This is a genomic window from Alcanivorax sp. REN37 (assembly GCF_041102775.1).
In the GTDB taxonomy this organism is placed as follows: Bacteria; Pseudomonadota; Gammaproteobacteria; order Pseudomonadales; family Alcanivoracaceae; genus Isoalcanivorax; species Isoalcanivorax beigongshangi.
The window spans coordinates 113,173-154,827 of the sequence record NZ_JBGCUO010000002.1; the positions used below are offsets into that span (position 1 = coordinate 113,173).

Consider the following 41,655-nt stretch of genomic DNA (forward strand, 5'->3'; position numbering starts at 1 on the left):
TGCCTTGTCGCGGATCTGCTCCTCGGCTTTTTCTTTCTCTTCATCGAGGCGTTCTTGGACGCGGGCTTTCTCCTCGTCCAGACGCTCCTGCACCTGCTCGCGATCCAACGGGATGTCGACGCCGAGTTTGTCCTGGGCGAGCCGGGCCACCAGTTCTTTACCGGCATCCTGGAAAGCGTCGGCACGCGGCAGGCACCAGCGCGCCGGGCTGCCGGCAAGGTTGCCGGAGCAGTGCAGCGGCCAAGCGCGCTCGGCAATGCGCGGGTCGCTGCTCAGGCCCGGTGCTTTCATCGACAGGTTCAGGTCGAAGTCGCTGCTGAGCAGGTTGAGCGAGCCTTTGCCGTCGATGGAGGCGCCACGGTCGAGCTTGGCGGCGAAGCTGTCGAGGTGGGCGACGGTGTTTTCCAGCCGTGCCACGGTGCGCAGATCAAGGATCTTAGTGTCTTCGCTCAGTTCGCGCGGCAGTCGGCCGCTTTCCAGGTTCGGCACCAGCGCGGCCAGCGGTTGGAACTTGCCGAGCATGTCGTTGAGGCCGCCGATCAGCTCGTTATGCAAGTTGAGGCCGCGCACGATGCCGTCCAGCAGGCCGAAGTCGATCTTGCCTTTGGCGTTCTCGAACAGCGCTTTTTCACTGTTGCCGCGCGAGTTCATGGACAACGACAGGTTGGTAACGCCGGTGAACAGATCGCGGTTGAGCGCCGCTTTCACTAGCGGTTGCAGCTGCACGTTGCGCACGTTGGCATCCAGTTGCAGGGTCGGATTGGCGCTGCGGGCGTCGAGCTGAGCCTTGGCATCAAAGCCGCCATCGAGCGTCTTGCCGTCGGCACGGGTCAGGCGCAGCAGACCGTCGCGCGCGGACAGACCGAGGTGGATGTCATTGAACGCCAAGCCCTCGAGGGTGGCTTGGCCGATGGTAAAGGTGCCGTCCACGTTCAGTTCGCGCAGGTCGTCCAGCGGCAGCAGCGGCTCTTCGGACAGCACCAGCGGTGCGGCAGTGCTGTCGCTGTCGGCGGCGGCAGTGTCGGTGTTGGTGTCCTCGGCCGGCGGCAGGTAATGGTCCAGCGCGATGCGGTCCAGCGCCAGATTGAACACCAGCGCCAGGCTGTCGAGATCGGCCACGCCGGCCTTGCCGGAAACGGTGCTGTCATCGAAGGTCAGCGTCATCGGGTCCAGCATCAAGCTATTGGCCGGGCCGTTAAGGGTGCCGCTGAAGGCGACTTTCGACAGCGCATCTTTGCGCGCCATGTCCAGCGTGGCTTCACCCAGTGCTTGCAGCACCTTGTTGGCGTCAAACGGCGCGGTGTCGAGCTGGCCGGCAAAGCGCATCTTGTCGGACAGGCCGGTGAGGGTGATGCCGCCTTGGGTGCGGGTGCCGAGCGCTTCCAGCACCAAGTCGGTGACGGTCACTTGATCGTTGCCGAGGTCGGCGTCGACGGCGCCGCTTACGCTGACATCCAGCGGCTTGGCGGTGACACCCGCTACGCGGGTGCGCAGTTTCAGGTTGCTGGCGCGATAGCGCTCGGCTTCCAGATCCAGCTGCACGGTGGTGGCCAGGTCCAGATCAATGCGCATGTCAGCTTGGTCTTGGTAGCGCAGCGAGGCGGTGACCGGGAAGGCGCCATCCAGACTCACGTCTTCGGCAGCCACATTCAGATGCTCGACGGTGATGTCAGTGCCGTCGACGGTGTTGCGGTAGCGCAGCCGGCTGTCGCTCAGCGTGACCGACGGAATCGTGAGCGGAATATCGAGCGCGCTGCCGCTGTCATCGGCCGCAGGCTCTGCTTCGGTAGCCGGAGTCGCATCGCCGCTGGCGCCGATGCGTTCCCAGTTGCCGCCGTTGGCGCCCTCCACCAAGTCGATGGTCACGCCGGACAGGGTGATGGCGTCCATTTCCACGCGGCCGCGCAGCAGCGGCAGGATCGCTACCCCCAGTTTGGCGTCGTCCAGCGCGGCAAACAGCTCGCTGTCGTCGGCGATGCGTGCCTCAGTGCGGCCGATGGAGACGCCCAGCGAGGGCCACAGAGTCCAGCCCAAATCGCCTTGGATATCCAGGTTTAGGTCCGCGTGCTCACGGGCCAGTGCGGTGATCTGGGGCTTGAAGTCATTGGGGTCGATCACCCGGGTGATGACGAACAGGGCGATGCCGACCACCACCACCAGGGCGATGAGGATGTACAGCAGAATGCGGGCAAAACGGGCCATGAGGGCACTCCTTGCGCGGGGGAATGAGACGCAGCGCAGTATAACAGCGCTGACGCACCGTCGAGGTGATCGACTGTTGACTGTGGCTCAGCCGGGAAGGTTCAGACCAGTCCGGCCCGCGCGGCGACACCGGTCAGGCTGTCCGGCCACGCCAGATCCGGCAGCAAACCGGCGGCGCCGGCCAGCAGCGTGCTGCCGACACTGCGACCACGGTTAGCCGGATGCACCGCCAGCGCTGTCACCTGCCAGCCGTCGCCGGCCGCTTCGGCCACCAAAATGGCGATCGGGCGGGCGTTGAAATGCCCTTCGATGATGCGGCGTCCGGGCTGGTCCTGGCGCAGGCTTTGCAGCAGTTCGGGCTGGTCGGCAAGCACCCGCGCGAAGTAGTCAGCGCTGTCCGGGGTGAAGGAATGTTCGCGGGCAATCAGAGGCATAGGCTGGGTCGCTGGTTCGTCGGGCGGGGGGGCCGTATAATAGCCCGCCGATCAATGGAGGTCATTCATGACTCAGCGCACTGCCAGCGTCACCCGTAATACGCTGGAAACCCGTATTCAGGTTTCCCTGAATCTCGATGGCACCGGCAAGGGCGTGTTCAACACCGGAGTTCCCTTCCTTGACCACATGCTCGATCAGATTTCCCGTCACGGGCTGATCGATCTGGACGTGCGCGCCGAAGGCGACCTGCACATCGACGCTCACCACACCGTGGAAGACGTCGGCATCACCGTGGGCCAGGCACTGGCCCAGGCGATTGGCGACAAGAAAGGCATCTACCGTTACGGCCACAGCTATGTGCCGTTGGACGAAGCCCTCAGCCGCGTGGTGGTGGACCTGTCCGGCCGCCCGGGCCTGCACATGAACGTGGAATTCACCCGCGCCCGCATTGGTGATTTCGACGTGGACCTGTTCCAGGAGTTCTTCCAGGGGCTGGTGAACCACGCGATGATCACCCTGCACATCGACAACCTGCGCGGCTTCAACGCCCACCACCAGGCGGAAACAGTGTTCAAGGCGTTTGGCCGGGCACTGCGCATGGCGGTGGCCCGCGATGAGCGCATGGCGGACATGACACCGTCCACCAAGGGTACGCTCACCGAAAACACCCCTCAGGGTTGATTGCCAATGGCCGAATCTGTCGTTCTGATTGATTACGGCATGGGCAACCTGCACTCCGCCGCCAAGGCGTTGGAGCAGGCCTCCCCGTCCCACCGCGTGCGTGTCAGCAGTGATGCGCAAGTGGTGGCGGCGGCGGACCGGGTGGTGTTCCCCGGCGTCGGCGCCATGCGCGACTGCATGGGAGCGCTGCGCGAGCGCGGTCTTGATCAAGCGATCCTGTCCGTGGTGGCCGCCGGCCGGCCGTTGCTGGGTATCTGCATCGGCATGCAGGCGCTGACCCGCCACAGTGCTGAAAACGGCGGTGTGGACTGCTTGGCGGTGTTGGACGGCAGCGTCACTCGCTTCCCCGACCACGCCGGCAAACAGCGTTTGAAGGTGCCGCACATGGGCTGGAGCCCGGTGCTGCAACAACCGCATCCGCTGTGGCAGGGCATCGCCGACCAATCGCGGTTCTATTTTGTGCATTCCTACTGCGCCGCCGACCTGTCGGCGACGCAGACCGTGGGCAGTTGCGATTACGGCGTACCTTTTGCCGCCGCCGCTGCCCGCGACAACGTGTTCGCGGTGCAATTCCACCCGGAAAAAAGCGCCGCTGACGGCCTCACACTGCTGGCCAACTTCCTGCGCTGGCAGCCCTGACGAGTTGGCGCTGCGGCGCCGCTTTGCGAAGAGACATGACTATGGAACTGATCCCCGCCATCGATCTGAAAGACGGCAAGTGTGTGCGCCTGCGCCAAGGCCGCATGGACGATGACACCGTGTTCTCCGATGACCCGGTGGCGGTGGCCAGCGACTGGGTGGCCAAAGGCGCCCGCCGCCTGCACTTGGTGGACCTGAACGGCGCCTTTGCCGGCGAGCCGGTGAACGGTGAAATCGTCAAGGCGATTGCTGCCCGCCACCCGGAGCTGCCGATCCAGATCGGCGGCGGCATCCGCACCCCGGAAATCATCGAAGCCTATCTGGCTGCCGGCGTGCAGTGGGTGATCATCGGCACCAAGGCGGTGACCGATCCGGATTTCGTCACCGAGATGTGCAAGCGCTTCCCCGGCCACATCATCGTCGGCCTCGATGCCATCAACGGCAAAGTGGCCACCGACGGCTGGGCCAATGTCACTGACGTGGACGTGATCGAGCTGGCCAAGCGCTTTGAGCACGACGGCGTGTCCGCCATCGTTTACACCGACATCGCCCGTGATGGCATGCTGCAGGGCGTTAACGTGGACGCCACCGAGCGGCTGGCGCAGTCGATGTCGATTCCGGTGATTGCCTCCGGTGGCATCACTAACCTCGACGACGTGCGCAACCTGTGCGCAGTGGCGGCGTCTGGCATCAGCGGCGCTATCACCGGCCGGGCAATCTACGAAGGTACGCTCGACTTTGCTGCCGGCCAGATGCTGGCAGACCAGCTCAGCGACCGTGCCTGAGCCAGCTGGCGATGACGGCGCGCTTCGGTGCGCCGCCATCGCTCTGTTACACTGCGCGGCTTCTTCTTTCCTCAGACACATTCGGTGGTATCCCATGGGATTGGCCAAACGCATCATCCCCTGCCTGGACGTTGAACAGGGGCGCGTCGTCAAAGGCGTCAAATTTGTTGAGATCCGCGACGCCGGTGACCCGGTGGAAATCGCCCGCCGCTACAACGAGGCGGGTGCCGACGAACTGACCTTCCTCGATATCAGTGCCACCGTCGAAGGCCGTGCCACCATGCTCAACACGGTGGAGCGCATCGCCGCGGAGGTGTTCATTCCGCTCACCGTGGGCGGTGGTGTGAGCACGCTGGACGACATCCGCAACCTGCTCAATGCCGGTGCCGACAAAGTCAGCATCAACTCGGCCGCGGTGGCGCGTCCGGAGTTCGTGCGCGAAGCCGCCGAGCGGTTTGGCTCGCAGTGCATCGTGGCCGCCATCGACGCCAAGAAAGTCAGCGCCGAGAGCCAGCCCAACCGTTGGGAGATCTTCACCCACGGCGGCCGTAAGGCGACCGGACTGGACGCCATTGAGTGGGCTCGGCTGATGGCTGAGTACGGTGCTGGCGAAATGCTGCTGACCAGCATGGACCGCGACGGCACCAAAAACGGTTTCGACATCGCGCTCACCCGTGCCATCAGCGATGCGGTGCCGGTGCCGGTGATCGCGTCCGGCGGCGTTGGCAACTTGCAGCATCTGGTGGATGGCATCCTGCAGGGCGGTGCCGATGCGGTGTTGGCGGCAAGTATTTTCCATTTCGGCGAGTTCAGCATCCGCGAGGCCAAGGAATACCTGGCTGCCGCGGGCATTGAAGTGCGCCTGTAACGCGGACGGCGGGGGCATGGAGCCCCCGCTCTGGCTCAGCTACTCTCTGTTGGCATAACAACAACAGAAGGAAGCTGCTGCATGGATTCGTCCAGTCTGGTTGAGGTGGGTTTGCCCGCCGCATTGTTCCTGATCATGGTCGGTATGGGGCTCACCCTCACCGGCAATGATTTCCGCACTCTTGCGGCCCGTCCCGGGCCGATCCTGTTCGGTACCCTGGCCCAGATCGTGCTGATGCCGCTGCTGGCGGTGGCGATTGCGCTGATGCTGGACTTGCCGCCGGTGATGGCGGTGGGGCTGGTGCTGATCGGTGCCTGCCCCGGCGGCACCACTTCCAATCTGTTTGCCTTCCTTGGCCGCGGCGACGTGGCGCTGTCGATCATCCTCACGGTGCTGGCGAGCCTGATCACCATTGTCACGCTGCCGCTGTCGGTGAACCTCGCCATGGAGCATTTCCTGGGTGAGGGCACTCGCTTCTCGCTGCCGGTGCTGAAAACCGTGTTGACGCTGGTGGTGATCATCTTGGTGCCGGTGCTGATCGGCATGGGGGTGCGCAACCGGCGACCGGCTTGGGCGGCGCGCGGCGAGAAGTTGGTGAGCCTGTTCGGGCTGGTGGTGCTGGTGGCGGTGATCGTTGGACTGGTGGCGCAGGAAGGCAGTCGCATGCTGGGCTATCTACAGGCAGCCGGGCCGGCGGCGGCACTGCTGGCGGTGGCAGGCATGGCGGTGGCGCTGCTGGGCGGGCGCGTAATGGGACTGTCTGGGCCGGCAGCACTCACGGTAGCCATCGAGCTGGCAGTGAAGAACGGCACCTTGGGGCTGATGATCGCGCTGAGCTTGCTGCAATCACCGGAGATGTCGATTCCGGCGGCAGTCTACAGTCTGCTGATGTTCGTGTTCGGGTTCTTGCTGGCGGGGCTGGGTCGGGCGCGGTTGCCGGCGCGACCGCTGGCGGTGTGAGGTCATTGGGCCGGCCCAGTGCCGGCCCGCTGACTCAGCGGCCGCGCAGGGCCGCGGCCCGGCGCCAGTTGTTGGGCAGCAACTCGGATACCGGCACCAACTCCACCCCCGCCTCGCGCAGCAAGGGCAGCGCACTTTCCAGATACTCCAGCGTTTCCGGGTAGGGATGGCCGATGCCGATGGCGTGGCCACGCTGGCGCGCGATCGCCAGCAGTTGGTTGAACTGGGTGTTGATCGCCGCGCGGTCGCGCAGGTTGTCGAGAAACACATCGCGGCTGGCTTGGGCGATGCCGAAACGGGCAGCGGTGGCTGCGGCCACCGAATCGCCAATGGTGCGGCTGTCGATGAAGTACACATGACGCGTGGCCAGCGCCTGCATCACCCGTTCCATGGCGGCTCGGTCGCGGGTCACTGCGCTGCCCATGTGGTTGTTGAGGCCGCGGGCTTGCGGCACCCGCTCAAACGCATCGCGCAGTACCCGTGCGACCTGGGTCGCCGACATTTGCGTATCGACGCCGCCCGGGTCCAGCGGCATCGGGCCGCTGGCGGCCATCGGCAGGTGGATCAGGATTTCATGGCCACGGGCGGCGGCGCGGCGCGCCATTTCAGTGCCGTGCGGGGAGCGCGGGATCACCGCCAAGGTGATCGCCGGCGGCAGTTGCAGCGCCCGTTGGCTGCGGTCGCGGTGGTAGCCGATGTCATCCAGGATCACCGCAATGCGGGGGGTGTCGGTGGCCAGTGCCAGCGGTGCCCACAGCAGTGCGGTCAGCAGTACCAGCAGCGGTTTCACGGGGCCGGCCGGCGCTGGCTCAGGTGGATGCCGCGCAGTACCGACAGGGCTTGATACAGCTCGTAATCACGGCGTGCCAGCGCGCCGGTGGCCGCGGCGCTGTCCGGTGCCGAATCGGCACCGCTTTGCAGGTGATGAGGCAGATCCGCTTCGCGCAGGCTGTCAGGGTCGTCGCTCCATTCCACCTTGCTGACACTGACCGGGATGTCCGGGTGGATGCCGTCCGCCTGGATCGAGCGCCCATTGGGCGTGTAGTAACGCGCGGTGGTGAGTTTCAGCGCCGCGTCATCTTGCAGCGGCAGTACCGTCTGCACCGAGCCTTTGCCGAAGGTGCGGCGGCCGATAATCAGCGCGCGGCCATGGTCTTGCAACGCGCCGGCGACGATTTCCGACGCCGAGGCGGAGCCGCCGTTCACCAGCACCGCCAGTGGTTTGCCGTTGAGCAGGTCGCCATGGCTGGCGGCGTAGTTGAGGCGGGTGTCCTCGCTGCGACCCTGGGTGTAGACGATCAGGCCGTCATCGAGGAACAGGTCGCTGACCTGGATGGCGCCGGTGAGCACGCCGCCGGGGTTGTTGCGCAGATCGAGTACCAGCCCGGCCAGGTTGGGATTGTCGGCCAGCAGTTGCTCCAGCTGGCGGCGCACCTCGCGGCCGGTGTTGCTCTGGAATTGGGAGATGCGCAGGTAGCCAATCTCGTCCGGCAGCATCTCGCTGCGCACACTGCGCACCTGGATGCGGTCGCGGGTGAGGGTGACGGTTTTCGGCGAGCCGCTGCCTTCACGCAGCAGCTGGATGGTGACGCTGCTGCCGATCTCGCCGCGCAGCATTTCCACCGCCTCGTTGAGGGTCAGGCCCTTGAGCAAGGTGTCATCGATCTTCAGCAGCACGTCGTTGGCTTGAATGCCGGCGCGGCTGGCCGGGGTGTCGTCCATCGGCGTGACCACGGTGACGAAGCCGTCCTTCATGGTCACTTCCATACCGAGGCCGCCGAACTCGCCGGAGGTGCTCACCTGCAGGTCGTCAAACTCGTCTGGGCTGAGGTAGGCAGAGTGCGGGTCGAGCTCCATCAGCATGCCGCGGATGGCAGACTCCAGCAGTTCGCGCACATCGGCGTCTTCCACGTAGGCGACGCGGATGCGCTCCAGCACTTCGGCAAACCGGCGCAGTTCGGTCACTGGAATGTCGTGCTGGCGGGCGTCCTGGTCCAGTTGCGGGCGCGGGTCCAGCGGCGCTGCCACGGTGGTGGTGGCCAGGGCCAGCAGGGAAATGCCGAGAATGTATTTCATCCTGTCTACTCTCAGAGTGCGGCCGCCGCCGATTAATTCAGGGGCGGCAGTGTAACACGGCGGTTGACCCAGCCATTGGGGTTCACCGGCTTGCCCTGGCGGCGAATTTCAAAGTACAGCCCGGCGTCACCAGCGCCGCCGGAGTCGCCGGAACGGGCCAGCACATCACCGGCGGAAACCCAATCACCGACCTCGCGCAGCAATGTTTGGTTATGGCCGTACAGGCTCAGGTAACCGTTGCCATGGTCGACGATCAGCATGAAACCGTAGCCGCGCAGCCAGTCGGAGTACACCACGCGCCCGGTGTGGATCGCGCGTACCGGAGTGCCGGGTGTGGCCTCCAGAATCATCCCGTTCCAGCGCAGACTGCCGCTGCGCACGGTACCGAAGTTCACCCGCGTGCGGCCTTCCAACGGGAACGGCAGTTTGCCGGCCAGCTGGCCAAAGGGGGCGCCGCTGGGCTGCGCCGGAATGTCGGCGATCACCCGGTTCATCTGTTGCAGCAGCGCGTCGAGCCGGCTTTCGTCAGCGCGTAGCGCGCCGAGCCGCTGGCCCTGCTCGGTGACCTGGGCATTGAGCGCGCTGAGCGCGGTGGCGCGCTGCTGGCGTGCTTCGCCAAGGCGGCGCTGCTGGGCGCTCACTTCTGCCTCGCGCACGCCGAGCTGCTCGCGGGCATCGGCCACTTCCAGCGACACCTTGATCAGCGCCTCCAGTTCTGTTTTGAGGGTGCTGAGGCGCTCGCTGCGGGCGCGCTGCATGTAATCGTGGTAGCGCAGCAGCCGTGCGACTTGGTCCGGCTGTTGCTGGCTGAGCAGCAGCTTGGTGGTGGGTTCTTTGCCGTGCCCGTACAGTAGCCGCACGGTGCGCGCGATCCATTCCACCTGGGTGGCCTGTTCGGCGGCCATGCTGCGCTGGCGGGTCTTGAGTTGGTCGAGGCGCTGGGCGGCCTCGCGCTGGCGTTGCTGTAGGGTGGTCTGTTCGCGATCGAGCCGGGCGATGGCGGCTTCGCGCTCGCGCAGGTCCGCGGCCAGCCGGTCGCGCTGGCGCAGGTCTTTCTGCTGTTGTTGTTCCAGCCCGCGGATTCGCTCGCGTAATTCACGCAGTTGCCCCGGCGAGACGTTGTCTGCCGGCAGCCAGGCAGGCCACAGCAACAGCACACCAAGTAGCGCGGACAGCAGCAAACGGGGGCGGATCATGGGAGTGTGGCCACCGGTGTTGGCAGCGCGGCAGTGCCAAACCGGCCGCGAGCATGGATGAATGGCATTGGCTTCCTTATACTTGGCGACGTTTTTTTACCCATGATCGGATGATGCTGTATGACCAAAGCGCTCGAATTTGCCGCCAACCACCCAGTGCTGGTATCGGCGTTCTTTTTGCTCTGGGCTCTGTTCTTCCTGAACGAGTCACGCCGCGGCGGTCGTTCCATCAGCCCGCAGCAGGCCACTGACCTGCTCAACCGGGAACAGGGTGTGGTGATTGATCTGCGCAGCGCCGATGACTTCCGCAAGGGACACATCGCGGGAAGTATCAATGTTCCGCAGGCCAACCTCAACGAACGCCTGAACGAAATTGAAAAATGGAAAGACCGCCCGTTGATCTTCCTGTGCGGCCAGGGCAACCAGGCCGGCGGGGCGGTGTCGCCGTTGCGCGGCAAGGGGTTCACGAAACTGTACCGCATCCGTGGTGGAATGCAGGGATGGCGCGGTGAGAACTTGCCAGTGGTGCGAGCCTGATGACTTCCGTACTGATTTATACCACCCGTTGGTGCCCGTTCTGCCAGCGCGCTCTGCAGCTGCTGGACAGCAAGGGCGTGTCGTACACCAATGTGGATGTGGATGACGACCCGTCCCAGCGTCAGATCATGATCGAGCGGGCGGGGCGCCGAACGGTGCCGCAAATCTTCATCGGCGACACCCACGTGGGGGGCTGCGATGATCTTTACGCCTTGGAGCGTGAAGGCCGCCTGGATGCAATGCTGAACATGGATGCAAAACAATGAGTGAGACACCGGAGCGCGCGTTCCACCTGCAACGTTTTTACGTCAAGGACCTGTCCTATGAAGTGCCGGGGGCACCTGAGGTGTTCCTGACCCCGGTGCAGCCGCGGGTGAACCTGCAGCTGAACACCGAAGCCCGTGCGCTGGGTGACAGCGGCAGCGATTTCGAAGTGGTGCTGAGCGTCACCGTCACCGCCGAGAATGAAGACGGCAAAGTGCTGTACCTGGCGGAAGTGGTGCAGGCTGGCATCTTCACCTTGGTTGGCTTTGAAGGCGAAGAGCGCGATCACCTGCTCGGCGCCTACTGCCCGAACCTGCTGTTCCCGTATGCCCGCGAAGCGGTGTCTGATCTGGTCAACCGTGGCAGCTTCCCGCAATTGCTGCTGCAACCGATCAACTTCGATGCGCTTTACGCCGACGCCCGCGCGCGTCAGGCCGACGGCGCCGAAGCGCCGACCCACTGAGTGGTCGGCAGAAGCAAAAAAGCCCGTCAGTGACGGGCTTTTTTGTGGGCGTCGATCAGCGCTCGCGCAGCGCTTCGCGGGCGCGGTTAAGCGGTTTGAGCAGGTAATCGAGCACCGTCTTGCGGCCGGTGCGGATATCCACCGTGGCCACCATGCCGGGCACGATCGAGAACTGCTTGCCGGCTTTATTTTCCAGATAGTCGCTGTCGGTGCGGATATAGACCCGGTAGTAGACGTTTTCCGGTTGGCGCTCGTCCTGCAGCGTATCCGGCGAGATGGTCACCACGCGCCCGCTGAGACCGCCGTAGATGGCGTAGTCGTAAGCGGTGATTTTCACCAGCGCTTCCTGGTCCGGGTGGATGAAGGCGATGTCGCGCGGTGAAATCTGCGCTTCGATCAACAGCCGGTCATCCAGCGGCACAATCTGCATCAACTGCCCATTGGGCGCGATCACGCCGCCGCGGGTGGTGATTTCGATGTCCTTCACAATGCCGCGCACCGGTGAACGCAGCGTCAGCCGCGTTAGCGAGTCGGTGCGGCCGCGCAGCACTGACGCCAGCGTTTCCACTTCGGCGCTGGCCTTGGACAGGTCCTCGCGCGCTTGCACCACGTACTGGGAGCGGGTGTCGGAGGCTTTCAAATCCAACTCCGAGCGCTGGCGCTCCAGCCGCAGCACTTCCATGTTGCTGGCGGCGCCGGTCTGCATCAGCCGGCGAGTGATGTCCAATTCTTGGCTGAGCAACTGCCGCGAGGCGCCAATGCCGGCCAGCGTCTCATCCAGTCTCCGGCGGCGGCTTTGGTAGAGCCGGGTTTCCTCGGCGATCAGCTCCGGATAGTCCTGCAGGCTGTCGGGAAAGGACAGCGCCTCGCCGCTAAGCTCAGCTTGCAGGCGGGCGCTGCGGGCTAGCGCGGCGCGGTAGCGGGCCGCGCTTTCGCCGACATCGGATTCGGTGCGGGTGGGGTCGAGCCGTGCCAGCACCTGGCCGGCTTCGACGATGTCGCCTTCGCGTACCATCAGTTCGGTGAGGATGCCGCCTTCCAGCGATTGGATCACCTGTTCGCGGGAGCTAGGCACTACCTTGCCGGAGCCGCTGGAGACTTCATCTAGCACCGCCCAAGCCGCCCAGATCAGGAACACCAGCAAGCCGCCGCCCGCCAGCAAGAGAATGCGCCGTGCCCGTTGCAGGGTGGCGAGGTCATCAAGGTCGTGGGCGATATCATGCATGGCGTTGGCCTCCGGACTGGCGCAGGGCCTGCAAGGCTTTTTCTTTCGGTGCGTCGAGCACGATCTTGCCGCCGTCCACCACCAAAATGCGCTGCGCCAGCCGCAGCGGTGCCAGCCGGTGGGTGGCGAAGATCAGTGTGCGACGGCCCAGCCATTGGTCGAGGCCGTCAAGGAACGCCGATTCAGTGTGTTCATCCAGCGCCGCGGTGGGTTCATCCAGCAGCAGCACATTCGGTTGGCGCAGCAGCAACCGCGCCAGCAGCACCGATTGGCGCTGGCCACCGGACAGGCCTGCGCCGCCTTCCATGATCGGGTAATCGAGCCCCTGCGGCAGGCTTTGTACCGCTGCCAAGGCGCCGCTGACGCGCAGTGCATCGAGCAGCTCGCTGTCGCTCACCTGCGGCGCGCCGAGCAGTAGGTTTTCGCGCAGCGTGCCGTGAAACAGGCGCGCGGTTTGCGTCAGCAGCGCCAGGTCGCGGTGGCGGTCGGCGGGATCGATCTGCATCAGTGGCACTTGGTCGAGCAGGGTGCGGCCATCGACTTGGTCGACATGACCGGCCAGCGCCGACAGCAGCGTCGACTTGCCGGCACCGTTGCGGCCGAGCACCGCAATGCGCTCGCCGGGCTTGATGTCCAGTTGCGCCACGTCCAACGCCACCGGCAGGTCCGGGTGGTGACGGAAGCGCGCATTGCGCAGCTCGAACTCGCCGCGCAGCACCGGGCGGTGCACCCGCTGTTCGGACGATTCCAGCGGCAGTTCCATAATCGCGTCCAGCGCCTGCAGCGACACCTTGGCCTGCTGCCAGCGGGTCAACACCTGGGTCAGTTGCGCCAGCGGCGCCAACATGCGCGAGGACAGGATGCTGGCGGCCACCAGCGCGCCGGAGGTCAGTTCGGCGTCGATCACCATCGGCGCGCCGAACACCAGCACAATGGCAAATACCGCGCCCTGCACCGTCTGGCTCCATTGCGTCAGCCAATGATTGAGGTGGCGCTGTTCCAGTGACGAGGCGGCGGTGGCGGCGTTGTAATGGTTCCACTGCTGCTGGAAGCGCTGTTCCGCTTGCAAGCTGCGGATGTCTTCCAAGCCCTGAATGCTTTCCACCAGCAGCGCGTTGCGCAGCGAGGACTCCCGCTGCGTGGCGCGCGCCTGTTCGGCTAGTCGTTTCTGCATCAGCAGCGGCGGGATCACCATCGCCAGCATGGCCACTAGCGGCACCCACACCAGCGGCCCGGCAATCAGCCCAAACACCACCAGGAACAGCAGGAAGAACGGCATGTCCACCAGCGCGCCGAGGGTGCTGGAGGTGATCAGCTCACGCACCTGCTCCAGTTCGCGGATCTGCGCGATGAAGCTGCCGGTGGAGGCCGGCCGCGCCGACAGCTTGAGCCGCAGGGCGTGGCCAAACACACGGTCGGAAATACGTAAATCGGCAGCTTTGCCGAGCAAATCCATAATGCGCCCGCGCACCAGCCGCATCGCCAGCGCCAGGCCCACTGCTAACGCCACACCGCTGAATAGCACCCACAGCGTGGGCAGCGATTGCGCCGGAATCACCCGGTCGTAGACCTGCATTGAAAACAAAATGGTGGCGAGGCTAAGCACGTTGGCGATCAGCGCCGCCAGCATCACATGCCCGTAGGGGCGCCAGTCCGGCAGGATCAGTCGCCGCAGCCAGTGCTCCTGCTTGGGTGCCAAGTAGGCATCGACGCGGCTGTCGCGCACGCCGGCAATTGGGCGTGCCACGGCCCAGCGCGCCAGGCCCAACATCAGGCTGTCGCGCGGTACTGGGGTGGCGAGGCCATCCTGCATGAAGCGCACCGACAGCAGTCCGTCGTCGTTGAGGGCCTCGATCACGCCGACTTGGCCGTCGCGCATTTCCACCAAGATCGGCAGCGCCCACGCGGACAAGGCGTCATCGCGGATCGGCAGGAAACGCAGTTGCAGGCCGGCTTCGCGCGCGCACTGCGGCAGGGCGTCGGTGACCGACGGCGACCAGTGTGCTGCCAGTTTGACGGTTTCTGGTGACGGGTCAGTGCGGTAGTGCTGGGCCACGGCCAGGACCGCCGCCACCCATTGGTCGAGGCGGGTGTCGGCGGCTTCAGCGCCGGTGTCGGCGGCATCGCTCATGGTGTGATCTCCACACCCTGCAGCGATTGGCCATTGAGGCCAAAGGCGTCACGCAGGGTGCCACTGGCAAAGGCGCAGGAGAGCGCGAATTTCTGCAATTCCCCCTGCAGATTTTCCAGCGCCATGCGCGCTTGGTGGATGTCCTGTTCGGCGTTGAGCAGGTCCAGCAGGGGCCGGGTGCCGAGTTCCAGGTACTGCTGGCGGTACAGGTCGCGGGTTTGCAGGCTGAGTTGTTCACGCGCCTGCAGCAGCGCTTCCTGAGGGGCTAGCGTACGCCGTTGTTCGTCGGCTTCGCGCAGGGTTTGTCGGGCTTCTGTCAGCGCTTGGCGCAGGCCAGCATCGGATGCCGTCAGCGCGTGTTGAGCGGCCTTTTCCTGGGCACGCAAACTGCCGCCCTGGTAGAGCGGCATGTTCATGTTCAGGAACAGGCTGTAGTCGGTGCGATCAGAATCCACGCCCCCCATGCGCGGTAGATCGTCGACATAATGGGACACGCTGGGATCGAGCGTCAAAGTCGGCCGGCGCTGGGCGCGGGCGAGATCCAGTTCGGCTTCGGCATGGGCGCGCTCGGCGCGCGCCATCAGCAGGGCCGGCACTGCTTGGCGCTCCAGATCATCGGGGCTGCAGGACTGGCCCAGATCAGCAGGCAGCCGGTCTTCGATGCGGCGCGGCCCCTGGGCACCCACCAAGGTGCCGAGGCGCGCCTCCCAGCGTGCCCGCTGGGCAGCGTGGTCGAGCACTTGGGCGCGGGCCACTTCCACGCGCTGCTGGGACTGGATCGCATCAGACAGGCTGCTGGCGCCTTGCTGGTGACGGCGCTCCACCAGCCCGGCCACCGCCGCCAGCCCTTGGTATTGCTCGCGGGCCAGTTGCTCCAAACGCCATTGGCGGCGCGCTTCCAGTGCTGCTTCGGCGGTTTGCAGGGCAATGTCGTCCACCGTCAGCAGCAGGCGCGCCTGCTGGGCGAGGCTGGCGGCTTCGGCAGAGCGCACGGCACTGGAAACTTTGCCGAAGTCGTACAGCATCTGTGACACCGACAGTACCAGCTCTGGGTACACCCCGGCGTCATCGTAGCGGCGTTCATAACCGCTGCGCAGACCACCGTTAACCTGCGGGTAATAACCGGCGCGCGCGGCACTGCGGGCTTGCAGCTGTTGCTGCACCAGCGCTGCTTGGCGGCCAATAGTGGGGTGCCAGGACACCGCACGCTGAACCGCGGCGACCGCCGTCAGCGACGCAATGGGCTCGGGTTCTGGCAGGACATCAGCGGAGACCGCAGGCGGCAGCAGGGCAGCCAGCAGCACCGTGCAGCGAAGACGGGAGAGAGCAAACATGATCACCTGCTGAAGGTCGGGCAAGGACAAGCCGCCCGCCGGCCCCGGTGGGCGGCGGCCATGGTGCAGGGAGACGATGGGCAGCGCCGGGGCGGACCCCGGCACTGCCATCAGAGCATCAGACCAGTACCCCCAGGTCCTGATCGTTGTCTTCCAGCCGATCGGCAAGGTACAGCGCCGTGTCGGGTTCGGGAAGTACCGCTGCGCTGCTGCCGGCCGCATCGGCCAGGACATCGCCGTTCCAGCTGAGGCTTTCTTCCTGCGGCAAGCTGACCAGATCGGACAGGTCCGGCAGCGCGTCGGCAGCGGTGGTGCTGCTGTTGTCGTCGGCGCTGGCCTGGCTCTGCTGCACGCCGTGATCATCGCTGATGGCGGGGGAGCCATCGTCGGTGGTCACGTTGGGCAGGATCTTGCCGTTCGGTGCATCGTGGCTGACGGTGACGGTCAGCGTGGCGCTGCTGGTGGTGCCGATTTTGGAGGTCAGCGTGTAGTCGAAGCTGTCCTCGCCGTAGCCGGTGCCGTTCGGCTTGTAGCGGTAGGTGCCGTTCTCGTACACGGTCAAGGTGCCGTACTGGCCTTCCAACGTCAGTGACTCGCCGCTGCCGCCGATACCACCGGCCACCACCATGGTCTTGCCTTCAATGGTCACGGAGCCCAGTTCTTCGATGCCGAGATCATTGCCGTACAGGTTGCCGCTCACATCCGGCAGCGTCTTTTCCACGTATTCGTCGTGGTAAGTGGTGGTCACCTTCATGCCTTGGAAGCGCAGGCGCACGATGGTGGCCGACACGCCGCTGGTGGACAGGTCGAGGCGGTAGCTGCCGGCAGCCAGGCCATCGGTGGTGATGTCCAGCGTCAGCTTGGCGTTCTCGCCCTTGCCCTTGGCTTGGTCGGTGTAGACCACCGTTTCCACGCCATTCTCGTCGATGTGGATCAGCTTGTAGGTCAGGGTGGTTTCACCCAGGCCTTGCACCCGCGCCGACACGTGCATGTTGATGTGCGTGGTCTGGTCGCCTTCGTGAATTTCGAAGGTGCCGGCGGTCTTGGTCTGGCCCTTGCCGATGCCGGAACCCCACGACTCATCGCCGCTGTTCTGCTCCACCACCAATTTTTCCATCGGTACTTCGATACCGCGCACGTCATCGGTGGCGTGCAGTACGTCCACTTTCACCTTCAGTGCGCCGACGCTGGTGCTGCCGTCGGCATGGCGCAGAGTGTAGCTGAAGCTGTCGACCTTGCCGTACGGCAGTGGCTCACCGGCCGTCACTGGCTTGATGGTGTAGGTGTAGCTGCCGTCAGCGTTGATCTCCAGCGTGCCGTATTCGCCGTCCACGGTGAGGGTGCCGTTGGCGCCCATCTTGGTGCCGTCGACGCGGATCACTTGGCTGTCGTCGTTGTCGTTAACGTCGCCGGACACTTCACCTTCCAGCGTGCTCGGATTGTTGTAGTCGTAGACCTTCTCCGAGCCCGCCTTGACGCCCACCGTGGTGCCGGTCAGCAGTGACAGGCCGCGCACGTGGCGCAGGGCCACCGCGTAGGAGCCTTCGGTGAAGCCCAGTGACAGTTCGCTGGACACGCCACCCAGCAGCGGGATGTCGAGCCAGCCGTTTTGCACGTGGTATTCCACGTACTTGCCGAGCTTCTCGTCGTAGCGGTAGATCACCAAGTCGTACAGGCTGGCCACCGCCACACCGCCGCCATTGGCGAACAGCGTCAGTTCATGGAAAGTGTTTTCGCCCACATCGAACTTGAGCGAGTTTTTCAGCGTCAGGGCGTCGGCACCGAGGATCGGGCCGAGACCCGCTTTGAGCACGCCGAAGTCGGTTTTGCTGCCAATCGCATTGGCCGGCGCACCGGCGCTCGGTACCACGTCCACCACCACGACCGCATCGGCTTCAATGGCGTCGCTCTGGTCGCCACGGCCGAGGGTGATTTCCAGTTCCGCGGTGGCCTGGTCGCTGCCATTGGGCGCGGTCACGGTGTAGGTGAATACGTCCTTCACGCCGTACTGCGGGTTGTCCTTGAACTCCGGCTTGAGCACGTATTCGTAGCTGCCGTCGGCGTGCAGGGTCAGGGTGCCGTATTGGCCTTCAATCACCGCCGGGGTGGTGTCGGTGACCGGCTGGCCGTCCACGGCGGTGACCACCGAGCCGTCCGGCACATCGTCCATGCCGTGGTTGGGGTCCGCGTCGGTGATGACGTTGCCGAGCGCCTGGCCACTGGCTTCCAGCGGCTTGCTGTAGTCAAACACCACATCCGAAACGGTGCGCAAGGTGTAACCGGTGAGCACGCTGATACCGGCTTTGGCGCCGACCAGGAACATGTACTTGCCCGGCTCCAGCGTCATGCTGAGCTCATTGGACGCACCGCCGAGCAGGTACACCTTGAGGAAGTTGCTGTCGACGCGCACTTGGTGCCACTGGCCGTCGGATTCGTTGAACTTGTAGGTGAACAGGTCGAAGAAGCTCAGGATCGACACGCCACCGCCACCCGCTTTCAGGGTGATCTGGCGCACCGTGTCTTCCGCCACTTCCAGCTGCAGCGTATTGCCGAGGTCCACCGCGGCCAGGTCCAGGATGCCCAAGCCCAGGTTGGCGACCACGAACGAGGTCTTGCTGGAGAGGCCACCGTCGTAGCTGCTCGGCACCACATCCACCGGCAGGGTGACGGCGTTGTTGGCGGCCGAGATTTCGTAGTGGGCCAGCACCAGGGCCGGATCGGACACGTTGCCGGCGTCGTCGGTGAGCTCCACCGACAGTTGTTCACCGCCGGTCTGCGGCGGATCCAGCGGGATGCTGAAATCGCCGTTGGCGTCGACCACGCCGGTCGCAATTTCATTGCCGTCGGCGTCCTTCACGGTGACGGCGGCGCCCGGTTCGCCCTTGCCAGTCAGCTGCTCGCCGTCCACCGATACTTTCAGGTCGGTGGCGGGATCTGGCGGGGTCAGGTCCGGGGCCACGGTGCTGGCATCCGGAGAGTCGTTGCCGGCGTCATCGGTGAGCACCACGTCCAACTGCTCGCCGTTGGTTTGCGGCGGCGTCAGCTCCAGATCGAAGTTACCGTTCGGATCTACCGGACCGGTGGCGACGATAGTGCCGTCTTGGTCGCGCACGGTGACGGTGGTGCCCGGCTCACCGGTACCGGTGATGCGGGTGCCGTCAGCATTCACTTCCACATCTTCGGCGGCTTCCGGCGGCGTGGTGTCGGGCGCGTCCACTTGCGCCGGCAGTGATTCGCCGGTGGCGTCGGACAGCACCACATCCAGGGTTTCGCCATTGGTCTGGGGCGGTGACAGCGTCACGGTGAAATCACCGTTGTTGTCCACGGTGCCGGTGCCGAGCACGTTGCCGTCGGCATCGGTGACGGTCACATCTGAGTTGGGGCGGCCTTTACCGGTCAGTTCAGCGCCGTCTGCGCTGACATCCAGGTCAGTCGGACGCGGCGGTGCGCCGTCGGTGGGCGCCAGCGCCTGACCCGGCTCGGACACGTTGCCGGCGGCGTCGGTGAGCGTCACATCCAGTGTTTGGCCGAGGATCTGTGCCGGCGCCAGCGTGACCGAGAACTTGCCGTCGGTGCCAACGTTGCCGGTACCGATGACATCGCCCGCGGCGTTGGTCACGGTCACCGAGGCACCGGGTTCGCCCTTGCCGGTCAGTTCGGTGCCGTCATCGTTCACTTTCAGATCGGTGGGTTTGGCCGGTGGCGTGGTGTCATTGGCGGAGACCGGTACCGCCGGCGACTCGTTGTCGGCGGCGTCCACCAGGCTCACGTCCACGGTTTCACCGTTGGTCAGCGGCGGGTTCACCGGCACCGTGAAGGTGCCGTCGGCGTCTACCGTGCCGGTGGCGATCTGCTTGCCGGTGCTGTCCTTGATGGACACCTGGGTGTTCGGCTCGCCCTTGCCGGTGATGACATCGCCATCGTCGCTCAGCAGTACGTCAGTGGGCGCGTCCGGCGGGGTCAGGTCGGGAGCAGTGGCGGTGGTCGGGTCGGAGTCGTTGCCGGCGTCATCGGTGAGCACTACGTCGACGGTCTCGCCATCCACCAGCGGCGGGTTGATGCCCACGGTGAAGTTGCCGTTGTTGTCCACGGTGCCGCTGCCAAGGAGATTGCCGTCGCCATCGGTGATGGTGACGTCAGCGCCCGGCTCGCCCTTGCCGCTGACGGCGTCGCCGCCGGGGGAGAAGGTCACGTCGGTCGGCGCGTCCGGCGCGGTGGTGTCCGGGGCGGTGACCTGCACCGAGTCGGAGCTGTTGCCGGCATCATCTTTGAGCACCACGTCGACGGTCTCGCCGTCGGTCAGCGGCGGATCGAGGGTGACGTCGAAGTGACCGTCGTCGTCCACCGTGCCTTCGCCAACGACGTTGCCGTCGCCATCGGTGATCACCACCGTGGTGCCCGGCTCGCCGTCACCGGTGACGCTGCTGCCGTCGTCGCTGATGTCCACGTTGTCGGGCTTGGCCGGCGGCGTGATATCCGGCGCGCGGGTGTCGGTGGGGACCGAGGTCGGGGCGGTCGGCGCCACCTGCACCGTGAGCGGCTCGCCGTTCAGCTGTGCCGGGGACAGGGTGATCTCGAACTTGCCGTCCTGGCCGACGGTGCCGCGGCCCAGTTCAGTGCCGTCGGCGCCACGCACCACCACGTCGGCGCCGGGCTTGCCGTTGCCGCTGACGACCGACTCATGGGAGCCGTCGGCCTGCTCAACCGCCTTGGTTTTCACGTTGGTGGCCATGATCGGCGCGGTGACTTCCACGCGCGGGTCAGAGGTGTTGCCGGCGGCGTCGGTCTGCACCACTTCGATCACTTCGCCCTTGGTCAGCGGCGGCTGCACGACAATGGTGAAGGTGCCGTTGGCATTGACTTGGCCGACCGCCAGCACGTTGCCGTCCGGCCCGTAGATGGTGACGCCGGCGCCCGGCTCACCTTTGCCGCTGATTTGCGATTCGGCGTCGGTGCTGGTGATGGTGACGTCGGTGGGCTGGTCCGGTGCGGTAGTGTCCGGCGCCACTGCGGTGACCGGCAGCGAGCTGTTGCCGGCGTCATCGGTCAGCACCACGTCCACGGTTTCGCCGTTGGTCAGCGGCGGGTTCACCGGCACCGTGAAGGTGCCGTCGGCGTCCACAGTGCCGGTGGCAATGACGTCGCCGTTGCTGTCGTAGACGTCGACGGTGGCACCCGGCTCACCTTTGCCGGTGATGGCATCGCCGTCGTCACTGAAGGTCACGTCTTCAGCGGGCTTCGGCGGCGTGGTATCCACCGGCTTGCCCTTGCTGCTGCTACTGCTGCTACTACTGCCGGCGGCGACGCCCCCGGCGATCAGCAGGCCAGCCAGTAGCCACGGCCACCAGATAATGGCGCCGGCAGCAGCAGCGTCGTAGCCCAGGCTCTGGTGGCTGGTGGCGCCGTCGACCAGTTCTGCGGCCAGCGATTCGGTTTGGCCGTCCTGCGGAACGTAGGCGTAGGCCTTGCCGTCTTCGGAGACGCCGGTCAGTTCCGGCGGGTTCTCCAGTGCGTAGTAGTCGGTCAGCACCACGTCCGGCACGCCCTGTTTGTGCTGGGCGGCGGTTTCGTCGAAGAACACCTGCAGGTCATCGCCGCTGCGGCGGATCACCACTTGGTCGGGAGCGACTTGGGTGGTGGCATCGCGCAGCTCAACGGTCATGCCGGAGCGCGCTGGAACGGTGACAGTCTGGCCGCTGCCGGGACGGGCAACATGGCCGCTTTGTGCGCCGTTGGAAGTTTGGATGAGTACCTGGACCGGATTGCTCATGACTCGATTCCTTGCGTTTCAATCTGGGAGGGCCGGCGCTCTGGCGCCGGCCGCTGGATTAGTCAGGTGGCGGGACCTACTCAGCGCGTGGCGCTGTTGTCCTGCACACCCCACAGCTCAATGGCAACCCGACGGTCCGGCTGCAGGCAGCCGATCAGCTGCTGGCGCGGCAGGTAATCGGGGCAGTCGGACACCGGGTCACGCTTGCCGCGGCCAGAAACCTGTACGTTGCCGCTGACGCCCTGATTGCTCAGGTAGGCGGCCACGGTTTCGGCGCGCTGCTGTGACAGACGGTCGTTGAAGGCATCGCTGCCGAGGCGGTCGGTGTGGCCGACGATGTGGATGCGCTTGACCTGGATCGAGGAGCGGATGTCGCGCGCCAGTTCGTCAAGCGCGTCGCGGCCTTCCGGCAAGATGTCCTTCATGTCGGAGCTGCCGAAACGGAACAGGGCGTCGGCGCCGATGGCGACTTCACGCAGCAACACCGGCTCCGGCATCGGCTCCGGGATCTCTTCCAGCACCTGGCGCGGCGGCTCGCAGGAACGGGCCTGGCGATTGACCACGTGCGATTGACGCTCCAGCTTGCGCAGCGCTTTCTCGGCCTGCTCTTGGGACACCGTGTGCAGGTGGTATTGGCCCATGGCTTTGCTGAGGCGGTAGAACTGGGTGCCGCTCTCGTCCACCGGCAGACGGTGGCGGCTCGGCAGGAAGCCCGGCTGGCTGGGATCCACCCGTAGCTCAGCGGTCTCGCCGCAGAAGCGGGCGCTCAGGTATTGGCCCGGCAGCAGTGCGCCAAGCAGGCGCTCATCGCCCCACAACACCGGTGCCTGTTCGGTCTTGTCGCGCTTGTCGTCCCGGTAGATGACGATTTCGGCCCGTGCGTGGGCGGTCTCGGACACCGTGTTCGGGTGCCAGGACTGGGACGGTCCGCTCAGTTGTACCGGGGCCGAGGAGCACGCTCCCAGCAGAAGCATGGAGCCGGCTAGCAACGCGCCACAGCGCAGGCGGGAGCTGACGAGCAGGGACAAAGCGGTTGGCATGAAGTCACCCATTATCCAGATGGCAGAAAGTTGTCGATCGATCACGTGACAGGTCGCAGGTGCGGGAGCAGGGGGGAAATGGAGCAGCAGCAAACAAGGCCAAGCGGCAAGTGCAGCTCCGGTCGCGGCCTGGAACCGGCCAGCGTGGAGCGCAGAACAGCAAAATCGTCGACCCCCGTCCCGATCACCGACAGCCACGGCATCCGGGCGCATCCAAAAGCGCTCAAAAGGGCAAGCCGGACGCGATGGCGGGCGATGTCGGGGCCATGCTTGTCGGCGGCCGGATCAGAATCAATGGGGTGGTTACCAAAGGCCCCCGCACGATACAAATCAACAACAGATGCTGGTGCCTGGGCGGCGCTTTTAGCGACAGAAGCCGGCTTTTAGCGACAGCTTGCCAGCGCAGGCGGGCATGGCGGCGGGGTCAGTGGAGACCGGGGAAATCCAGCTGCCGCAGCACCTCGTAGCAGGCAATGGCGGCGGCGTTGGCGAGGTTGAGGCTGCGAGAATTGGGCTGCATCGGCAGCCGCACTCGCTGGGTATCTGGTAGTGCGGCCAGCAGCGCTGCTGGTAGACCACGGGTTTCCGGACCAAACAGCAGCACATCGCCGTGGCGGTAAGTCGGTTGGTGGTAATGGTGGTGGCCGTGGGTGGTGAACGCGAACAGGCGCCGTGCGCCGCACCAGTGCTGGAATGCGTCCCAGTGCTCATGCAACTGCAGTGCAGCTTGGTCGCGGTAATCGAGGCCGGCTCGGCGCAACAACTTGTCGTCGAGCGAGAAGCCGAGCGGGGCAATCAAGTGCAGGCGGCAGCCGATGTTGGCGGCCAAACGCATGAGGTTGCCGGTGTTGGGCGGGATTTCTGGCTGGTAGAGCGCCAGATGCAGGACGGCGGTCATCACTGACGGCGGGGCCGTGAGGCCCCGCCGGTATACCTTACTGGCGCGACGCGCGCTTGCGGTCGGACTCGTTGAGGATCTTCTTGCGCAGGCGGATGTGGTGCGGGGTTACTTCCACCAACTCATCGTCTTCAATGAAGTCGATCGCCTGTTCCAGTGACATGCGGATCGGCGGCGTCAGGATGATGTTCTCGTCGGAGCCGGAGGCGCGCACGTTGGTCAGCTGCTTGCCCTTGGTGGGGTTCACGACCAGGTCGTTATCGCGCGAGTGGATGCCGACGATCTGGCCTTCGTACACGTCCACGTTCGGGTCGACCATCAGCCGGCCGCGTTCCTGCAGGTTGAACAGCGAGAACGCCAGCACTTTGCCGGTGACGTTGGAGATCAGCACGCCGTTGTTGCGCTCGGCCACTGCACCGGGGCGGTACTCGCCGTAGTGGGAGAACACCGAGTTGAGGATGCCGGTGCCGGAGGTCAGCGTCATGAACAGCGAGCGGAAGCCGATCAGGCCGCGGGACGGCGCAATGTACTCCAGCCGCAGGCGGCCTTTGGCGTCCGGCGCCATGTTGGTCATTTCGCCACGACGCAAGCCCATCTGTTCCATGATCGGGCCCTGGTGCTCCTCTTCGATGTCGATGATGAGCTGCTCATAGGGCTCTTGCTTGGTGCCGTTTTCGTCTTCGCGCAGGATCACTTCTGGGCGGCCCACCGCCATTTCAAAGCCTTCGCGGCGCATGCTTTCGATCAGTACCGACAGGTGCAGTTCACCACGGCCGGACACCCGGAAGCGGTCCGGGCTGGAGGTGTCTTCCACGCGCAGCGCAACGTTGTGGCGCAGCTCTTCGGTCAGTCGGTCGCGGATGTTGCGCGAGGTCACGTACTTGCCGTCCTGGCCAGCAAACGGCGAGGTGTTGACGTGGAAGAACATGCTCACGGTCGGTTCATCGATGGTCAGCGGCGGCAGCGCCTCAACCTCGGTCGGGTCACACAGGGTGTCGGAAATCGCCAGCGGATCGAGGCCGGTGATGCAAACGATGTCACCGGCGGTGGCTTCCGGCACTTCGACGCGCTCCAGGCCATGGTGGCCCATCACCGTCAGTACCCGGCCGTTGCGTACCTTGCCGTCGGCACCTACTACTTTTACCGCGGTGTTGGTTTTCAGGCGGCCGCGCTTGATGCGGCCGACGCCGATCACGCCCACATAGCTGTTGTAGTCGAGCGAGGACACTTGCATCTGGAACGGACCGTCGATGTCCACGTCCGGGTGCGGGACGCGGTCAACGATGGTCTGGAACAGCGGCGTCATATCGTCGGCCAGGCTGTCGAGGCTGAGACCCGCGATGCCGTTCAGGGCGGAGGCATATACCACCGGGAAATCGAGTTGCTCATCGGTGGCACCGAGGCGGTCGAACAGGTCAAACACCTGGTCCATCACCCAATCCGGACGGGCGCCGGGCCGGTCCACTTTGTTGATCACCACGATCGGTTTCAGGCCGGCTTGGAACGCCTTTTGGGTCACGAAGCGGGTTTGCGGCATCGGGCCGTCCACCGCGTCCACCAGCAACAGTACGCAATCGACCATCGACATCACCCGTTCAACTTCGCCGCCGAAGTCGGCGTGCCCGGGGGTGTCGACGATGTTGATGCGGTAGTCACGCCAGCGGATGGCGGTGTTCTTCGCCAAGATGGTGATGCCCCGTTCCTTTTCGATATCGCCGGAATCCATCACTCGTTCCACCGGGGTGGCGCGTTCGTCAAAGGTTCCGGACTGCTGCAGGAGTTTGTCGACCAAGGTGGTCTTGCCATGGTCAACGTGGGCGATGATGGCGATGTTGCGAAGGCGTTCGATGCTCACAAAAGGTACCGGCTGTATAGAGAAATGGGGCGCGAGTATAGCACGGGCCGGTTCTGACACATCGTTGGCGCTAAATCGGGGGCCGACCGCCGCACAGTTTTACCAATCGGTACGATATTTTGCTGGCCTCCGGTTCTAAATGCCGGACCAATTTGCAACCCTTTCTGGCAGCGGCGGTCGAACGCCGCAATCCTGATCAGTACACTCTCACCCTTTCCTAAAACCCAAACGCTTTGGAACGGTACATGACTTTCCGACTCATCCTGGCCTCCGGGCTGGTGGCTTTGGCCTCCGGGACGGCGGCGGACTCGGTTCCGACCGGGCAGCACAAAACCATTTACGGCGTGCATGAACACGCGCGCATCAATGAGCTGGATCTGGGCCTGGAAGCCAAACTCGATACCGGTGCCGTCAGTGCGTCATTGAGCGCCTACGACATCGAGACCTTCGAGCGCGATGGCGAAGACTGGGTCCGTTTCCGGGTTGGCGTGAAATCCGCCGGTGACAAGGCGGTGGAGTTGCCGCTCGATCACACCGTGCGGATCCGGCGGCGAGTGCAGGATCTGCACCCGGAGGCCGAGAAGACCTATACTCAGCGCCCGGTGGTGTCCCTGACCCTGTGTGTCGGTGACCGGGCTGCCACCATGCGCGTCAACCTGACCGACCGCCGCAACTTCGATTTCCCGTTGCTGATTGGTTCTGAAGGCCTGGCGCAGCTCCACTCCATCATCGATCCCCAGCTGTCGTATTCCGTGGGCGCGCCGAGCTGCAATGCTGAGCCGGTCCGGGCGGCGCAGCAGGATCGCTCTTGAACCAGATTCAAACCGGCGGCCACCGGCACGTGGTCCCGGCGGGAGGGCCGCTATGCGCGGAGTGAAACTGCATGCGCTGATTCTGGCGCTGATACTGCTGGTGCTAGGCGCCGGCAGTGCCCTGTACCAGGTGTTTGTACTGAAAATCCCGGTCAGTGAAAGTGTCACCGATCCGGTCTGGGTAGTGGATGCCAGGGTACAGTTCCGCGCCACCGGCAATGCGCCGGTGAAGGTACAGATGTTCGTGCCGCCCGGCAGCGACCGCTACCTGGTGCTGAACGAGAGCTTTGTGTCGCACAACTACGGCGTCAACGTGAACAAAGTTGACGGCAACCGCCAGGTGACCTGGTCGGTGCGCCGCGCCCAGGGCGACCAAACCCTCTATTACCGCAAGGTGCTGTCGCAACGTTTCGGCGGCGAGTCGGTGGCCGGCGATGTGGGCCCGCAGTTCCGTGCCCGCCCGGCGCTGGAAGGCCCGGACAAGGTGGCGGCCGAAGCGCTGCTGGCGCCGATCCGCCAGCACTCCGCCGATGTCGATACCTTTATCAGTGAAACCATCCGCCGCGTGAACCAGCCGGACGATGAGAACGTGCGCCTGTTGCTGCACGGCGATGTGTCGATCGAAAATCGCGCGCGGGTGATCGAAACGCTGCTGGCGGCGGCCCACATCCCGGTGGAGCAGGTGCACACACTGCGGCTAATGCCCTCCCAGACCCAGACGCCGGAGCTGTGGCTGCGCAGCTTCAACGGCAGCCGCTGGACCTACTTCCACCCGGCCAACGGCAACCAGGGGCTGCCGCAGGACCGCATCGTCTGGTGGATTGGCGCCGGCAGCGTGGCGCAGAGCGAAGGCGCTAACCGCCCGCAGGTGTCGTTTGCGGTGGCACGTTCCGATGTCAGCGCCATCCAGCTGGCGCAAAGCTCCGAGCGCGTGCGCGAGAGCGCGCGGCTGAGCTTCTCGCTGTATGACCTGCCGGTGGCCACCCAGGAAGTGTTCCGGATCATGATGATGATCCCGCTCGGCGTGCTGTTGATCCTGTTGCTGCGCAACTTGGTCGGGCTGCAAACGCTGGGCACCTTTACTCCGGTGCTGGTGGCGTTGGCGTTCCGTGAAACCGATGTGCTGTGGGGCATCGTGATGTTCACCGTGATCACGGCACTGGGGCTGTCATTACGTTCCTACCTTGAGCATTTGCGGCTGCAGCTGCTGTCGCGACTGTCGGTGGTACTAACGTTCGTGGTGATCTTGATGGCGGTCATCAGTCTGTTCGGCCACAAGCTCGGCTGGGAGCGCGGTCTGTCAGTGGCGCTGTTCCCGATGGTGATCCTGACCATGGTGATCGAGCGGCTGTCGATCCAGTGGGAAGAGCGCGGCGCCATGAATGCGCTCAAGTCCGCCGTGGGCACCCTGATTGCGGCGACCTTCGCGCACTTGCTGATGACTTGGCCGCCGCTGGTGTACATCTGCTTCACCTTCCCCGGCGTGCTGCTGATGATGGCGTCGATCATGCTGGCGATGGGCCACTACCGCGGCTACCGGCTGACCGAACTGATGCGCTTCAAGGCGCTGACAGGGAAGGGCTGAACCATGCTGAAGACCTGGCGGGCGCTGCGTGAGCGCGGCGTGATGGGCATCAACCAGCGCAACGGCGATTATGTGCTGCGCTATAACCGGCGCGCGCTGTTCCCGCTGGTGGATGACAAGCTGCTGACCAAAGAACGGGCGATCACCGCCGGGCTGAGCGTGCCGGAGCTGTACGCCATGGTCGACAGCGAGTCGGCGATTGCCGACCTCGGCGCCAAACTGGCCGGGCGCAAGGACTTCGTCATCAAGCCGGCGCAGGGCGCCGGCGGTGACGGCATTTTGGTGATTACCGACCGGTTCGAGGATTACTACCGCACCGCTTCCGGACGGCTGTTGTCGGCCGAGGAAGTGGACTATCACCTGTCCTGCATTCTGTCCGGCATTTATTCACTGGCTGGCGGCCGCGACCGTGCGCTGGTGGAATACCGCGTCACCCCGGATGCGGTGTTCAGTGCCATCAGTTACGAAGGGGTGCCGGACATCCGCATCATTGTGCTGTGTGGTTACCCAGTGATGGCGATGTTGCGACTGCCAACCCGGCAATCCCAGGGCAAGGCCAACCTGCACCAGGGCGCCATCGGCGTCGGGGTCGATCTGGCCACCGGCATCACCCTTGACGGCACTTGGCATAACCGCAAGATCAGCCGCCACCCGGATACCGCCAACCCGGTGGCCGGCGTGCAGCTGCCGCACTGGCAGCAGTTCATGGACATTGCCGCCGGCTGCTACGAGCTCACCGGGCTTGGCTACTTGGGCGTCGACCTGGTGCTCGACAAGGATCTGGGGCCGATGATGCTGGAGCTGAACGCGCGCCCTGGCCTCAACATCCAGATTGCCAACGACTCCGGCCTTGCCAAGCGCTGCGCGCTGGTAGAGCGCCACATTGACCAGCTGCAGGCCACCGGCCGCTCGGAAACGGTGGAAGAACGGCTGGCGTTCAGCCAGCAGAAGTTCGCCACCGGCCCGCTGGTACCTGCCTGAGCAGGCATCAGCGGGGGCGCAGCAGCGCAACTCTTTGCTATACTGCGCCGCCTCACGCACGGCGCAGGGCCGTCGCCCTGTGCTGCCGTCAATAAAGGGTTATTCGTTTGAACACCGAACAGGTTGAAATCCGCCCCGGAGAGACGCCGCCGCGCCGTCGCCGCGCCTTGGCGCTGGTGTCCGGTGGGCTCGACTCCATGCTGGCGGTGAAGGTGATGCAGGCGCAGGGCATCGAGGTGGAAGGGGTCAACTTCTACACCGGTTTCTGTGTCGAGGGGCACACCCATGCCATCCGCGAGCGCGACCGCAAAAAGCCCAAGCGCAACAATGCGCTGTGGGTGGCGGAGCAGCTCGGCATCAAGCTGCACATCATCGACATCTCCGAAGAATATAAGAATGTGGTGCTGTACCCGCAGTACGGTTATGGCGCGCACATGAACCCGTGTTTGGACTGCAAGATCTTCATGGTCAACAAGGCCACGTTGATGCTGCGCCAAGCGGAAGACCTGGCTGAGCAGTGTGCCGCCGATGGCGATGGGTTCGATTTCATCATCACCGGCGAGGTGATCGGCCAGCGGCCCAAGTCGCAGTTGAAGTGGACCATGCCGCTGATTGCGCGCGAGTCTGGCGCTGAAGACCGTTTGTTGCGTCCGTTGTGTGCCAAGAACCTGCCGCCGACGTTGCCGGAGCGCGAAGGCTGGGTGGACCGTGAGCAGCTGCACAGCATCACCGGTCGCAGCCGGGCGCCACAGATGGCGCTGGCCAAAGCGTTCGGACTGGAAGAGTACGCGCAGCCGGCTGGCGGTTGCTGCTTCCTTACCGACGAGTCGTATTCGAAAAAGCTCGGCGACCTGTGGCAGGCCCGCAAGCGCAAGGATTACGATCTTGACGACATCCTGCTGTTGAAGATCGGTCGCCACCTGCGCCCGCGCCCGCACTTCAAGCTGATCATCAGCCGTGAAGCGGGCGAGACCGAGTTTTTGCAGGGTTATCGCTACCAGTTTTCGAGCTTTGAAATGGTCAGCCATGGTGGCCCGCTGACGCTGATCGACGGTGAGTTCGAGAGCGAGGAAGAAGCGCTCTGGGCGGCCTCGATCGTGGCGCGCTTTAGCCAAGGCCGCGAGGCGGAGGAAGTGACCATGACCTGGCAAGCACCCAAGGGTGTCGGCAAGCTGCTCAAAGTGAAGCCAATGCCGGCAGACGATATTCCGAAGGAGTGGCATGTCGGTGGCACCTGACGCTTCGATTCCCGAGCTGGATGTGCGCCGGCTGCTGTGTCCGATCCCGGTGATCCGCACCCAAGACCGTGTAAAAACGATGGTCCCGGGTGCGCTGCTGGATGTACTCGCCACCGATCCTGGTGTACTCAATGACCTGCCGGCCTGGTGCCGCATCAATGGGCACCGGGTGGTGGCCACTGACCGCCGCGACGGCACTATAGTGGTGCGCGTGGAAGTGGGTGGCGCCGCGTCCTGATGCGGCACTGCACCGCCATGGTGCAACCGCCGTTGCAGCTGCACGGCGATGGTGCGGCAGCCCCCGGCCAGACGGCATCGGCGGGGTGAATTTGCTGGCACGGTACTTGCTGTTCTTGTCAGGCCGGTCGACACCGGCCTGACGCGTTTCACAGACTGTCAGGACACGCCGACGTGGGGCAGACACCCGCACCGGCGGACTCAACGCCGTTCCCAGGAGGACGCATCACCATGTCTGAGAAGACCCTCAAACTGATCAAGGACAACGACGCCAGATGGGTGGATCTGCGATTCACTGACAGTCGTGGCAAGGAACAGCACGTCACCTACCCGGCTGCCGACGTGGATGAGGACTTCTTCCAGGACGGCAAGATGTTCGATGGCTCGTCCATCGCCGGCTGGAAGGGCATCAATGAGTCCGACATGATTCTGATGCCGGATGACGAGTCCGCGGTGATGGACCCGTTTGCCGACACCCCGATGGTGATTCTGCGCTGCAATATCGTCGAGCCGACCACCATGCAGGGCTACGAGCGCGACCCGCGTTCCATCGCGCTGCGCGCCGAGGAATACCTGAAGTCCACCGGTATCGCGGACACCGCGCTGTTCGGGCCGGAGCCGGAGTTCTTCATCTTCGACGGGGTCACCTGGGACACCCAGATGCACCACCAGTCCTACACCATCTATTCCGACGAAGGCGCCTGGATGACCTCCGACGCCCAAGGCGGCAACAACATGGGCCACCGGCCGCGTGTGAAAGGCGGTTACTTCCCGGTGCCGCCGGTGGATAGCCTGCATGACCTGCGTGGCGCCATGTGCGACGCCATGGAGCAAATGGGCCTGCGCATCGAAGTGCACCACCACGAAGTGGCCAACGCCGGCCAGTGCGAAATCGGCGTCGGCGCCAACACCCTGACCAAGAAAGCCGACGAAGTGCAGATCCTCAAGTACTGCGTCCATAACGTCGCCCATGCCTACGGCAAGACCGCGACCTTCATGCCTAAACCGCTGGTGGGCGACAACGGCTCCGGCATGCACGTGCACCAGTCGCTGTCCAAGGACGGCAAAAACCTGTTCGCCGGTGATGTCTACGGCGGGCTGTCAGAAATGGCGATTTACTACATCGGCGGCATCATCAAGCACGCCCGCGCGCTGAACGCCCTGACCAACCCGTCCACCAACTCTTACAAGCGTTTGGTACCGGGCTTCGAGGCGCCGGTGATGCTGGCTTACTCTGCGCGCAACCGCTCGGCGTCGATCCGCATCCCGTACATCACCAATCCGAAAGGGCGTCGCATCGAGACCCGCTTCCCGGACCCGGTGGCTAACCCCTACCTGTGCTTTGCGGCGCTGCTGATGGCCGGCCTCGACGGCATCCAGAACAAGATCCACCCGGGCGATGCCATGGACAAGGATCTGTACGATCTGCCGGCGGAAGAAGCGGCGCAGATCCCCACCGTGGCGCATTCACTGACCATGGCGCTGGATGCACTGGAAGCCGACCACGAGTTCCTGCTCAAGGGTGGTGTGTTCACCAAGGAAACGTTGAGCGCCTACATCGCCATCAAGCGCGCAGAGGTGGAGCGGGTGAACATGACGCCGCACCCGCTCGAGTTCGACATGTACTACTCCTGCTGATCGGCTGCCGATCTGCGAACTAGCCCCGCTCAGCGGGGCTTTTTTATGCTCCGGCGGCCACTGCGACGCCGGCCCTGTACCGCCGGCGGCGGCTGGCGCACACTGACCGGCGCTATGGCACGGAGGATTGTCGATGAATCCCTATCCCTTGATGGCGTTGCTGGCGCTGGCCGTGGCGGCGCCGGTCACGGTCGCTGCTGATGAGCCAGCCGGCTCGCGCATCTACCGCACGGTGGATGACCAAGGCCGGGTGCGCTTCAGCGATCAAGCCCCCGCCGGCGGCAACGCGGTGGACGTGACGCCGCGCAACCTTAACGTGATGCCGTCCAGCAGCGCGGTGGAGCAGTGGCAAGCGCGCCAAGACGCCGCCGAGGCGGTGGTGGAAGCTGCCGCCGCACCGGCGCTGCGCATCGTCTCCCCGGCCGATCAGGCCACCTTCCGCAACCCCGACCAGCCGGTGCCGATCCGCGTGGCGTGGCAGGGCGAAGGGCTGCGCAGCGAGGTGTCCGTGAACGGCACGGTGGTGACCAAGCTGGAACTGCCGATGGAACGTGGCAGCTACCTGATCGAGGCGCGGCTGGTGGATGCCGACGGTCGGGTGCAGTTGAGTGCTGACCCCGTCACCGTTTACGTGCACCGCACCACGGTGCACCAGCGGCCGGTGGCGCCAGCGCCGCCGAAACCCAAGCCCACGCCCACCCCGGCGCCCAAGCCGGGCGCGTGATCCAGCGTTTTTACTGCACTGCTTTGGTGCATGCTCTAGGCTGTCAGTCCTGAATACCCCGCGCCGCAGCGGCCGCTGCCGGCGCCGGGTGCTGGCCTGAAACTTGCTTTGCCACTGCCATGAGCCTGACACCGCACGCCGATCGCAACCTCCACCAACGCCTGCTCGACCACCTGAGTACGGCGGTGGTGCTGCTGGATGCCCATTTCTGTCTCTGCTATCTGAACCCGGCGGCGGAAATGCTGCTGGGCAGCAGCGCCCAGCGGGTGCTCGGCAGCCGGTTGCCGGATGGCTTCTTCACCGATCCGGAAGCGCGCAGTGCGTTCGAGCGCTGCCTGACCGACGGCCATCCGTTCACCCGTCGTGAAGCCCACATCGTGCTGCCCAGCGCCCAGGAAATCGTGGTCGATTACAGTGTGTCGCCGTTGCAGCAGGGCCGCGCCGTGATGCTGATGGAGATCATCCCGCTCGACCGCATGTTGCGCATCGCCCGCGAAGAGGGGCTGGTGCACGCCCACCAAGCCACCCGCGCGCTGGTGCGCGGCGTTGCCCACGAGATCAAGAATCCGCTCGGCGGCATTCGCGGTGCCGCGCAGTTGCTGGAACGTGAACTGCCAGACCCGGCGCTGCGCGAGTACACCCGCGTGATCATTGGTGAGGCCGACCGGCTGCAGGTGCTGGCAGATCGCATGCTGGGGCCGCGCCGGCCGCCGCAGTTCTGCTGGTTGAACATTCACGAATGCCTGGAGCATGTGCGTCAGTTGGTGCTGGCGGAGTTTCCGGCAGTGGCCTGGGTGCGCGATTACGACACCAGCTTGCCGGACATCCCCGCCGACCGCGACCAACTGGTGCAGGTGATCCTCAACCTGGTCCGCAACGCTGCGCAGGCGCTCACCGAGCACCCGGTGGCGACGCCGCGCATCCTGCTGCGCACCCGGGTGCAGCGGCAGACGACCATCGGCAACCTGCGCCACCGCATGATTGTGCGCCTCGATATTGAGGACAACGGACCTGGCATCGTCGACGAACTGCGCGAGACCTTGTTCTATCCGCTGGTCAGCGGCCGCGCCCAGGGCGCCGGGCTGGGTCTGTCGATCGCCCAATCGATCGTGTCCCAGCACCAGGCGCTGATTGAATGCCACAGTGAACCCGGCCGCACTTGCTTCAGCGTGCTGCTGCCCATGGAAGCCCCGAGCCGCGAAGGAGAACACCGGCCATGACTGCCACCGTGTGGGTAATCGATGACGACCATGCGATCCGCTGGGTGCTCGATAAGGCCTTGGAACAAGCGGATCTGACGTCGCGTTGCTTCGACAACGCCGACGATCCGCTCAATGCGCTCGACGCCGGCGAGCCGGGCCCAGACGTTCTGATCAGCGACGTGCGTATGCCCGGTACCGATGGCCTGCGGTTACTGCGCACCGTGCAGCGGCGCTACCCGGACATTCCGGTGATCATCATGACCGCCCATTCCGACCTTGAGTCGGCGGTGGCTTCCTACCAGGGCGGCGCGTTTGAATACCTGCCAAAGCCGTTTGATGTGGACGAAGCGGTGGCGCTGGTGCGCCGCGCAGTGCGCTACCGTCGCAACCGCGACGGTGAGCCGACGGCCGCTGTCGCCGCGCCGCCGCCGACGGACATCATCGGCGAAGCGCCGGCGATGCAGGAAGTCTTTCGCGCCATCGGGCGGCTCGCTCACTCGCCGGTGACGGTGCTGATCAACGGCCAGTCCGGCACCGGCAAGGAGCTGGTGGCGCGGGCACTGCACCGCCATTCGGTGCGCAGCGACGGGCCGTTTGTGGCGCTCAACATGGCCGCCATTCCCAAGGATCTGATCGAATCGGAACTGTTTGGCCACGAGAAGGGCGCGTTCACCAACGCCAATGCCCAGCGCCTTGGCCGGTTCGAGCAGGCCCACGGTGGCACCTTGTTCCTTGATGAAATCGGTGACATGCCGGCGGAAGCACAAACGCGGCTGCTGCGGGTGTTGCAGGAAAGTGAGTTCTACCGCGTCGGCGGCACCCAGGCGATCCGGGTCGATGTGCGCATCATCGCCGCCACCCACCAAGATCTGGAGCAAAAAGTGCAGCGCGGCGAGTTCCGCGAAGACCTATTCCACCGCCTCAATGTGATCCGCATTCACCTGCCACGGCTGGCGGAACGGCGTGAGGACATTCCCCGGTTGGCCCAGCATTTCCTGCAACAGGCGGCGCGAGAATTGGGCATGGAAGTGAAAAGCCTGCACCCAGACGCGGCTACCTTTTTGTCCTCGCTGCCGTGGCCCGGCAACGTGCGGCAACTGGAGAACACCTGCCGCTGGTTGACGGTGATGGCGTCCGGCCGCCAGGTGCTAGTGGATGATCTGCCGCCGGAGCTGGTGCCGGTCGCCGCGTCCGACAGCGGTGGCGGTGGCTGGGAGCGGCCGCTCAAACGCTGGGCTGAGCGGGCGCTGATGCAGGGCGAGCAGGGGCTGCTGGCCCAGGCGGTACCGACCTTTGAGCGCACCCTGTTGGAAGTCGCGTTGGCACACACCGGCGGCCGCCGCGGCGAAGCCGCCGAGTTGCTCGGCTGGGGGCGCAACACTCTGACCCGCAAGCTCAAGGAGCTGCAACTGGATGCGTTGGCGGCGGATGAGGACTGAGCGTTGAGGCCGCAGGAGTGGGCGCGGAGGCGTGGGCGCGCTGTGAACGCGTGAAGGCCTAAGGCGGGTCCGGACGGCGCATGGATAGTTTTGGCAAGTGCGCTGATGCGTGACCCGGTTCGGGTCGGTGTTCAGACCTGCTCCAGTTTGAGTGCTGGTTTCGAGTTCGGCTCTAGTGCCAGTCCCGGCTCAGGCTTGGGCCTGAGCCTGAGCCTGAGCCTGAGCCTGAGCTTGGCTCGGCTCGGCTCGGCTCGGAGAAAGCTAGGCTGGACCGGGCCAAGCTTGGTCCCGCTCCAGCCTAGCCTTTGCACTGCCCAGCGGACTCGGGGCAAGGTGTACCGAAAAATTCTAGTGCAGCCGGTGTGGCTTTATCCCACTCCTGGCCGAACCCCAGCCCAGCCCAACCCAACCCAACCCAACCCAACCGAACCCAGCCCAGCCCAGCCCAGCCCAGCCCTGCCCTGCTCCAGTTCGAGTGTTGGTTTCGAATTCGGCTCTAGTTCCAGTCCCGGTTCCGGCTTCGGTTCCGGCTATGGCTCCGCCCCGAATCGTCACCATCACTGCATCGAGCCTGACCTATCCGCAGGCACTATCGCGTCCCAGGGTTTCGACTCGGCGTGCCGATCACTGCCTGCCCTGACCGGTATTGCCGACCCAGGCGGTTGCCCATGCTCTGCACCCTCGGCTGGCGTATGCTGCCGAACTCGTGATGGTTTGGAGTGGTCATGTCTGCGCGTCTGTTTCCCCCGTTGAAGCCTTGGTACCAAAGCCATGTTGAAGTGGGCGATGGTCATCGTCTGTATGTGGAGCAGAGCGGCTGTGAGGACGGTTGGCCGGTAGTGGTGGTGCATGGCGGTCCCGGCGGCGGTTGCGCGCCGTCGATGCGTCAGTATTTCGACCCCAGTCGCTGGCGCATCATCCTGTTCGATCAGCGCGGTGCCGGTTTGTCGACGCCGATGGGCGGCTTGGAGCACAACCACACCGATGCCTTGGTGTCCGATATGGAGTGCCTGCGCCAGCAGCTCGGCATTGAACGCTGGACGCTGTTTGGCGGCTCCTGGGGGGTGACACTGTCGCTGCGTTACGCCCAGTGCCATCCGGAGCGGGTGGCAGCGCTGGTGCTGCGCGGCGTGTTCCTGTGCCGGCCGCAGGACTTAGACTGGCTGTACGGCGGTGGTGCTGGCCGGCTGCAGCCGGAGGCGTGGCAGGCGTTCAACGCCCCGATCCCGCCGGCGCAGCGGGACGACTTGGTGGCGGCTTATCTGCAGCGGCTGACTGACCCCGAGGTGCCGGAAGCGGAGCAGCTGTTGCTGGCACAAGCCTGGGCTGCTTGGGAGGCGACCTGCGCCACACTGCTGCCGTCGACGGAGGTAAGCGAGGGCTTCCAGCAGCGCGCGTTGGCGTTAGCACGGCTGGAGGCGCACTACTTCCGCCATGGCGGCTTCTTGCCGGCGGACGGCTTGTTGGCCGGCTGCGCGGCATTGCCGCAGTGGCCGGTGGAAATCGTCCATGGCCGTTACGATCTGGTGTGCCCGCTGGATCAGGCTTGGGCGCTGCATCAAGCGCTGCCGCACAGCCGTTTGACGGTGGTGGCCGATGGCGGCCACGCGTCCAGTGAGCCGGGTATTCAGCAGGCGTTGCTGGATGCGGTGGTGCGGGTCGGCGCGCAGCTGGAGTCTCTCCAATGAAGGTGGTGGTGCAGCGCGTCAGCGAGGCCGCGGTGCGGGTCGATGGCGAGGTGGTGGGCGCCATCGGCAGCGGCTTGCTGCTGCTGGTGGGCATTTGCCAGCACGACGACACCGCCGCGGTGACACGCATGGCGACCCGGATCCTCGGTTACCGGCTGTTCAGTGATGAACAGGGCAAGATGAACCTCGATGTGCGTCAGGCCGGTGGCCAAGTGCTGGCGGTGTCGCAATTCACGCTGTCGGCCGACACCGGGCGCGGGAGGCGGCCCAGCTTCACCCGCTGCGCCGCGCCGGCGTTGGCGCAGCCGCTTTACCAGCAGTTCATCGCGGCGTTGCAGCAGGGCGGCGTGGCGGTAGAGCGCGGCGTGTTTGGTGCTGACATGCAGGTGTCATTAGTGAATGACGGGCCGGTGACGTTCGTGCTGGAAAGCTGACCTAGCGCGGATCAACTGTGCAAATTGGTTAACATTTCTCAATGCTGAGAGCGAAAGCTTGTGCGGTCATAGCGCTCCACTATGATTGAGCCACCGCCCGCCAGACGCGCGGGGGGACCTCAACATTATAAAATCGCGAAGGAGTTCGACGATGAAACGTATTCTGCTGGCAACTGCTCTTCTGGGTGCATCCGTATCTGCTTCCGCTGTAGCGCCGGGCGGCCCGGGTTGTGGCTGGGGTAACATGCTGTTCGAAGGCAACAACGGCCTGCCGATGCACCTGCTGGCATCGCTGGTGAACGGCACCTCCGGTAACGCCACCTTCGGTATGACCACCGGTACCAACGGCTGTGACACCAGCGGCAACCTGACCTACTCCGGCAAGAGCCTGCTGGCGATGAACGGCGTGCTGGAAGAAGTCGCTCGCGACGTGGCCATGGGCGAAGGCGAAGCGCTGACCGCACTGTCCGTTGCCATGGGTGTTGAGGCGACCGACCGTGGCCACTTCAACGCTGTGCTGCACAACAACTTCGACTCCATCTTCACCAGCGAAAACGTAACTGCTGCGGAAGTGATGGCGAACATCGAATCCGTGCTCAAAGCGGATGACGCTCTGGCGAAATACTCCGCCTGATGCGCCGTGCCCTGCCGCGGCTGTGCGGCGGCAGGGCCACCTCTCCTTGCGGCATTGTCGCCGCCACCGCTGATTCCATTCCCATGTTGCGTGTTGTTCTAACCGCCCTGCTGGGCGCCCTGTTGGCACTGCCGGGCTCTGTGCTGGCCACCGCCCCGGCTCCCATCGACCTGCAGCAACTGGAGCAACACCCCCGTTGGCAGGCGCTGTTGCACATCAATCGCGGCGCCACCCTGCGCCAGCGCGGTAACAGTTATGTTGCCGATGATGCGTTCTTCTTGGCTGATAACGGTCGCCGCCAGCCGCGCGCCGAATTGCGCGCCTCCATCGAGCAATTGGCAGCGCCGCAGTCGCCGGCCCGCTGCCAGTTTCCGGCTCGCTACCGGTTCCTGGCTGAACAATTGCAGTGGCCGCAGGAAATGGCGCCGTTTGCCCACTGTGATGAGTACCTGGAGTGGCGTGCGGAAATCCCCACCGGCAAGGCGGTGCTGATTTTCCCCGCGGCCTATCTGAACAGCCCATCGTCGATGTTCGGTCACACCCTGCTGCGGCTCGACAGTGCCGAAGACCAGGGCGTGTGGTTGTCTTGGGCGGTGAATTTTGGCGCCCTTACGGACGGCAGCGACAACTCGATTTTCTATATTTACCGCGGCTTGGCCGGCGGTTATGACGGCTACTTCTCCATTGTTCCCTACGTCACCAAAATCCAGGATTACGCCCACCTGGAAAACCGCGATATGTGGGAATACGAGCTGACCCTGGATGACGATGAGCTGTCTTGGCTGGTGGATCATCTGTGGGAGCTGAAGGACATTCGCTTCGACTACTACTTCTTCGACGAGAACTGCTCCTTCCGGCTGCTGGAGCTGATGGAAGTAGCGCGCCCCGGTATTGGTCTGCTCGATAGCCTGCGCTTCACCGAAGTGCCGGTGAATACGGTGCGCAGCATTGACGATGCCGGCCTGATTGGCAGCCGCCACTACCGCGCCTCAAAGTCCCGCGAGTTGAACCACTTGGCCGACCAACTCAGCCCGGCAGCACGGCGGGTGGCACGGCGGTTGGCGGATCGGCCGGAGCAGGTCATCGCCAGCGCCGATTACCAGTCCTACAGCCCCGAGCAGCGCCGTTTGATGGCGCAGACCGCCTATGAATACCTGCGCTTCTCTCACCGTACCCAAGAGCGTAACGAGTCGGTGGCGCGGCGCAGCTTCACGCTGCTGCGCGAGATCCGCACCCTGCCGGCCAGCGCATTGCCGCCGCTGCCGACCCCAGACGCCCCGGAGGACGGCCATGCCACCAAGATGCTGTCTGCCGGCGGGGGGATGCGCGATGACAACGGTTTCGGCGAGCTGGGTCTGCGGCTCACTTACCACGACTGGTTCGACAACAACCCCGGTTTCCTGCGCGGCGCGGAGATCGAAGGCCTCAACCTGCGACTGCGCAAGGAAGAGAGCCAGCGGCCGGTGCTGGAGTCGCTGCAGTTGGTCAACATCCGCTCGCTGGCGCCACGCAGTGCCTTCGTGAAGCCGACCTCCTGGTTTGTCACCGGCGGCATCGAGCGAGCCTTCACCACTGAGCGCCGGCGTGCGGTGCGCTATTTGGAAGGCGGGCCGGGGCTGAGCTGGCGGTGGGGCAATTTCCACCCCTATGCGCTGAGTCTGTTCCGCATCGAAAATAATTCCGACTGGGATCACTGGGTGGAAGCCGGGGCCGGAGCGCGGCTCGGGATGCTCTGGTACGCGCCGGGCGTGACGCTGGGCGCCAGTGCAGAAGGCTACTACCTGACCAACGACGCCTACCGCCACCGCGCTACGCTCACTGCCAGTGTGCCGGTGGGCCGCAACAATGCGTTGCGCCTCGACCTGGTACGGGACGGCTGGCGCGATGACCACGATGAGGAGATCCGGTTGGCATGGCGTCACTACTTCCGTTGATGCGTGGTGTGCTGCTGGCGGGCGCGCTGCTGGCCAGCGGCTGCAGCAGCCTACTGTTCTACCCGATGTCGCCCTGGGTGCAGAACCCGGCGCGCCAAGGTCTAGACTATCAAGATGTGGTGCTGATTCACGCTGACGGCTTGCGCCTGCACAGCTGGTGGCTACCGGCCGCCACAGATGAAGTGGCCGGCACCGTGCTGTTCCTGCACGGCAACGCGCAGAACATCAGCACCCACTTGATGGGCGTGGCGTGGATGCCCGCCGCCGGCTACGAGGTGCTGCTGCTGGATTACCGTGGTTACGGCTTGTCGGAGGGCCGTCCGCGTCTGCCAGACGTGTTGGATGACATTCAGCTGGCGCTGGACTGGCTGCAAAGCCGGCGCCGCAGTGACGCGCCGCTAGTGGTGTTTGGCCAGAGTCTGGGCGCGGCCATGGGCAGCGCGGTGCTGGCGCGGCCCGATAACCGCGACAAATACGACTGCGTGATGCTGGAAGGCGGCTTCGCCAATTATCAGGACATCAGCCGCGACATCATGAGTAAAAGCTGGCTGCTGCGACCGTTCGGCCCGTTCGTGCGCGCCGGCCTGCCCCGCGACCTGCAGCCGGAGCAGCAGGTGGGCGCCTTGGCGCCGACGCCGCTGCTGATCCTGCACAGCCTGGACGACAGTATTGTGCCGTTTGCCCACGGCGAGCGGTTGGCGGCGGCGGCCGGCGAGGGCAGTGAGTTCCAACGCCTGCGCGGCGAGCACATCAGCGCCGGCCGCGATCCCGCAGTGCAGGCGCGGCTGGCCACTTTCATGCAGGGCGCCTGTCGCCACTGACCCCTGCGGCACTAACTAAAACGCCCCGGCTGCATGGCAGGCCGGGGCGTGGTCTGGATGGGCGCTGGATCAGGCGTCCGCACCTTCGTGCGGTTCCGGCTCAGCCTCCCGTGGGCGCACCCAGCGCGACACCAGCAAGCCGATCTCGAACAGCATCCACATCGGAATCGCCAGCAGTGTCTGCGAAATCACGTCCGGTGGGGTCAGGAACATGCCAACCACGAAGCAACCTACAATGATGTAAGGCCGCTTCTCACTCAGGCTTTCCACCGTGCTGATGCCGGTGGCCACCATCAGCACGATGGCAATCGGCAGCTCGAAGCTGAGTCCGAACGCCATGAACAGCGCCATGATGAAATCTAGGTAGCTGCTGATGTCGGTGGCAATCGCCACCCCTTCCGGGGCCACCGCAGTGAAGAATTTGAAGATCAGCGGGAATACTACGAAGTACGCGAACGACGCGCCGAGGTAGAACAGCAGCACGCTGCTGAACAGCAGCGGTGCCGCTAACCGGCGCTCGTGACGGTACAGCCCCGGTGCAATGAAGCCCCAGGCTTGGTGCAGTAGGAACGGCACCGACACCAGAATGCTGAGATAGAACGTCATCTTCAGCGGCACCATCAACGGCGAGGTGACGCCGGTGGCAATCATGCTGGTGCCAGCCGGCAAAGCTTCAATCAGCGGCAGCGCCAGGAAGTGATAGATCTGCTGCGAGAAGTAAAACAGCCCAATGAACAGCACCAGGATCACCACCACGCACTTGAGCAGGCGCGTGCGCAGCTCCAGCAGGTGGGCGATCAGCGATTGGGAGCGGTCCGGGGAGGTCGGTTCGGTCATGGGCGCGGTGGCTCCTGCGGCGGACGGGGGGCACCCTCGCTGGCAGCCGGAGCAGCCGGAGCAGCCGGAGCAGCCGGAGCAGCCGGAGCAGC

At 64.8% G+C, this 41,655-nt stretch carries 35 protein-coding genes (1 of these 35 only partly in view); 22 read left to right on the plus strand and 13 right to left on the minus strand.

From position 1 onward, the window contains the following. Positions 1 to 2,202 carry the 5' portion of an AsmA family protein gene (locus AB5I84_RS12230; RefSeq protein WP_369456189.1) on the minus strand. The gene continues 33 nt to the left of window position 1, outside the view, so only the first 2,202 of its 2,235 coding nucleotides appear in the window; its start codon is at positions 2,200 to 2,202; its stop codon lies beyond the left edge, outside the window. Positions 2,203 to 2,303: 101 nt separating this feature from the next. Next, positions 2,304 to 2,636 carry a hypothetical protein gene (locus AB5I84_RS12235; RefSeq protein ID WP_369456190.1) on the minus strand — a complete coding sequence of 111 codons (333 nt, stop codon included), beginning with the start codon at positions 2,634 to 2,636 and terminating at the stop codon, positions 2,304 to 2,306. Positions 2,637 to 2,703: 67 nt separating this feature from the next. On the opposite strand from AB5I84_RS12235, the gene hisB reads away from it, so the two are divergent. From hisB to AB5I84_RS12260, 5 genes are all read left to right on the plus strand, one after another. Continuing rightward, entirely contained in the window at positions 2,704 to 3,318 is a 615-nt protein-coding gene (gene hisB, locus AB5I84_RS12240) for an imidazoleglycerol-phosphate dehydratase HisB (RefSeq protein ID WP_369456191.1), read from the plus strand. 6 nt (positions 3,319 to 3,324) lie between these two features. Beyond that, the gene (hisH, locus tag AB5I84_RS12245; protein ID WP_369456192.1) at positions 3,325 to 3,957 is read left to right on the plus strand and encodes an imidazole glycerol phosphate synthase subunit HisH; all 633 of its coding nucleotides are present in this window, start codon (positions 3,325 to 3,327) and stop codon (positions 3,955 to 3,957) included. Between the two features lie 41 nt (positions 3,958 to 3,998). After that, positions 3,999 to 4,742, plus strand: a complete 744-nt coding sequence (hisA, locus tag AB5I84_RS12250; protein ID WP_369456193.1) for a 1-(5-phosphoribosyl)-5-[(5-phosphoribosylamino)methylideneamino]imidazole-4-carboxamide isomerase — start codon at positions 3,999 to 4,001, stop codon at positions 4,740 to 4,742. A gap of 94 nt (positions 4,743 to 4,836) precedes the next feature. Then, a complete protein-coding gene (gene hisF, locus AB5I84_RS12255) occupies positions 4,837 to 5,610 on the plus strand; it encodes an imidazole glycerol phosphate synthase subunit HisF (RefSeq protein ID WP_369456194.1) in 774 nt (257 codons plus the stop codon). A gap of 81 nt (positions 5,611 to 5,691) precedes the next feature. Continuing rightward, the gene (locus AB5I84_RS12260; RefSeq protein ID WP_369456195.1) at positions 5,692 to 6,570 is read left to right on the plus strand and encodes a bile acid:sodium symporter family protein; all 879 of its coding nucleotides are present in this window, start codon (positions 5,692 to 5,694) and stop codon (positions 6,568 to 6,570) included. Between the two features lie 34 nt (positions 6,571 to 6,604). On the opposite strand, the gene AB5I84_RS12265 is transcribed toward AB5I84_RS12260, so the two are convergent. Genes AB5I84_RS12265 through AB5I84_RS12275 form a run of 3 tightly spaced genes read right to left on the minus strand, consistent with a single transcriptional unit; the run spans position 6,605 to position 9,842 of the window. Then, a complete protein-coding gene (locus AB5I84_RS12265) occupies positions 6,605 to 7,360 on the minus strand; it encodes a divergent polysaccharide deacetylase family protein (RefSeq protein WP_369456196.1) in 756 nt (251 codons plus the stop codon). Further along, entirely contained in the window at positions 7,357 to 8,646 is a 1,290-nt protein-coding gene (locus tag AB5I84_RS12270; protein WP_369456197.1) for a S41 family peptidase, read from the minus strand. The genes AB5I84_RS12265 and AB5I84_RS12270 overlap by 4 nt, the downstream gene beginning before the upstream one ends. 32 nt (positions 8,647 to 8,678) lie before the next feature. Next, complete coding sequence (locus tag AB5I84_RS12275) at positions 8,679 to 9,842, minus strand: murein hydrolase activator EnvC family protein (protein ID WP_369456198.1); 1,164 nt, start codon at positions 9,840 to 9,842, stop codon at positions 8,679 to 8,681. 120 nt (positions 9,843 to 9,962) lie between these two features. On the opposite strand from AB5I84_RS12275, the gene AB5I84_RS12280 reads away from it, so the two are divergent. Genes AB5I84_RS12280 through secB form a run of 3 tightly spaced genes read left to right on the plus strand, consistent with a single transcriptional unit; the run spans position 9,963 to position 11,106 of the window. Then, a complete protein-coding gene (locus tag AB5I84_RS12280) occupies positions 9,963 to 10,379 on the plus strand; it encodes a rhodanese-like domain-containing protein (RefSeq protein WP_369456199.1) in 417 nt (138 codons plus the stop codon). After that, entirely contained in the window at positions 10,379 to 10,645 is a 267-nt protein-coding gene (gene grxC, locus AB5I84_RS12285; RefSeq protein WP_369456200.1) for a glutaredoxin 3, read from the plus strand. The genes AB5I84_RS12280 and grxC overlap by 1 nt, the downstream gene beginning before the upstream one ends. Next, complete coding sequence (gene secB, locus AB5I84_RS12290) at positions 10,642 to 11,106, plus strand: protein-export chaperone SecB (protein ID WP_369456201.1); 465 nt, start codon at positions 10,642 to 10,644, stop codon at positions 11,104 to 11,106. Before grxC ends, secB begins: the two co-directional genes overlap by 4 nt. Positions 11,107 to 11,161: 55 nt before the next feature. Here secB and AB5I84_RS12295 read toward each other — a convergent pair whose 3' ends face one another. From AB5I84_RS12295 to typA, 7 genes are all read right to left on the minus strand, one after another. Continuing rightward, positions 11,162 to 12,331, minus strand: coding sequence for an HlyD family type I secretion periplasmic adaptor subunit (locus AB5I84_RS12295; protein ID WP_369456202.1), 1,170 nt, complete (start codon positions 12,329 to 12,331; stop codon positions 11,162 to 11,164). After that, entirely contained in the window at positions 12,324 to 14,462 is a 2,139-nt protein-coding gene (locus AB5I84_RS12300; protein ID WP_369456203.1) for a type I secretion system permease/ATPase, read from the minus strand. The genes AB5I84_RS12295 and AB5I84_RS12300 overlap by 8 nt, the downstream gene beginning before the upstream one ends. After that, entirely contained in the window at positions 14,459 to 15,796 is a 1,338-nt protein-coding gene (locus tag AB5I84_RS12305; RefSeq protein WP_369456204.1) for a TolC family outer membrane protein, read from the minus strand. The genes AB5I84_RS12300 and AB5I84_RS12305 overlap by 4 nt, the downstream gene beginning before the upstream one ends. Positions 15,797 to 15,914: 118 nt before the next feature. Continuing rightward, entirely contained in the window at positions 15,915 to 21,566 is a 5,652-nt protein-coding gene (locus tag AB5I84_RS12310; protein ID WP_369456205.1) for a BapA/Bap/LapF family large adhesin, read from the minus strand. Positions 21,567 to 21,646: 80 nt separating this feature from the next. Next, entirely contained in the window at positions 21,647 to 22,540 is an 894-nt protein-coding gene (locus AB5I84_RS12315) for an OmpA family protein (protein WP_369456206.1), read from the minus strand. Positions 22,541 to 23,030: 490 nt separating this feature from the next. After that, positions 23,031 to 23,504 carry a tRNA (cytidine(34)-2'-O)-methyltransferase gene (locus AB5I84_RS12320; RefSeq protein ID WP_369456207.1) on the minus strand — a complete coding sequence of 158 codons (474 nt, stop codon included), beginning with the start codon at positions 23,502 to 23,504 and terminating at the stop codon, positions 23,031 to 23,033. 37 nt (positions 23,505 to 23,541) lie between these two features. After that, entirely contained in the window at positions 23,542 to 25,359 is a 1,818-nt protein-coding gene (gene typA / locus AB5I84_RS12325) for a translational GTPase TypA (RefSeq protein ID WP_369456208.1), read from the minus strand. Between the two features lie 245 nt (positions 25,360 to 25,604). Here typA and AB5I84_RS12330 point away from each other — a divergent pair, with 245 nt between their 5' ends. From AB5I84_RS12330 to AB5I84_RS12395, 14 genes are all read left to right on the plus strand, one after another. After that, positions 25,605 to 26,171, plus strand: a complete 567-nt coding sequence (locus tag AB5I84_RS12330) for an ATP-dependent zinc protease family protein (protein WP_369456209.1) — start codon at positions 25,605 to 25,607, stop codon at positions 26,169 to 26,171. Between the two features lie 52 nt (positions 26,172 to 26,223). Further along, a complete protein-coding gene (locus AB5I84_RS12335; protein WP_369456210.1) occupies positions 26,224 to 27,756 on the plus strand; it encodes a UUP1 family membrane protein in 1,533 nt (510 codons plus the stop codon). Between the two features lie 3 nt (positions 27,757 to 27,759). Continuing rightward, complete coding sequence (locus AB5I84_RS12340; RefSeq protein WP_369456211.1) at positions 27,760 to 28,737, plus strand: alpha-L-glutamate ligase-like protein; 978 nt, start codon at positions 27,760 to 27,762, stop codon at positions 28,735 to 28,737. 107 nt (positions 28,738 to 28,844) lie between these two features. Further along, a complete protein-coding gene (locus AB5I84_RS12345; protein ID WP_369456212.1) occupies positions 28,845 to 29,975 on the plus strand; it encodes a tRNA (5-methylaminomethyl-2-thiouridylate)-methyltransferase in 1,131 nt (376 codons plus the stop codon). After that, complete coding sequence (locus AB5I84_RS12350; protein WP_369456213.1) at positions 29,959 to 30,213, plus strand: sulfurtransferase TusA family protein; 255 nt, start codon at positions 29,959 to 29,961, stop codon at positions 30,211 to 30,213. The genes AB5I84_RS12345 and AB5I84_RS12350 overlap by 17 nt, the downstream gene beginning before the upstream one ends. Positions 30,214 to 30,443: 230 nt before the next feature. After that, entirely contained in the window at positions 30,444 to 31,850 is a 1,407-nt protein-coding gene (gene glnA, locus AB5I84_RS12355) for a glutamate--ammonia ligase (protein WP_369456214.1), read from the plus strand. A 133-nt stretch (positions 31,851 to 31,983) separates the two neighbouring features. Then, positions 31,984 to 32,574: a hypothetical protein gene (locus tag AB5I84_RS12360; RefSeq protein ID WP_369456215.1), complete on the plus strand. Its 591-nt coding sequence runs from the start codon at positions 31,984 to 31,986 to the stop codon at positions 32,572 to 32,574. 119 nt (positions 32,575 to 32,693) lie between these two features. Further along, positions 32,694 to 33,794, plus strand: coding sequence for a nitrogen regulation protein NR(II) (glnL, locus tag AB5I84_RS12365; RefSeq protein WP_369456216.1), 1,101 nt, complete (start codon positions 32,694 to 32,696; stop codon positions 33,792 to 33,794). Beyond that, positions 33,791 to 35,215, plus strand: coding sequence for a nitrogen regulation protein NR(I) (gene glnG, locus AB5I84_RS12370; RefSeq protein ID WP_369456217.1), 1,425 nt, complete (start codon positions 33,791 to 33,793; stop codon positions 35,213 to 35,215). The genes glnL and glnG overlap by 4 nt, the downstream gene beginning before the upstream one ends. A 725-nt stretch (positions 35,216 to 35,940) precedes the next feature. Next, on the plus strand, positions 35,941 to 36,903 hold the full coding sequence (gene pip, locus AB5I84_RS12375) for a prolyl aminopeptidase (protein WP_369456218.1): 963 nt from the start codon (positions 35,941 to 35,943) through the stop codon (positions 36,901 to 36,903). Continuing rightward, positions 36,900 to 37,337, plus strand: a complete 438-nt coding sequence (gene dtd / locus AB5I84_RS12380; protein ID WP_369456219.1) for a D-aminoacyl-tRNA deacylase — start codon at positions 36,900 to 36,902, stop codon at positions 37,335 to 37,337. Before pip ends, dtd begins: the two co-directional genes overlap by 4 nt. A 151-nt stretch (positions 37,338 to 37,488) precedes the next feature. Next, on the plus strand, positions 37,489 to 37,971 hold the full coding sequence (locus AB5I84_RS12385) for a DUF3015 domain-containing protein (RefSeq protein WP_369456220.1): 483 nt from the start codon (positions 37,489 to 37,491) through the stop codon (positions 37,969 to 37,971). 83 nt (positions 37,972 to 38,054) lie between these two features. After that, positions 38,055 to 39,905, plus strand: coding sequence for an Lnb N-terminal periplasmic domain-containing protein (locus AB5I84_RS12390; protein WP_369456221.1), 1,851 nt, complete (start codon positions 38,055 to 38,057; stop codon positions 39,903 to 39,905). Beyond that, positions 39,884 to 40,726, plus strand: coding sequence for an alpha/beta hydrolase (locus AB5I84_RS12395; RefSeq protein WP_369456222.1), 843 nt, complete (start codon positions 39,884 to 39,886; stop codon positions 40,724 to 40,726). The genes AB5I84_RS12390 and AB5I84_RS12395 overlap by 22 nt, the downstream gene beginning before the upstream one ends. 69 nt (positions 40,727 to 40,795) lie before the next feature. Here AB5I84_RS12395 and tatC read toward each other — a convergent pair whose 3' ends face one another. Next, complete coding sequence (gene tatC / locus AB5I84_RS12400) at positions 40,796 to 41,563, minus strand: twin-arginine translocase subunit TatC (protein WP_369456223.1); 768 nt, start codon at positions 41,561 to 41,563, stop codon at positions 40,796 to 40,798. Positions 41,564 to 41,655: the final 92 nt, after the last annotated feature.

Coding starts and splice junctions, on each gene's coding strand:
- AB5I84_RS12235 (WP_369456190.1), bottom strand. CDS start 2,636: ATGCCTCTGATTGCCCGCGAACATTCCTTCACCCCGGACAGCGCTGAC.
- hisB (WP_369456191.1), top strand. CDS start 2,704: ATGACTCAGCGCACTGCCAGCGTCACCCGTAATACGCTGGAAACCCGT.
- hisH (WP_369456192.1), top strand. CDS start 3,325: ATGGCCGAATCTGTCGTTCTGATTGATTACGGCATGGGCAACCTGCAC.
- hisA (WP_369456193.1), top strand. CDS start 3,999: ATGGAACTGATCCCCGCCATCGATCTGAAAGACGGCAAGTGTGTGCGC.
- hisF (WP_369456194.1), top strand. CDS start 4,837: ATGGGATTGGCCAAACGCATCATCCCCTGCCTGGACGTTGAACAGGGG.
- AB5I84_RS12260 (WP_369456195.1), top strand. CDS start 5,692: ATGGATTCGTCCAGTCTGGTTGAGGTGGGTTTGCCCGCCGCATTGTTC.
- AB5I84_RS12270 (WP_369456197.1), bottom strand. CDS start 8,646: ATGAAATACATTCTCGGCATTTCCCTGCTGGCCCTGGCCACCACCACC.
- AB5I84_RS12275 (WP_369456198.1), bottom strand. CDS start 9,842: ATGATCCGCCCCCGTTTGCTGCTGTCCGCGCTACTTGGTGTGCTGTTG.
- AB5I84_RS12280 (WP_369456199.1), top strand. CDS start 9,963: ATGACCAAAGCGCTCGAATTTGCCGCCAACCACCCAGTGCTGGTATCG.
- grxC (WP_369456200.1), top strand. CDS start 10,379: ATGACTTCCGTACTGATTTATACCACCCGTTGGTGCCCGTTCTGCCAG.
- secB (WP_369456201.1), top strand. CDS start 10,642: ATGAGTGAGACACCGGAGCGCGCGTTCCACCTGCAACGTTTTTACGTC.
- AB5I84_RS12295 (WP_369456202.1), bottom strand. CDS start 12,331: ATGCATGATATCGCCCACGACCTTGATGACCTCGCCACCCTGCAACGG.
- AB5I84_RS12300 (WP_369456203.1), bottom strand. CDS start 14,462: ATGAGCGATGCCGCCGACACCGGCGCTGAAGCCGCCGACACCCGCCTC.
- AB5I84_RS12305 (WP_369456204.1), bottom strand. CDS start 15,796: ATGTTTGCTCTCTCCCGTCTTCGCTGCACGGTGCTGCTGGCTGCCCTG.
- AB5I84_RS12310 (WP_369456205.1), bottom strand. CDS start 21,566: ATGAGCAATCCGGTCCAGGTACTCATCCAAACTTCCAACGGCGCACAA.
- AB5I84_RS12315 (WP_369456206.1), bottom strand. CDS start 22,540: ATGCTTCTGCTGGGAGCGTGCTCCTCGGCCCCGGTACAACTGAGCGGA.
- AB5I84_RS12320 (WP_369456207.1), bottom strand. CDS start 23,504: ATGACCGCCGTCCTGCATCTGGCGCTCTACCAGCCAGAAATCCCGCCC.
- AB5I84_RS12330 (WP_369456209.1), top strand. CDS start 25,605: ATGACTTTCCGACTCATCCTGGCCTCCGGGCTGGTGGCTTTGGCCTCC.
- AB5I84_RS12335 (WP_369456210.1), top strand. CDS start 26,224: ATGCGCGGAGTGAAACTGCATGCGCTGATTCTGGCGCTGATACTGCTG.
- AB5I84_RS12340 (WP_369456211.1), top strand. CDS start 27,760: ATGCTGAAGACCTGGCGGGCGCTGCGTGAGCGCGGCGTGATGGGCATC.
- AB5I84_RS12350 (WP_369456213.1), top strand. CDS start 29,959: ATGTCGGTGGCACCTGACGCTTCGATTCCCGAGCTGGATGTGCGCCGG.
- glnA (WP_369456214.1), top strand. CDS start 30,444: ATGTCTGAGAAGACCCTCAAACTGATCAAGGACAACGACGCCAGATGG.
- AB5I84_RS12360 (WP_369456215.1), top strand. CDS start 31,984: ATGAATCCCTATCCCTTGATGGCGTTGCTGGCGCTGGCCGTGGCGGCG.
- glnL (WP_369456216.1), top strand. CDS start 32,694: ATGAGCCTGACACCGCACGCCGATCGCAACCTCCACCAACGCCTGCTC.
- glnG (WP_369456217.1), top strand. CDS start 33,791: ATGACTGCCACCGTGTGGGTAATCGATGACGACCATGCGATCCGCTGG.
- pip (WP_369456218.1), top strand. CDS start 35,941: ATGTCTGCGCGTCTGTTTCCCCCGTTGAAGCCTTGGTACCAAAGCCAT.
- dtd (WP_369456219.1), top strand. CDS start 36,900: ATGAAGGTGGTGGTGCAGCGCGTCAGCGAGGCCGCGGTGCGGGTCGAT.
- AB5I84_RS12385 (WP_369456220.1), top strand. CDS start 37,489: ATGAAACGTATTCTGCTGGCAACTGCTCTTCTGGGTGCATCCGTATCT.
- AB5I84_RS12390 (WP_369456221.1), top strand. CDS start 38,055: ATGTTGCGTGTTGTTCTAACCGCCCTGCTGGGCGCCCTGTTGGCACTG.
- AB5I84_RS12395 (WP_369456222.1), top strand. CDS start 39,884: ATGGCGTCACTACTTCCGTTGATGCGTGGTGTGCTGCTGGCGGGCGCG.
- tatC (WP_369456223.1), bottom strand. CDS start 41,563: ATGACCGAACCGACCTCCCCGGACCGCTCCCAATCGCTGATCGCCCAC.